The 56,235-nt window shown below is 58.7% G+C and carries 53 protein-coding genes (2 of these 53 cut by a window edge); 20 read left to right on the forward strand and 33 right to left on the reverse strand.

All coding sequences use genetic code 11. From position 1 onward, the window contains the following. The 6 genes from ACTJK5_RS11665 to cyoA all read right to left on the reverse strand — a co-directional run. On the reverse strand, positions 1 to 96 hold the beginning of the coding sequence (locus ACTJK5_RS11665) for a phosphopentomutase (protein WP_440612479.1). 1,125 nt of this gene lie to the left of the window's left edge; the window shows 96 of its 1,221 coding nt (coding positions 1-96); the start codon lies at positions 94 to 96; the stop codon falls past the left edge of the window. Between the two features lie 81 nt (positions 97 to 177). Further along, entirely contained in the window at positions 178 to 951 is a 774-nt protein-coding gene (locus tag ACTJK5_RS11670) for an SURF1 family protein (RefSeq protein WP_440612480.1), read from the reverse strand. 135 nt (positions 952 to 1,086) lie between these two features. Then, positions 1,087 to 1,500 (reverse strand): cytochrome o ubiquinol oxidase subunit IV, encoded by a 414-nt coding sequence (cyoD, locus tag ACTJK5_RS11675; protein WP_062427138.1) that lies wholly within the window; start codon positions 1,498 to 1,500, stop codon positions 1,087 to 1,089. After that, entirely contained in the window at positions 1,500 to 2,126 is a 627-nt protein-coding gene (gene cyoC / locus ACTJK5_RS11680) for a cytochrome o ubiquinol oxidase subunit III (RefSeq protein ID WP_062427139.1), read from the reverse strand. Before cyoC ends, cyoD begins: the two co-directional genes overlap by 1 nt. A 3-nt stretch (positions 2,127 to 2,129) precedes the next feature. Continuing rightward, positions 2,130 to 4,136 carry a cytochrome o ubiquinol oxidase subunit I gene (gene cyoB / locus ACTJK5_RS11685; protein ID WP_062599184.1) on the reverse strand — a complete coding sequence of 669 codons (2,007 nt, stop codon included), beginning with the start codon at positions 4,134 to 4,136 and terminating at the stop codon, positions 2,130 to 2,132. 65 nt (positions 4,137 to 4,201) lie between these two features. Next, positions 4,202 to 5,302: a ubiquinol oxidase subunit II gene (gene cyoA / locus ACTJK5_RS11690; protein WP_236760277.1), complete on the reverse strand. Its 1,101-nt coding sequence runs from the start codon at positions 5,300 to 5,302 to the stop codon at positions 4,202 to 4,204. 291 nt (positions 5,303 to 5,593) lie between these two features. Between cyoA and ACTJK5_RS11695 the strand changes: the two genes are divergently transcribed. Continuing rightward, positions 5,594 to 6,913, forward strand: a complete 1,320-nt coding sequence (locus ACTJK5_RS11695; protein ID WP_062427141.1) for an MFS transporter — start codon at positions 5,594 to 5,596, stop codon at positions 6,911 to 6,913. 151 nt (positions 6,914 to 7,064) lie between these two features. On the opposite strand, the gene ACTJK5_RS11700 is transcribed toward ACTJK5_RS11695, so the two are convergent. The 5 genes from ACTJK5_RS11700 to fabA form a co-directional block, all read right to left on the reverse strand. Further along, on the reverse strand, positions 7,065 to 7,646 hold the full coding sequence (locus tag ACTJK5_RS11700) for a TadE/TadG family type IV pilus assembly protein (RefSeq protein ID WP_440612481.1): 582 nt from the start codon (positions 7,644 to 7,646) through the stop codon (positions 7,065 to 7,067). 13 nt (positions 7,647 to 7,659) lie between these two features. Next, on the reverse strand, positions 7,660 to 8,229 hold the full coding sequence (locus tag ACTJK5_RS11705) for a TadE/TadG family type IV pilus assembly protein (RefSeq protein WP_062599181.1): 570 nt from the start codon (positions 8,227 to 8,229) through the stop codon (positions 7,660 to 7,662). A gap of 259 nt (positions 8,230 to 8,488) precedes the next feature. Next, positions 8,489 to 9,295, reverse strand: coding sequence for an enoyl-ACP reductase FabI (gene fabI, locus ACTJK5_RS11710; protein WP_062427145.1), 807 nt, complete (start codon positions 9,293 to 9,295; stop codon positions 8,489 to 8,491). A gap of 6 nt (positions 9,296 to 9,301) precedes the next feature. Further along, positions 9,302 to 10,525 (reverse strand): beta-ketoacyl-ACP synthase I, encoded by a 1,224-nt coding sequence (gene fabB, locus ACTJK5_RS11715; protein ID WP_440612482.1) that lies wholly within the window; start codon positions 10,523 to 10,525, stop codon positions 9,302 to 9,304. Between the two features lie 64 nt (positions 10,526 to 10,589). Then, positions 10,590 to 11,105 carry a 3-hydroxyacyl-[acyl-carrier-protein] dehydratase FabA gene (gene fabA / locus ACTJK5_RS11720; RefSeq protein WP_062427147.1) on the reverse strand — a complete coding sequence of 172 codons (516 nt, stop codon included), beginning with the start codon at positions 11,103 to 11,105 and terminating at the stop codon, positions 10,590 to 10,592. A gap of 297 nt (positions 11,106 to 11,402) precedes the next feature. Here fabA and irrA point away from each other — a divergent pair, with 297 nt between their 5' ends. Then, positions 11,403 to 11,822: an iron response transcriptional regulator IrrA gene (irrA, locus tag ACTJK5_RS11725; protein ID WP_062427148.1), complete on the forward strand. Its 420-nt coding sequence runs from the start codon at positions 11,403 to 11,405 to the stop codon at positions 11,820 to 11,822. Between the two features lie 54 nt (positions 11,823 to 11,876). Here irrA and ACTJK5_RS11730 read toward each other — a convergent pair whose 3' ends face one another. Next, on the reverse strand, positions 11,877 to 12,512 hold the full coding sequence (locus ACTJK5_RS11730) for a trimeric intracellular cation channel family protein (protein WP_112358718.1): 636 nt from the start codon (positions 12,510 to 12,512) through the stop codon (positions 11,877 to 11,879). Positions 12,513 to 12,704: 192 nt separating this feature from the next. Between ACTJK5_RS11730 and ACTJK5_RS11735 the strand changes: the two genes are divergently transcribed. Next, a complete protein-coding gene (locus ACTJK5_RS11735; RefSeq protein WP_404944072.1) occupies positions 12,705 to 13,157 on the forward strand; it encodes a hypothetical protein in 453 nt (150 codons plus the stop codon). A 4-nt stretch (positions 13,158 to 13,161) separates the two neighbouring features. Here the strand turns inward: ACTJK5_RS11735 and ACTJK5_RS11740 are convergent, their stop codons facing one another. Together ACTJK5_RS11740 and ACTJK5_RS11745 are read right to left on the reverse strand one after the other, a co-directional pair. Next, positions 13,162 to 13,878, reverse strand: coding sequence for a YoaK family protein (locus ACTJK5_RS11740; protein ID WP_440612483.1), 717 nt, complete (start codon positions 13,876 to 13,878; stop codon positions 13,162 to 13,164). A gap of 150 nt (positions 13,879 to 14,028) precedes the next feature. After that, on the reverse strand, positions 14,029 to 14,520 hold the full coding sequence (locus ACTJK5_RS11745) for a VOC family protein (protein WP_440612484.1): 492 nt from the start codon (positions 14,518 to 14,520) through the stop codon (positions 14,029 to 14,031). Between the two features lie 488 nt (positions 14,521 to 15,008). Here ACTJK5_RS11745 and ACTJK5_RS11750 point away from each other — a divergent pair, with 488 nt between their 5' ends. Then, positions 15,009 to 15,512, forward strand: coding sequence for a gluconokinase (locus ACTJK5_RS11750; protein WP_335322970.1), 504 nt, complete (start codon positions 15,009 to 15,011; stop codon positions 15,510 to 15,512). Here the strand turns inward: ACTJK5_RS11750 and ACTJK5_RS11755 are convergent. The 7 genes from ACTJK5_RS11755 to ACTJK5_RS11785 all read right to left on the reverse strand — a co-directional run bounded on the left by ACTJK5_RS11755 (position 15,507) and on the right by ACTJK5_RS11785 (position 25,588). Then, on the reverse strand, positions 15,507 to 16,808 hold the full coding sequence (locus ACTJK5_RS11755; protein WP_335322971.1) for an NAD(P)/FAD-dependent oxidoreductase: 1,302 nt from the start codon (positions 16,806 to 16,808) through the stop codon (positions 15,507 to 15,509). The genes ACTJK5_RS11750 and ACTJK5_RS11755 overlap by 6 nt on opposite strands. Before the next feature lie 3 nt (positions 16,809 to 16,811). After that, positions 16,812 to 18,173 (reverse strand): glutamine synthetase family protein, encoded by a 1,362-nt coding sequence (locus tag ACTJK5_RS11760; RefSeq protein WP_335322972.1) that lies wholly within the window; start codon positions 18,171 to 18,173, stop codon positions 16,812 to 16,814. 183 nt (positions 18,174 to 18,356) lie between these two features. Then, complete coding sequence (locus ACTJK5_RS11765) at positions 18,357 to 19,604, reverse strand: NAD(P)/FAD-dependent oxidoreductase (RefSeq protein WP_335322973.1); 1,248 nt, start codon at positions 19,602 to 19,604, stop codon at positions 18,357 to 18,359. A 101-nt stretch (positions 19,605 to 19,705) separates the two neighbouring features. After that, positions 19,706 to 21,358, reverse strand: a complete 1,653-nt coding sequence (locus ACTJK5_RS11770) for an ABC transporter ATP-binding protein (RefSeq protein ID WP_440612485.1) — start codon at positions 21,356 to 21,358, stop codon at positions 19,706 to 19,708. A 5-nt stretch (positions 21,359 to 21,363) separates the two neighbouring features. Beyond that, complete coding sequence (locus ACTJK5_RS11775) at positions 21,364 to 22,476, reverse strand: ABC transporter permease (RefSeq protein ID WP_333629816.1); 1,113 nt, start codon at positions 22,474 to 22,476, stop codon at positions 21,364 to 21,366. 29 nt (positions 22,477 to 22,505) lie between these two features. Next, positions 22,506 to 23,597, reverse strand: a complete 1,092-nt coding sequence (locus tag ACTJK5_RS11780; RefSeq protein WP_440612486.1) for a microcin C ABC transporter permease YejB — start codon at positions 23,595 to 23,597, stop codon at positions 22,506 to 22,508. Between the two features lie 146 nt (positions 23,598 to 23,743). Beyond that, complete coding sequence (locus ACTJK5_RS11785; protein WP_062427317.1) at positions 23,744 to 25,588, reverse strand: extracellular solute-binding protein; 1,845 nt, start codon at positions 25,586 to 25,588, stop codon at positions 23,744 to 23,746. Positions 25,589 to 25,756: 168 nt separating this feature from the next. Here ACTJK5_RS11785 and mepA point away from each other — a divergent pair, with 168 nt between their 5' ends. From mepA to ACTJK5_RS11820, 7 genes are all read left to right on the forward strand, one after another. Next, positions 25,757 to 26,806 (forward strand): penicillin-insensitive murein endopeptidase, encoded by a 1,050-nt coding sequence (gene mepA, locus ACTJK5_RS11790; RefSeq protein WP_418884841.1) that lies wholly within the window; start codon positions 25,757 to 25,759, stop codon positions 26,804 to 26,806. Positions 26,807 to 26,886: 80 nt separating this feature from the next. Continuing rightward, positions 26,887 to 27,270 (forward strand): methylglyoxal synthase, encoded by a 384-nt coding sequence (locus ACTJK5_RS11795; RefSeq protein ID WP_062443089.1) that lies wholly within the window; start codon positions 26,887 to 26,889, stop codon positions 27,268 to 27,270. A 57-nt stretch (positions 27,271 to 27,327) separates the two neighbouring features. Then, positions 27,328 to 28,344, forward strand: a complete 1,017-nt coding sequence (locus ACTJK5_RS11800; RefSeq protein WP_335322976.1) for a glucokinase — start codon at positions 27,328 to 27,330, stop codon at positions 28,342 to 28,344. Positions 28,345 to 28,442: 98 nt separating this feature from the next. Further along, entirely contained in the window at positions 28,443 to 30,227 is a 1,785-nt protein-coding gene (locus tag ACTJK5_RS11805) for an ABC transporter ATP-binding protein (protein WP_062427318.1), read from the forward strand. Positions 30,228 to 30,244: 17 nt separating this feature from the next. After that, positions 30,245 to 31,072, forward strand: a complete 828-nt coding sequence (gene dapB, locus ACTJK5_RS11810; RefSeq protein WP_113259806.1) for a 4-hydroxy-tetrahydrodipicolinate reductase — start codon at positions 30,245 to 30,247, stop codon at positions 31,070 to 31,072. Positions 31,073 to 31,090: 18 nt separating this feature from the next. Then, positions 31,091 to 31,726, forward strand: a complete 636-nt coding sequence (locus ACTJK5_RS11815) for a 2,3-bisphosphoglycerate-dependent phosphoglycerate mutase (RefSeq protein ID WP_062427161.1) — start codon at positions 31,091 to 31,093, stop codon at positions 31,724 to 31,726. A gap of 175 nt (positions 31,727 to 31,901) precedes the next feature. Then, positions 31,902 to 32,891 (forward strand): Ldh family oxidoreductase, encoded by a 990-nt coding sequence (locus ACTJK5_RS11820; protein WP_440612487.1) that lies wholly within the window; start codon positions 31,902 to 31,904, stop codon positions 32,889 to 32,891. Positions 32,892 to 32,916: 25 nt separating this feature from the next. On the opposite strand, the gene ACTJK5_RS11825 is transcribed toward ACTJK5_RS11820, so the two are convergent. Then, positions 32,917 to 34,149 carry an ROK family transcriptional regulator gene (locus ACTJK5_RS11825; RefSeq protein ID WP_113226791.1) on the reverse strand — a complete coding sequence of 411 codons (1,233 nt, stop codon included), beginning with the start codon at positions 34,147 to 34,149 and terminating at the stop codon, positions 32,917 to 32,919. Between the two features lie 263 nt (positions 34,150 to 34,412). Here ACTJK5_RS11825 and ACTJK5_RS11830 point away from each other — a divergent pair, with 263 nt between their 5' ends. From ACTJK5_RS11830 to ACTJK5_RS11845, 4 genes are all read left to right on the forward strand, one after another. Then, positions 34,413 to 35,435 (forward strand): sugar ABC transporter substrate-binding protein, encoded by a 1,023-nt coding sequence (locus ACTJK5_RS11830; protein WP_062427164.1) that lies wholly within the window; start codon positions 34,413 to 34,415, stop codon positions 35,433 to 35,435. A 134-nt stretch (positions 35,436 to 35,569) separates the two neighbouring features. Next, positions 35,570 to 36,634, forward strand: coding sequence for an ABC transporter permease (locus ACTJK5_RS11835; protein ID WP_113272911.1), 1,065 nt, complete (start codon positions 35,570 to 35,572; stop codon positions 36,632 to 36,634). Positions 36,635 to 36,645: 11 nt separating this feature from the next. Then, positions 36,646 to 37,428, forward strand: coding sequence for an ATP-binding cassette domain-containing protein (locus tag ACTJK5_RS11840; protein ID WP_062599625.1), 783 nt, complete (start codon positions 36,646 to 36,648; stop codon positions 37,426 to 37,428). Beyond that, entirely contained in the window at positions 37,425 to 38,060 is a 636-nt protein-coding gene (locus ACTJK5_RS11845; RefSeq protein WP_440612488.1) for a nucleoside triphosphate hydrolase, read from the forward strand. Before ACTJK5_RS11840 ends, ACTJK5_RS11845 begins: the two co-directional genes overlap by 4 nt. A gap of 61 nt (positions 38,061 to 38,121) precedes the next feature. Here the strand turns inward: ACTJK5_RS11845 and ACTJK5_RS11850 are convergent, their stop codons facing one another. Then, complete coding sequence (locus tag ACTJK5_RS11850) at positions 38,122 to 39,231, reverse strand: alpha/beta hydrolase (protein ID WP_440612489.1); 1,110 nt, start codon at positions 39,229 to 39,231, stop codon at positions 38,122 to 38,124. 202 nt (positions 39,232 to 39,433) lie between these two features. On the opposite strand from ACTJK5_RS11850, the gene recF reads away from it, so the two are divergent. From recF to ACTJK5_RS11865, 3 genes are read left to right on the forward strand one after another with little or no spacing between them, the layout of a single operon-like run. After that, positions 39,434 to 40,558: a DNA replication/repair protein RecF gene (gene recF / locus ACTJK5_RS11855; RefSeq protein ID WP_440612490.1), complete on the forward strand. Its 1,125-nt coding sequence runs from the start codon at positions 39,434 to 39,436 to the stop codon at positions 40,556 to 40,558. A gap of 37 nt (positions 40,559 to 40,595) precedes the next feature. Next, complete coding sequence (locus ACTJK5_RS11860; RefSeq protein ID WP_062427169.1) at positions 40,596 to 41,354, forward strand: molybdopterin-synthase adenylyltransferase MoeB; 759 nt, start codon at positions 40,596 to 40,598, stop codon at positions 41,352 to 41,354. Beyond that, the gene (locus ACTJK5_RS11865; protein WP_062427170.1) at positions 41,351 to 41,827 is read left to right on the forward strand and encodes a GNAT family N-acetyltransferase; all 477 of its coding nucleotides are present in this window, start codon (positions 41,351 to 41,353) and stop codon (positions 41,825 to 41,827) included. The genes ACTJK5_RS11860 and ACTJK5_RS11865 overlap by 4 nt, the downstream gene beginning before the upstream one ends. Positions 41,828 to 41,837: 10 nt before the next feature. On the opposite strand, the gene ACTJK5_RS11870 is transcribed toward ACTJK5_RS11865, so the two are convergent. Further along, complete coding sequence (locus ACTJK5_RS11870) at positions 41,838 to 42,842, reverse strand: 2-hydroxyacid dehydrogenase (RefSeq protein WP_062427171.1); 1,005 nt, start codon at positions 42,840 to 42,842, stop codon at positions 41,838 to 41,840. Positions 42,843 to 43,022: 180 nt separating this feature from the next. On the opposite strand from ACTJK5_RS11870, the gene ACTJK5_RS11875 reads away from it, so the two are divergent. Beyond that, on the forward strand, positions 43,023 to 43,559 hold the full coding sequence (locus tag ACTJK5_RS11875; RefSeq protein ID WP_062427172.1) for an SH3 domain-containing protein: 537 nt from the start codon (positions 43,023 to 43,025) through the stop codon (positions 43,557 to 43,559). Between the two features lie 59 nt (positions 43,560 to 43,618). On the opposite strand, the gene ACTJK5_RS11880 is transcribed toward ACTJK5_RS11875, so the two are convergent. Next, positions 43,619 to 44,611, reverse strand: a complete 993-nt coding sequence (locus tag ACTJK5_RS11880) for an adenosine kinase (RefSeq protein WP_062427173.1) — start codon at positions 44,609 to 44,611, stop codon at positions 43,619 to 43,621. Between the two features lie 338 nt (positions 44,612 to 44,949). Here ACTJK5_RS11880 and ACTJK5_RS11885 point away from each other — a divergent pair, with 338 nt between their 5' ends. Continuing rightward, positions 44,950 to 45,894 carry an AEC family transporter gene (locus tag ACTJK5_RS11885; RefSeq protein ID WP_062427174.1) on the forward strand — a complete coding sequence of 315 codons (945 nt, stop codon included), beginning with the start codon at positions 44,950 to 44,952 and terminating at the stop codon, positions 45,892 to 45,894. Positions 45,895 to 45,931: 37 nt separating this feature from the next. Here the strand turns inward: ACTJK5_RS11885 and ACTJK5_RS11890 are convergent, their stop codons facing one another. From ACTJK5_RS11890 to ACTJK5_RS11925, 8 genes are all read right to left on the reverse strand, one after another. After that, on the reverse strand, positions 45,932 to 46,951 hold the full coding sequence (locus ACTJK5_RS11890; protein WP_062427175.1) for a class I SAM-dependent methyltransferase: 1,020 nt from the start codon (positions 46,949 to 46,951) through the stop codon (positions 45,932 to 45,934). Positions 46,952 to 47,124: 173 nt separating this feature from the next. Beyond that, entirely contained in the window at positions 47,125 to 49,269 is a 2,145-nt protein-coding gene (pnp, locus tag ACTJK5_RS11895; protein WP_062427176.1) for a polyribonucleotide nucleotidyltransferase, read from the reverse strand. A 243-nt stretch (positions 49,270 to 49,512) separates the two neighbouring features. Beyond that, the gene (gene rpsO, locus ACTJK5_RS11900; RefSeq protein WP_062427177.1) at positions 49,513 to 49,782 is read right to left on the reverse strand and encodes a 30S ribosomal protein S15; all 270 of its coding nucleotides are present in this window, start codon (positions 49,780 to 49,782) and stop codon (positions 49,513 to 49,515) included. A gap of 292 nt (positions 49,783 to 50,074) precedes the next feature. Continuing rightward, positions 50,075 to 50,974 (reverse strand): LysR substrate-binding domain-containing protein, encoded by a 900-nt coding sequence (locus ACTJK5_RS11905; RefSeq protein ID WP_440612491.1) that lies wholly within the window; start codon positions 50,972 to 50,974, stop codon positions 50,075 to 50,077. A 377-nt stretch (positions 50,975 to 51,351) separates the two neighbouring features. Continuing rightward, positions 51,352 to 52,284, reverse strand: coding sequence for a tRNA pseudouridine(55) synthase TruB (gene truB, locus ACTJK5_RS11910; RefSeq protein WP_440612492.1), 933 nt, complete (start codon positions 52,282 to 52,284; stop codon positions 51,352 to 51,354). Between the two features lie 3 nt (positions 52,285 to 52,287). Further along, a complete protein-coding gene (gene rbfA, locus ACTJK5_RS11915) occupies positions 52,288 to 52,704 on the reverse strand; it encodes a 30S ribosome-binding factor RbfA (protein WP_062427180.1) in 417 nt (138 codons plus the stop codon). Positions 52,705 to 52,885: 181 nt separating this feature from the next. Beyond that, positions 52,886 to 55,624 carry a translation initiation factor IF-2 gene (infB, locus tag ACTJK5_RS11920; RefSeq protein ID WP_335322987.1) on the reverse strand — a complete coding sequence of 913 codons (2,739 nt, stop codon included), beginning with the start codon at positions 55,622 to 55,624 and terminating at the stop codon, positions 52,886 to 52,888. Between the two features lie 101 nt (positions 55,625 to 55,725). Continuing rightward, positions 55,726 to 56,235, reverse strand: the 3' portion of a protein-coding gene (locus ACTJK5_RS11925) for an RNA-binding protein (RefSeq protein WP_062427182.1). It continues 183 nt past the right edge of the window; only the last 510 of its 693 coding nucleotides appear in the window; its start codon lies off the right edge, out of view; the stop codon is at positions 55,726 to 55,728.

A 56,235-nucleotide genomic window follows, 5' to 3' on the forward strand; every position in this document is an offset into this window, starting at 1 on the left:
GCCGAGCGTGTTGGAGCCTAGGTCTCCGTAATGTTCGGCATCAGGCGCACCGCCCACACCAAAGGAATCGAGAACGAGCAGAAATGCGCGTGCCATGCTTCACCATGAAAGACGCGACATGATTGTCGCTATGTAACGGCGATATATAGAGCACCGCAGAGCAAAAGGTGAAACGCTTTATTGGGGCCGACCGCCCGCCTTATCGTCCTCGTCTCGCTTCGGCCCATTGAGGTTGCGTGTGACATACCAGCCAGCGGCGACCGTCATCGCGGCCAACACGTACCAGGTGATGGCATAGGAGAGATGGTTGTTCGGAAAGACAAGCATGGTCTTGCCACCGATTGGCAGGCCACCTGGATTGGGCGTCGCGTCGGCGTCCACATAGAAGGGCGCCACGGTGCCGAGCGATTTGGCGTCAGCAATCTGCGCAATGTTACGGGAGTACCAGCGATTGTTCTGTGGATCGTTCGTGCGCAGGAAGAGACCGCCGGTTTCGGGCGCCCTCATGAGACCGACGATTTCCACTCTGGCCGGCAACTCGCTTTCCAGACGCGTCGATGGATCGCGCTTGTCGCTCGGCACGAAGCCGCGATTGACGATCACCAAAGATCCATCATCGCGCTGCAGCGGCGTCAATACCCAGTAGCCTGGGCCGAGATCGGAGACGGTGTAAACCTGCACCTCATCCTGATGACGGAAGATCCCCGCCAGGCGTACCCGACGATACTCGTAATCTGCAGGATTGGTCAGCGATGCCCATTGCGAAGGTGACGGCGCGTCCACCGGCGCGGCATGAGCCCGCTCCTCGACCTGCTGAATGAGGTCAAGCTTCCAGGACAGCCGCTTGACCTGCCATGTGCCAAGCGCCAGCAACAGGCCGGTGAGAATGACGGTCATCATGATGACGACGACGGCTGCGGGGCGTATGCCTTTTCTGGCGGTGGTCTGCATTGGGGTGTTCCTTGAGAGCATCATGCTCAAACACATAACCCCATGAATCCGCTCTCCGATTCATGGGGTTATGTGTCTTCTCGGAGGGAAGGTCCGCGCCGCTTTCGGCGCGAACCTGATCGATGAACCGGTATGTCAGGGCAGATTCTTCATCTGCTCCATGGTCATGGTCGGCATCATGTTCTTGTTCATGTTGTACATGACCCAGAGCGAACCGACGAGCGCGATCATGACGACGACCAGCGTGAAGAGCAGCGACATGAAGGTCCAGCCGCCCTGCGACTTGGTGTTCATGTGCAGGAAGTAGATCATATGGACGAAGACCTGGATGACCCCGAAGACCATGATCAGGATCACGGTGGCGGTGCGGTTCTCCAGAACATCGCCCATCACCAGCCAGAAAGGAATGGCGGTAAGGATGACCGACAGGATGAAGCCGATCATGTAGCTCTTGAAGGAGCCGTGATCCTCGCCGCTCTCATGGTGATGGTCGTCCCCATGATGGGCATGGCCATGCGCGTGGTCGTGTGTATGCGTGTTCGAACTCATCACAGAACTCCAACCAGATAGACGAAGGAAAAGACGCCGATCCAGATGACGTCGAGGAAGTGCCAGAACATCGAGAGGCACGTCAGACGGCGCATATTGTCGGCGTGCAGACCGAATTTCTTCACCTGGACCATCAGCGTCACGAGCCAGATCACGCCGAATGTGACGTGAAGACCGTGGGTACCGACGAGTGCGAAGAAAGCGGAGAGGAAGGCGGAACGATGCGGGCCAGCACCTTCTTCGATGAGATGGTGGAACTCATAGAGTTCGAGACCGAGGAAGCAGAGGCCGAAGACGCCGGTGATGGCGAGCCAGAGCAGGGTCGAATTGACCTTCTTCTTCTGCGCCTCCAGCATGGCAAAGCCATAGGTGATGGACGACAGAAGAAGGAAACCGGTATTGATCGCGACGAGCTTCAGATCGAAGAGATCAGCGCCCGACGGTCCGGCCGCATAGTTGCGGCCGACAACGGCATAGGTTGCGAAGAGCGTTGCGAAGATCAGGCAGTCGCTCATCAGATAGAGCCAGAAACCGAGCGCTGTGCCGTTTTCCGTGTGATGGTCTTCCTTCAGATAGAAGACCGGCTTTTCCGCGCTGTCGGCGGTCTGTGCGGGTGCTTGAGACATGAGTTACGCCTGCGTTGCCAGCAGCTTGGTGCGCGCTGCTTCGACTTCAGCTACATCCTTTGCCGGGATGTAGTAGTCGCGATTGTAGTTGAAGGTGTGAGCAATCGAGACCACGATGATCGCGAGCATGCTTGCTGCCGCAAGCCACCAGATGTGCCACACCAGGCCGAAACCGAGGGCGACGCTGATGGCGCTGAGGATAACGCCCGTGCCGGTGTTCTTCGGCATGTGGATCGGGATGAAGCCGTCCACGGGACGCTCGGCGCCACGCTTCTTCATGTCCGCCCAGGCATCGACATCATGCACGACGGGCGTGAAGGCGAAGTTGTAGGCAGGCGGCGGAGAAGAGGTGGACCACTCCAGCGTGCGACCATCGAAGGGGTCGCCGGTGACGTCGCGCAGTTGCTCGCGCTTCAGGAAGCCGAAGACGATCGACAGCAGGAACGAGGCGATGCCGACGGCAATGATGGCAGCGCCGATGGCCGCGATCACGAACCAGATCTGCAGGGACGTATCCTCGAACTGGCTGAGACGACGCGTCACACCCATCAGGCCGAGAACGTAGAGCGGCATGAAGGCGACATAGAAGCCAACAAACCAGCACCAGAAGGACATCTTGCCCCAGAACGGATCGAGACGGAAACCGAAGGCCTTGGGGAACCAGTAGACGATACCGGCCAGAACCCCGAAGACCACGCCGCCGATGATCGTGTTGTGGAAGTGGGCGATCAGGAACAGCGAGTTGTGCAGCACGAAGTCTGCCGGAGGAACGGCAAGCAGAACGCCGGTCATGCCACCAATGACGAAGGTGATCATGAAGCCGATCGCCCACAGCATCGGGACATCGAACTTGATGCGGCCCTTATACATGGTGAAGAGCCAGTTGAAGATCTTCGCGCCCGTCGGGATCGAGATGATCATCGTCGTGATGCCGAAGAAGGCGTTGACGCTCGCACCGGAGCCCATGGTGAAGAAGTGGTGCAGCCACACGACATAGGCGAGGATGGTGATGACGGCCGTTGCGTAAACCATCGAGGTGTAGCCGAAGAGGCGCTTCTGGGAGAAGGTCGAAACGATTTCCGAGAAGATGCCGAAAGCAGGCAGCACCAGAATGTACACTTCCGGATGACCCCAGATCCAGATGAGGTTCACATACATCATCGGATTGCCACCAAGGTCATTGGTGAAGAAGTTCATGCCGAGGTAGCGGTCAAGCGTCAGAAGGGCGAGCGTGCCGGTCAGGATCGGGAAGGATGCCACGATCAAGATGTTCGAACACAGCGACGTCCAGACGAAGATCGGCAGGCGCATCATGGTCATGCCAGGTGCACGCATCTTGATGATGGTGACGATCAGGTTGATACCCGACAAGGTCGTTCCGACACCTGCGACCTGCAGACCCCAGATATAATAATCGACACCCACATTCGGACTTCCCTCGATCCCCGACAGCGGCGGATAGGCCAGCCAGCCGGTCTGGGCGTATTCGCCGATGAAGAGCGAGATCATGGTGATCACGGCGCCGGCGGTCGTCATCCAGAAGGAGAAGTTGTTGAGGAAGGGGAAGGACACGTCGCGCGCGCCGATCTGCAGCGGCACGACATAGTTCATCAGGCCGGTGATCATCGGCATGGCCATGAAGAAGATCATGATGACGCCGTGCGCGGTGAAGATCTGGTCGTAGTGATGCGGCGGGAGGTAGCCTTCCGAACCGCCAGAGGCGATGGCCTGCTGGGTACGCATCAGGACGGCGTCGGCGAAGCCGCGCAGAAGCATGACGAGTGCCAGAACGATGTACATGATACCGATCTTCTTGTGGTCGATCGACGTAAACCATTCTTTCCAGAGATAACCCCAGAGCCGGAAATAGGTGACGAGACCGAGCACGGCGATGCCCCCGATGGCCACCCCGATAAAGGTGACGATGAGAATCGGCTCGTGGTACGGGATGGAGTCCAGCGTCAGCTTCCCGAACAGGAAGGACGTTTGATCGGTGGTGGCGGCGACCATTTTAGCCTCTTGCTTCAAGTCTTAAGGGCGGCGCGGATACGCGCCGCAGATCATCAGTTTCAATTTCAGCCGGCGTTGCCGGGCGCCTTCGCAGCTTCCGCCTTGACCTGCGGCAGAGCGGCAGGCTCGAAGGTCTGGCCTTCGATGGCAGCAGGCATGGACTGCGGGCCGGTGGCGACACCATAGGGTGCGAGCGGCGTGCAGACGACGGAATTGAGCGCCTTGGCGATATCGATGCCCTCCTTGCCGCCGCCGCCATTGGCGTCGACATGCATCATGTCGCGCATGCAGAGCTTGTTCGGCTCGACGCAGCGATTGAGGATGGCGTCATAAAGCTGAGGATCGACATTGGCGAAGTATTCCACCGGATTGCGTTCGCTCGGCTTGGCCAGTTCCAGGTATTCCATGCGACCGAACGGCTTGCCGCCTTCCTTGACCTTGGCGACCCACTGGTCGAAGCCTTGCTGGCTCACGCCATGGAACTTGAAGCGCATCCAGGAGAAGCCTGGGCCAGAGAAGTTCGATGAAAAGCCGTCATAGACACCTTCGCGGTTGATGACGGCGTGAAGCTTGGTCTGCATGCCACCCATGGCATAGATCTGACCGGCAAGGGCTGGCACGAAGAAGGAGTTCATGGCCGTGGTGCCGGTGATCTTGAAGTTGATCGGAACGTCGACGGGAGCGGCAAATTCATTGACGCTGCCGATGCCGAGTTCCGGATAGAAGAACAGCCACTTCCAATCCATGGCGACCACTTCGACCGTCAATGGTTTGGTTTCCGGCGTCACTTCGCGCGCTTCGTCGATCCGGTCGAGCGGGCGATAGGGATCGAGACGATGGGTGGCGATCCAGGTGACGGTGCCGAGCATCAGGATGATGGCGACCGGGGCTGACCAGATGACCATTTCCAGACGGGTGGAGTGATGCCACTCGGGATCGTAATCGGTCGCCTTGGCGGCCGCGCGATACTTCCAGGCGAAGAAGATTGTCAGCGCGAGGACCGGAACGATGATCAACAGCATGAGAACCGTCGAGGTGATGATCAGATCGGCCTGCTGGCGGGCAACGTCACCCGAGGGGTTCATGACGACGAGGTTGCAGCCGCTGAGCAGCAGCAACGACGACAGGCCCGCAAGGGCCGTGGTAAGTTTCTTGATCGTGCGCACGTTCTTCAACTCGATTATTCGGTATGGACCGGGATTAGTTGCCAAATGTCATTTAATAAATGTGTAATTTTGTCGCGGTGCAGCGGCCTTTTGCGCCGCAGCAATGACAGCTGGGCGAAGCAATCGTTCTCCACCCAGCAGTTACTCCAAACAAAGCCCCATCGGCAAGCAATTTCAGGCAATTCCGTTTGACGGGTGCAGTGCGGTGTGTGACAATCCGTCGCATGTAACGCAACGGATGAGGAGCCGCCTGCGTTACGCCATGGTTCGCAATACGCTGGAGGGATTATTATGAGCTATACCGATACGGCCTCAACTTTTCCGGGCTCTGATGCCCCGTCACGCCAGGCTCCCGTTGCCGTCGATCCCGACCGCATCACGATGGCCGTCATTCTGGCGAGAATGACCGAATTTTTCGACTTTTTTGTTTATGCGATCGCGTCCGTTCTGGTGTTCCCCTACGTCTTCTTTTCGTTTGCGGACCCGCTGACTGCGACCCTCTATTCCTTCGCCGTGTTCTCGCTCGCTTTCATTGCGCGACCGATCGGTTCGCTCATCTTCCTGCAGATCGACCGCAAGTTCGGTCGTGCGGTCAAGTTGACCGCCGCCCTCTTCACCCTGTGTGGGTCGACGATGGCGATCAGCTTCCTGCCTTCCTATAGCGATGTCGGTGTCCTGGCGCCGGTGCTTCTTGCCGTCTTCCGTATCGGCCAGGGTCTGGGTCTCGGGGGCGCGTGGGATGGTCTGGTTTCGCTTCTCGCCATGAACGCGCCTGAAAAGCAGCGTGGCTGGTATGCGATGATGCCGCAGATCGGTGCTGCCATGGGCTTTGGTCTTGCCAGCGCCTTCTTCATCATCTTCGTCACCCAGCTGTCGAACCCCGAGTTTCTGGCCTGGGGCTGGCGCTTCCCGTTCTTCGTGGCTTTGGCGCTGAACGTTCTGGCGCTCTTTGCCCGTCTGCGCATGATCGTAACGCCGGAATTCCAGGCGATGCTGGCACAGCATGAACTCGAGCCGAAGCCGGTCTTCGAGATGTTGCGGAGCCAGTCGCGCGTCGTCATCACCGGTGCCTTCGTTCCACTGGCAAGCTTTGCGCTGTTCCACCTCGTCACCGTCTTCCCGATCAGCTGGGTTGTTCTGCACACGCAGCAGCGCCTTTCAGACTTTCTCTTCGTTCAGTTCATCAGCGCCATTATCGGCGGTGGGATGATCGTCGTTTCCGGCGCCCTTGCCGACCGCATCGGACGTCGCAAACTCCTGGTGATTGCCGCGTCGTTGATCGGCGTCTTCAGCTTCATCGCACCGATCCTGATGGGCTCTGGTGATATAGGTCGCTATCTGTTCGTGTTGATCGGCTTCTCGCTGCTTGGCCTGTCCTTCGGTCAGGCTGGTGGCGCGCTGGCGTCACGCTTCAGCCGAGAGTATCGCTATACCGGCGCATCTTTGACCTCTGATATCTCTTGGCTGATCGGAGCAGGCTTCGCACCACTCGTGGCGCTCGGATTCTCTTCGGAGTTTGGCCTCTTCGCCGTCGGTATCTATCTGCTGTCTGGTGCAGTCTGCACCATTGTGGCGCTATTCTTCAGCCGCAAGCTGGATATGCCCGCCTGACCACGTCATGTGACCAAAATAAAAGCTGCGAAACGTCCATGTTTCGCAGCTTTTTCGTGTCTTAAGCTGGTCCAGAGGTATCTGCGCGTCACATGGTAAGCGGCGTCGCGCCTTCTTCTTCACAAGTCCGTTCGCCTTTGCGCAACAGGCCTCAGCAGTCTCCGCACACAATCGGTTCGCCCTCGCGCTTGGCGAAGTAGTAATCCTTGGCAATCGTAATGGTCGAGTTTTCCGAAACCAGCGTCGGCATGAACATCAGCAGATTGTGCGGCACCGACAGTTCTGAATGGATCACGAAGTTGCTGATGGAGAGCAGGTTTGCCGGCACGTCGACTGGGGTACCGACCGAATAGGGACGGCCACCGGCCTGATCCCATGACCACGCCACCGTCGCCTTTTGGTTTGCGTCGACCTGTATGCCGGTAATTCTGAGCTTCAATCCATCGGTACCGTAGGGAACGAAGATCGCCGCGGCCACATCCTTCATCGTCGCCAGATAGTCCTTGTTGATCTTCGTCTGGGTGGAGACGATATCGGAGATCATTCCCGCGGCACGCGTGGCGCGCTTATAGACGCTGAAGCCCATCGTTAGTTCGAACGATGTGAGATAGAGCGACACGAGCAGCGGGAAGATGATGGCAAACTCGATTGCGCCTGCGCCTTCCCGGTGTTTGGCAAAGCGTAGAAAGATGCCGCAGGTCTTTGCCTGCGATGGCGTGGATTTGACCTTCATCTTTTTCCGCTCGCTAGTAGTTCTCGTTGCGATACGCATCGGTCGCAACGATGAGGAAGTGGGAAGGCATCGAACCATCGGCAGGGCGGACCTTCGTCAGATAGGGACGAATGAGATCGACAATTACCGGCCACCGATAATAGACGCGCAGCATATTGATTGAGCCCGGCCCTCCCGGTTTAAAGCCAAACGCCGAGGTGTTCAGATCGTAGTAATCGCCGGTCTTTATCAACGGCAGGGTTTTGGGGATATCTGCAAAGGTATTGAACTGGCGTAGGTCAATATAGAGCTTGGGAGTCGCTTTGCTTTCTTTATCATCACACGTCACCATGATCGACACTTCGCTACAGAACTGTTTGCGGAAGTCTTCCGCTGTCACCGTGTTGGCGATCTGTCCGGTGCGCAGTTTGCGGGCCATGGTATCGGTGGCGTTGACGAAAAGCTGCTCCCCTGTCATCGCGATGAAGGTTTCCAGGATCGCGAAGATGACCATGAAATAAGGTATGGCAAGGATGGCGAATTCGATCGCGGCGGAGCCGTCGCGCGAGCGGAGTAACTTGCCAGGTAATGCTTTCTGAAACATTGGCCTTCGCATGGGGCTTTTCTATCTCTGGCGGAAACTGATCTTGCGGGAATGGTCTCGCATTAGGATCATTATGAGGGCTTTCTTTATATTTCCTTTTCGGAAAGCCTCGCATTTGCCGCATGTCCTGTTTTTCGACATGCAAAGCACAGTGGACGCGTTTTTGCGCGGCTCGGAAGAAAGACAACAACCCCACAACCAGGTACAAAAAAGCCCGGCACTGCCGGGCTTTTTAACGTAACCATATCACGCAGAGGACTTAATCGGCGTCGGCTCTGCGGAGCTCGTCCAGTGTCGGGACCGAGGTGATGTTGTAGCCGCAATCCACATAGTGGCATTCGCCGGTGACACCGCGGGAGAGGTTCGACAGAAGATAAAGTGCAGAGCCACCGATATCGTCAATATCGGCCGTTCGGCGCAGCGGTGCGTTCTTCGCGTTCCAGGCAAAAATCGCACGCGCATCCGAAATACCGGCGCCTGCAAGCGTGCGGACCGGGCCTGCCGAGATGGCGTTGACGCGGATGCCCTTCGGACCGTAGTCGGCTGCCAGATAGCGGACAGACGCCTCGAGAGCCGCCTTCGCCACACCCATGACATTGTAGTTCGGGATCACGCGCTGGGAGCCATTATAGGTCAGCGTCAGCATCGAGCCGCCGTCCGTCATCAGGCTTGCAGCCCGCTTGGCAATCTCGGTGAAGGAGAAGCAGGAGATGACCATGGTGCGGCTGAAGTTTTCGCGCGTGGTGTCGGCATAAAGACCCTTCAGCTCGTTCTTGTCGGAAAAGCCGATGGCGTGAACGACGAAGTCGATCGAACCCCAGCGCTGGCGCAGGGTCTCGAAAAGCGCGTCGACGGATGCAATATCTTCGACATCGCAGGGCACGATGAAATCGGAGCCGACTTCAGCCGCGAGCGGCTTGACGCGTCTTCCAAGGGCTTCACCCTGATAGGTAAAAGCCAGTTCCGCGCCCTGCGCGGCCAGCGCCTTGGAGATGCCCCAAGCGATCGAGTGATTGTTGGCGACGCCCATGATGAGGCCGCGTTTACCCTGCATGATGCCGTTCATGGGCAATTATCCGTTATAGCGCTGGAAGACGAGCGTGGCGTTGGTACCGCCGAAGCCGAATGAGTTTGAGAGCACGGTGTCGATCTTGGCATCATCGATGCGTTTGCGAACGATCGGAACGCCGTCGAATTCCGGATCGAGCGTTTCGATGTGGGCGCTCTCGCCGATGAAGCGTTCCTGCATCATCAACAGACCGTAGATCGATTCCTGAACGCCGGCAGCACCAAGCGAGTGACCCGTCAGCGACTTGGTCGACTGGATGTGCGGGATCTTGTCGCCGAAGACTTCGCGGATCGCGCCGATTTCCTTGCTGTCGCCGACAGGCGTGGAGGTGCCGTGGGTGTTGACGTAATCGACATCGCCCTTCACGGTCGCAAGCGCCTGACGCATGCAGCGGATGGCGCCTTCGCCCGACGGTGCGACCATGTCGTAACCATCCGAGGTCGCGCCGTAGCCAACGATTTCGGCATAGATCTTCGCGCCGCGGGCCTTGGCATGCTCCAGCTCTTCCAGAACCAGAACGCCTGCACCACCGGCAATCACGAAACCATCGCGGTTCACGTCATAGGCGCGCGAGGCGACCGACGGCGTGTCGTTATACTTCGAGGACATGGCGCCCATGGCGTCGAAAAGGTTCGACATGGACCAGTCAAGATCTTCATGGCCGCCGGCAAACATCACATCCTGCTTGCCCCACTGGATCATTTCAGCGGCATTGCCGATGCAGTGCGCTGATGTCGAGCAGGCCGATGAGATGGAGTAGTTGACGCCGTGGATCTTGAACCATGTGGCAAGGGTCGCAGATGCCGTGGAGGACATGGCCTTCGGCACGGCAAACGGACCGATGCGCTTCGGGCTGTTGTTCTTCAGCGTGATGTCGGATGCTTCGACGATGGTGCGGGTGGACGGGCCACCCGAGCCCATGATGATGCCGGTGCGCTCATTACCGCTGATATCGCTCTCTTCCAGGCCGGAATCGGCGATTGCCTGCTTCATCGCCACATGGTTCCACGCTCCACCCTGGGAGAGGAAGCGCATGGCGCGACGGTCCACCAGATCGGTCGGATCAAGCGGTGGCTTGCCCCAGACCTGGCATTTGAAGCCGTGTTCGGCAAAGTCTGGCGAGAACGAAATGCCGGACTTGGCGTCTCTCAAGGAAGCCGTGACTTCGCCCGCGTCGCTGCCGATCGATGAAACGATACCGAGGCCGGTGACTACTACTCTTCTCATGAAGGTGACCTTTTCTTAGAGCTTGCCGCAGATGGCGCGCGTGGCGCCCGTCTTGTCAAAGACGTCAGGCGGTCTTTTCCTTAGACAGACCAACGCGAAGGTCCGTCGCTTGATAGATGGTTTCGCCATCGGCCTTCAGCCAGCCATCGGCGGTGCCGAGCACGAGCCGACCGCGCATCACGCGCTTGAAATCGATGCCATACTGCAAAAGCTTGGTTTCAGGACGGACCATGCCCTTGAATTTTACTTCGCCGGTGGAAAGCGCCATGCCACGGCCCGGTTCACCCAGCCAGCCGAGGAAGAAGCCAGTCAACTGCCACATGCCGTCAAGGCCAAGGCAGCCCGGCATGATCGGGTTGCCCTGGAAGTGGCAGGGGAAATACCAGTCGTCCGGCTTCACGTCATATTCGGCTCGGATGAAGCCCTTGTCGAACTCGCCGCCGGTCTCGGAAATTTCAGTGATACGATGAACCATCAGCATTGGAGGCAGAGGAAGCTGTGCATTGCCGGGGCCGAACAGTTCGCCGCGGCCACATGCCAGGATTTCCTCATAATTATAGCTGGATTGCCTCGTTGCCATTGCTTCCGTTTCCCATCTCATCGTGTTTATAGACTTCTGTAAAGCAAGTTAGGCTCAAAATGAAGCGCCACAAGGGCCGCATACACATTGGAGCAGACCAACTTGCCATAGGCCTGTTCTCAATATGGCGCCCGCATACAGGAAGCGTAAGGACGGAACCAGAGGAAAATTGCAAAAACGGCCCTTTCGCCGGCAATAGGCGAGGCGTCTCAACCGGAAACTATTGAAAGCCCTGCCCTTAAAAGATATATGCATCGTCAAGACGCACTTTATAACCGTTCTCAGGAACCCTAACCGATGGCATTTGACGCCACCCTGGACATTGGAACACGGCTACGCCGCTTCGGCCTGCGCCCGACACGCCAGCGCATTGCGCTTGGCGATCTTCTGTTCGCGAAGGGCGACCGCCACCTGACGGTAGAAGAACTGCATGACGAGGCAGTGACGGCCGGTGTGCCCGTTTCGCTCGCAACCGTCTACAATACTCTGCATCAATTCACCGAGGCTGGCCTGATCCGCGTGCTGGCCGTTGAGGGTGCGAAGACCTATTTCGACACCAATGTCTCCGATCACCATCACTTTTTCGTTGAAGGTGAGAACGAGGTTCTCGATATTCCAGTCAACAACCTGCAGATCGGCAATCTTCCCGAACCGCCGGCGGGCATGGAAATCGCCCATGTGGATGTGGTCATCCGTCTGCGGCGCAAAGAGCGCTGACACCGCATTGGTTGATCAAAAGGCACTGGAAAGTGCCTTTGTCGTTTTCGGGCCTCACATCACATCTTCCGGCGGACGGCCTGGGCGAGACCTGTAGGGCGGGAAAGTCCAGCCGAATATCAATGCGCCGCTGCGAATGCCGAAAGCGGTGAGAACCCCCGCCGTCGAAGAGACGATCAGTGGCGCGCCGAGGAAATGCACGCCGGTGAACACGCAGGCCCCGGCCAGCGCGCAACTGATATAGATTTCCGGGCGCAGAAGTACGGATGGTTCGCCGGCCAGAATGTCGCGAAGCACGCCGCCAAAGGTGGCGGTCATCGTTCCGGTGACAATGGCGACCGTGGGCGAACCCGTTGCCGCAAGCCCCTTCGCTGCCCCCATAACGCAATAGGCCGAAAGGCCGACGGCATCGAGCCAGATCAACAGGCGGTAGCGGGATTCGAAAAGGTGCGCGGTAAAATAGACGAGTGCCGCCACCCCGACGCAAACAAGAATATAGGTGGGGTTGACCACCCAGAAGACGGGCGCACGACCAAGCACCAGATCGCGCAGCGTGCCACCGCCGATACCGGTCGCTGCGGCGAAGAACATGAACCCGATGAAATCCAACTGCTTGCGCGAGGCGGCGAGCGCGCCTGTCGCTGCAAACACCGCGACACCCGCATAATCGAGGAAAGCCAGAAGTGACATGACGAGGCGCTCCTCATTTTCGCAGTGACGGTCAGTGTGACGCAAGCGCGGCGGGTTATAGACCTCGCCATCATCATGCTGCGCCATCCATAACGCAAATCCGGTAAAGGTGAAGTCGTTTTGCTTATGGACACCCCCGACGGCAGCGATCAGACCACGAAGGACACTGCCTTGAAACGTCTCTTCTCATCCATGCTCTGCCTTCTGGCGCTTTTGAGCCTGATGACGCCAGCACGCGCCCAACAGGAATTGGTGAGCGATCCGGAAGTTTATGAGAAGGCTTTTTTCCAAAAGCAGTGCAAGGTTGCCGAGTTCGGACCGGACTATATCTCGCGCATCGATATCAACAATGACGGTCTGATGGATGCGGTCACCAATCGTGGGGGACTGACCTGCGACGGTCACAAGAGCACCACCTGCAACGACGATGGCTGCCCTTATAATTTTTATGTGCAGGTGAAAGAGGGCGGCTATCTTCTGATCGCCACCGCAACCATCTACGGCTACGATTTCATCCAGCGCTTCGGCAACATGGTCTTCGTGCTGAAAATGCATCCGCGCTATTGCGAACGTACCGACAGCGCGCCTTGCGAAATGACGGTTCGCGTGCGTGGCACGGCCTTCGTCACGCTTTCCCGCAAATAGGACATCATGCCCCCTTTGGGGCGCGTTTGATTGCGACGCGCTGGTTATAACGGGTTCTGAGCGAGCGCGGCATCAGCATGCTCGCAAGCGCCACCGCAAAGACCGTGAGACTGACGACCAGCAGCGCACCACCGGGAAAAAAGCTGGCAAGGATCGCTCCGGAGATTGCACCCGACACCATGCCAATCCACGGAACAAGCTGGATGGACCAGTCGACCTTTCGCTCGCCTAAAATGAAGCGGCCAACGCCGCGACCGAAGCGCGAGAGAGCCCCCGTCACATAGGTCAGCCCGATCGGCAGACCCTCGATATGCTCGACCGCCGCATTGATCATGCCCATGGCAAAGACGATCAGGTAAAAGTCAAAAGGTCGAAGCGCGGATGTCTGCATCAGGGCGGCCAGCGCCAGCAGGATGGCGACCGAGCACAGCACGGTAAAGATGCGCCGTTGCGAACTGTGCGCGACGATGATGCCCGCGGCATTGCCGGCGACGAAGGTGATGATGGCGACAAAGAGCTTCAGCGCGTGATCATACTGCCCGGCCTCCAGTGAGATTGCCGCGCGGGTGGTGTTGCCCGTCATGAAGGACACGAAGTCTCCTGACATCATCAGCCCGATCGCATCCGTCATCCCTGCGACGAAGGAGATGGCCGCCACGAGCGCAAGCCCCATTCCGGTGCGCCTTGCCTTGATGATGTTACGGCGTCTTTGTCTGGTCATGGTGCCTCGGCGTGCAGAGACTTACAGCATCGGCCCGAAAATCGGGCTCGATTTTCGGATAAACACGAAGCATAGCTTCAAAGAGTTTGGGGTTGGCTAACAACGGAACAGAAAACCTACACAAAGGAGCTTTCCCGGATCGAGGGGGCGTCACACGACGCGGGAATGTTGAACGGGCGGCTGCATCAGCTCGATGGTGATACCATCCGGACCAGAGATGTACGCGACTATCGTTCCGCTTCGGGGGCCGGCTGGTATCGGCTGCGGCGAACCCTTCACTGCCCACCCCGCCATCTCAACCCGCGCGATCGCCGTGCGGATATCCGCAACCGTGATGGCGATGTGCGCGGCGCCGATCGCACCTGCGCTGCGAGGTGTCTGTCCCAGAGTACGGCCTGTCGAATATTCGAGGAGTTCGATAGGGTGGCCGTTTGGAGCCGTCACCAGCGCCATTCGGCAGTGCGGATCGTCAACCCCCGTGGCCTCCCGTAGGAACTCCCCACCCATCTCTCCTCGGCGAGCAAGCTCGAAACCCATCGCCTCAGTCCAAAACTGGATCGCCTCCTCCAACGAGGCGACCGAGAATCCCATATGGTCCACAGCGATCACGCCAGCATCTTCGGCCATTTTCAATCCTCTCATATCGACCAGCTACGTCTGTGCCCGAACTGACGAAGGCTTTGGCTTGTCATTACGATTACGGCTACAAGTCACATGCGGTCCAACAAACCCCGGTTTGATGCGACGCCGCAAGGCCAATCCTAGAAATCCCGAAACAACTGCCAAATTTTGTAAATACCCGTGCAAAAACCTATAGCCTACAAACTCCTGCCGTCTAAGTTTACATGAACTGGGGAGCGGTCATGTTGATAGGCTCCATGCGAGTTTCAACGGGCGAGCAAAATCTCAACCTCCAACAGGACGGGTTGGAGCGCGGCGGCTGCGGGACAATCTATGGTGACGTTTGCTCCGGCATTTATCGAGCCGCTTGTTAAGTCGCCTCTGATAAAAACCATTTTCTTATCCTCGCCTTCTTGCTAGGCCACGACGAGACAGAGCAACGCATCGTGATTTCCCGAGAATCAACGCTGATTTCTGGGCCGGTGCTGCAGGCATGAAAGGTTCTTTGCATGAAACAGGCAATCATCGTAATGGGCGTCAGCGGCTGCGGCAAATCCACGGTCGGCGCTGAGCTGGCGGAAAAGCTTGGCATGCCATTTCAGGAAGGCGACAGGCTGCACCCCAAGGCCAATGTCGAGAAGATGAGCGCTGGCACGCCGCTTACCGACGAAGATCGCTGGCCCTGGCTCGATCTCGTGGGTGCGGAGCTTCGCCAGGGCTATGAGGCCGGTGGCGTTGTGATTTCCTGCTCGGCCCTGAAGAAGTCCTATCGCGATCGGCTGCGGACCGCTTGCGGCGGACCCTTGGCCTTCATCTTTCTGGAAGGCAGCGTTGAGCTTTTGACGCAGCGCATGGGTGCACGCAAGGGCCATTTCATGCCGCTATCGCTGTTGAAGACACAGCTCGACACTCTGGAAGTGCCGACCGGCGAGCCGGGCGTCGTGACTGTCAATATCGATGCCACGCCGGACGAAATCGTCGAAAACGCGCTGAAAGGTTTGAAGGCCCTATAGACCGAGCTTATCGCGCAGGCCGTACCACCACGCCCCCAGGACGGTGAGCGGCACGCGGAACGTCTTGCCGCCAGGAAACTGGAAGTTCGGCAGCGACGACCAGACATCGAAGCGACCTGCGTGTCCGGACACAACTTCCGCCAGAATGCGCCCAAGCAATTGTGTCGTGGTGACACCGTGGCCGCTGTCACCGTGGGAGAAATAGATGTTCTCCGACAGGCGGCCCATATGCGGAATGCGCGTCAGCGTCAGCGCGAAATTGCCGCTCCAGGCAAAGTCGATCTTCACGTCCTTCAACTGCGGAAAGGTTTTCAGCATGTTGGGGCGGATAACGCTGGTCAGATCGGCCGGATCGCTGCCGCCATAACCGATACCGCCGCCATAAAGCAGACGGTTGTCGGAGGTGCGTCGATAATAGTCGAGAATGTAATTGGCATCTTCGACACAGTAGTTTGCCGGAAGCAGGCTTTCGATCAGGTCCGCATCGAGCGGTTCCGTCGCCATGACCTGGCTCGACACCGGCATCATGCGATCGCCGATTTCCGGCAAGAGCTTGCCAAGATAGGCATTGCCGCAGACCAGCACATATTTCGCCGTGACCTTGCCATGCGCGGTTCTGACCGTCGGGCTCGTGCCCTTCTCAACGCCGATGACCCTGGAATTTTCGAAGATTCGACCACCGAGTTTCTCGACAGCCGCCGCCTCCCCCAGCACGTAGTTCAACGGATGGATATGCCCGCCGAAACGGTCGATCATCCCGCCCGCATAACGATCGGACTTCACATATTTGCCGACTTCTGCCTTGGAAACCATTTCCAGTCCGGAATGGCCGTGCTTCTCCCAATGGGTCTTGTTGGCTTCCATTTCCTGGATCTGCTTTTGCGTGAAGGCGGCAAAGAAACCGCCATCCACCAGATCGCAGTCGATCCCGTATTTCGCCACACGCTCGCGAATGATCTCACCGCCTTCAAGCGACATCTCACCGAGCTTGACCGCCTTCTCCTGCCCATAGCGCCCGGCAATGGTTTCAAGATCGCGGCTATAGCCGTTGACGATCTGCCCGCCATTGCGCCCGGACGCGCCAAAGCCTATGCGCGTGCCTTCCAGAACGATGACGGAGAAACCTTTTTCCGCAAGTTCCAGTGCTGCGGACATGCCCGTGAAGCCTGCGCCGATCACGCAGATATCCGCATGCATCTCGCCTTCGAGCGTTGGGCGCACGCTCTTGTCATTGGCGGAGGCCGCATACCAGGAGGTTGTGTGACCGGGGTTGGGGAGCGCGGTTACGTGAGCCATGTTTCACACCGTCCTGATATAGGCGTCATATTCCACATCGGTGACGCGAAGCGAGAATTCGGAAATTTCCTGCTGCTTGCAGGCGGCATAGAGCGTTCTGTAGCGCTGGCCGAGCGTGGCATAGGCAAAGCTCGAACGGGCAAATCGCTGGACCGCATAATCCCAGTTCGTCGGCAAGGGCTCGTGATTGATGGCGTGGCTATCGCCTGCAATCGCCCCGCCTGGCTGGCGCTTCTCCCGCATGCCGGAGAGCGCGGCATTCAGGATCATGGCAAGCACGAGGTAAGGGTTGGTATCGGCACCGGCCACACGATGCTCGATGCGGGTTGCGGGCTTGCTGGCGGTGATCACCCGCACTGCGGCAGAGCGGTTGTCAAAACCCCAGGAGGCATAGGTCGGCGCATGTTCGCTAGGGCGCAGCCGCCGGTAGGAATTGGCATGCGGCGCAAACACTGCCATGCTTTCTCCCATATTCTCCAGAAGCCCGCCGACGCTGTGCATGAGCGCTTCCGAGGGGCCGTCCTCGCCCATGTAGATGTTTCGTCCATCCTTATCGAGGACGGAGAAATGCACATGCATGCCATTGCCAGCCTGGGTACCATAGGGCTTGGCCATGAAGGTGGCGTCCAGCCCATGCTTGCGCGCCACCCCTTTGACGATGCGCTTGAGGAAAACGGCGAAATCCGCCGCCCGCAGCGCATCCGGCACGTGGTTGAGGTTGATTTCATATTGCCCGGGCCCATTTTCCCGAAGCGTCGTATCGGCCAGCACATTCTGCGCGCGGCAGGCGGTGGCGATGTCGTGGAAGACGTCTTCGAAATCCTGAAGCTCGGAAATGGAGAGAACCTGCGTCTGACCCGTATGCCAGCGCCCTTCCCGGCTATTGGGCGGGCGCACAGGATCAAGCGCGGAACGGACCGGGTCGATCAGATAGAATTCAAGTTCGGTGGCAACGACAGGGGTCAAGCCACGCTTGGTAAACCCCGACAGAACCTGCGCCAAAACATGCCGCGAATCCGCAAAGAAACCGGCACCATCCGGCTTGGTCATGGCGAGCAGGACTTGCGCGGTGGGTCGCCCAAGCCAGGTGACGCGCGACAGGGTTCCTGGCACGGCAACACACAAACCGTCAGGATCGCCGGTTCCTTCCGCCAGTCCGGCGGCGTTCACGTCGCGGCCCCAGATATCCAAGGCATAGACGGAACGGGGAACGGCCATGCCCTTTTCCAGCACGTCGAGCGCCCGCTCGCGCGGGATCCACTTGCCCCGTGGAATGCCATTGGCGTCAATGACGAAGGCTTCGAGAATTTCGATGTCGGGGTTTTGTTGGAAAAAGGTCTTTGCGTATTCGATATCAGCCATCATTCACCAGGATGTCGTTGCTCTTTCGATCGGCTAAGGAAAGCCGACGCTAACGAAAGTCATCCTGCTGCTGGTAGATCATATATCGCGCCGTCATCGTGACTTTGTGCCCCGCTGCATACCCTTTTCCTCCCTGGCTTGCATGTTAAGCGGGCTTTTACAGGAAGGCCACCCCTAATCGGTGTGTCAGGGGTTGAACCGCTCCGCGGCGTAGGGTGCGATCGGGATGACGGGTGTTTCGCCAAGCATTGCTTCAGCCAAAATCCGCCCTGTGATCGGCCCCAGCGTCAGGCCATGATGGGCGTGACCGAAGGCAAACCACAGGCTTTTGTGGCGCGGCGCTTTGCCAATGACCGGCATCATATCCGGCGTGCAGGGACGTGCGCCCATCCACGGTTCGGCATCCAGCCTGCCACCCAGCGGAAAGATGGTGCGGGCCACACGCTCTGCGCGATACAGCTGGACAGGCGATTTCGGCGCATCGCGATCGGCAAATTCCGCACCGGTCGTCAGGCGGATGCCTTTCTTCATCGGTGCCAGGAAATAACCGCGCTCGGCATCGATCAGCCAGTTGTTGAGCTTCGTTCCCTCCTGGGGTGCATAGTGCATGTGGTAACCGCGCTTCACTCCCATCAGGAAGCGATAGCCAAGCCGTGTCGTCACGGTATCGGACCACGGACCGAGGGCAACCACGACGCTCTCCGCCTCAATCAGGCCATTCTCCGTCTGGATTTTCCAGCCCGTCGGCGTTTGAGAGAGAGCCGCCGCGTCACCCTTGACGAAGGTGCCGCCCAGACTTTCAAACAGGCGCAGATAGGCCATGGTGAGACCATGCGGGTCAAGAACCGACCAGGGGTCATCCCACTTAAGCCCACCGACGAAATCGAGCGACAGATGCGGCTCTGCTTGCGCCAGTTCCTGCCGGGTCAGCTTGGTATGAGAAATACCGTAATCACGCGCGAGGCGCTCGGCAAAGGCAAAATCGTCGTCCCGCTTGGCCTCCGTTCGGTAAGCCTCCATCCAGCCATTCTTGACGATAAGATCGCCGGCCTTCGCCTCGTCGATCAGGATCGAATGCTCGGTAATCGAATGTTCGATCAGCGGCGCGTAGGAACGGGAAATCGCAGCATGCCGTGCAGGTTGCGAATGATACCAGTAGCGCGCCAGGAACGGTGCGATCTTTGGCATTGCGGCCATGTGATAATGGGCGTCGATGCGGTTGTTGAGCGAGTAGCGCGCCAGCAGACCGAGATCCTGCGGGAAGCCATAGGGCACGACGCCCTCACGCTGAATGAGCCCGGCATTGCCGAAGGATGTTTCCTCACCAGGTCCGCGGCGATCGAGCAGCACGACGGATTTTCCGCGTCTTGCCAGTTGAACCGCCACCGAGACCCCAATGATCCCGGCACCCAATACGATCACATCCGCTGCCATTCTCTTCTTCCTCTGCCGTCATCAGACGTTTGAGAAAGATGGCGTTCCCCATCGTCGAACGCAACAGCAAAACCGCCTCGCCGCCATTTGCTTGGAGGTCTTTACTCGCTCACGGTTGCGGTCTTGACCGCTTCGATATTGAAGGCAGCGGCCATCAGCGCGCGAGTGTACTCTTCTTTCGGCGCCTCAAAGATAGACTTGGCGAGGCCGCTTTCGACGATCTTTCCGTGACGCATGACGATCACCTCGTTGGCGAGCGCCTTTACCACCTTGAGGTCGTGGCTGATGAAGAGATAGGCGAGATCATGTTTGGACTGGAGATCGCGCAAGAGATCGACGACCTGCGCCTGCACGCTCATGTCGAGCGCCGAGGTCGGCTCATCCAGCATGACAAAGCGCGGTTTCAGCACCATGGCGCGGGCAATGGCGATACGCTGCCGCTGGCCGCCGGAAAATTCATGCGGGTAGCGCCAGCGCGTGGCAGGATCGAGCCCCACTTCTTCCAGTGCGGTCGCGACACGCCGGTCGCGGTCCTCATAGGAGAGCGAAGTTTCATGCACCTTCAGACCTTCGGCAATGATATCTCCGACAGACATGCGGGGGCTGAGAGAACCGTAGGGATCCTGGAACACCACCTGAAGCCGGTTTCTCAGCGGCTTCATCATGGCATAGGAATAGGCGTCGATGGATTGACCGATAAAGCTGATCCGGCCCTTTGAGGAAATCAGCCGCGAGAGCGCAAGCCCGAGCGTCGTCTTGCCGGAGCCGGATTCGCCCACCACGCCGACCGTCTGGCCCTCACGAAGGGTGATATCGATGCCATCGACCGCCTTGACGTGGTCCACGACCTTGCGCATCAGGCCGGCCTTGATCGGGAACCAGACCTTGATGTCGGCACCCTGCATGACCACCGGCTTCTTGTCGTCGGCAGGTGGCGGCTCGCCCTTCGGTTCGGCGGCCAGAAGATGGCGGGTATAGGCGTGCTGGGGATTGGTGAAGACCTGCTCGACGGTGCCCGTCTCGACGATCTTGCCCTTGGTCATGACGCAGACACGATCGGCAAATTTACGCACGATCCCGAGATCGTGAGTGATGAACAGCATCGACATGTGATGCTGATTCTTCAGCCCCGCCAGCAGCTCGAGGATTTGCGCCTGCACCGTTACGTCAAGCGCCGTCGTCGGCTCGTCGGCAATCAGGAGCTTGGGCCGGTTTGCGAGCGCCATAGCGATCATCACACGCTGACGCTGCCCGCCGGAAAGCTCATGCGGAAACGCCTTCAGCCGCTTTTCCGGATCGCGAATGCCCACCTGGTTGAGTAGCTCCAGAATCCGGGCACGCGCAGGCGCACCGGTGACAGCCTGGTGCAGTTCCAGAATTTCACCGATCTGCCGCTCGATGCTGTGAAGCGGATTGAGCGAGGTCATCGGCTCCTGGAAGATCATGGTTATATCGTTGCCACGCACCGATCGCAGATCGCGCATCGGCAGCGTCAGCAAATCCTTGCCCTCGAACAGGATTTGGCCCGACGGATGGCTTGCGGCAGGATAGGGCAAAAGCTTCAGGATGGAGTTGGCCGTGACCGACTTGCCAGAACCGGATTCGCCCACCAGCGCAAGCACTTCGCCGGGCATGATCTCAAAGGAAACCCGGTCGACAGCGAGACTTTCTTTGCCGCCCTGATGGAAGGCGACGGAGAGGTCTCGGACGGAGAGGAGCGGTGCGGTCATTGTGCCTGCATTTGTTGGAGACATGGCCATCACCGGAACGTCTTGCGCGGATCGAAAGCATCGCGCACCGCTTCTCCGGTAAAGATCAGCAGTGAGAGCATAATCGACATGGTGAAGAAGGCTGTCAGCCCCAGCCACGGCGCCTGGAGATTGTTCTTGCCCTGGGCAATCAGTTCACCCAGCGATGGCGAGCCGGGTGGCATGCCGAAGCCGAGGAAATCGAGCGATGTCAGCGTCGTGATCGAGCCGGACAGGATGAAAGGCAGGAAGGTGAGCGTTGCGACCATGGCGTTCGGCAGCAGGTGCCGGAGCATGATGGTGGCGTTGCCGACACCAAGTGCGCGTGCGGCATTCACATATTCGAAATTGCGCGCCCTCAGGAATTCGGCACGGACCACCCCGACGAAGCCGACCCAAGAGAACAACAACATGATGCCGAGCAGCACGAAGAAGCCGGGCGGCAGGATGGCTGCGATGATCAGCAGGATATAGAGCACCGGCATGGACGACCAGATCTCGATGAAGCGCTGCATCAGGAGATCGGTCCAGCCGCCGAAATAACCTTGGACCGCACCGGCCGTCACACCAACGATGGCCGAGCAGATGGTGAGCGCCAGGCCAAAAAGAACCGAGATGCGGAAGCCATAAATGATACGCGCCGTGACGTCGCGCGCCTGGTTATCTGTACCGAGCCAATTGAGATTGCCGAGCGTGCAGCCGGGATCAGCGGCCCCTTGCGGATAGCCGGAGCAACGCTCCTCCTTGCTCATCAACCAGAAGGGTGGCGTGGGTGCGGAGTGGGGAATATTGGAATTTACAGTCTGATAGGAATAGCGGATCGGCGGCCAGATCATCCAGCCATTGGCATTGATCTCGTCCTGAATATAGGAGGACTTATAATCGGTCTGAGCCAGGAAGCCGCCGAACTTTTCTTCGGGGTAATCCACCAGGACAGGAACGAGAAGCTCGCCCTTGTAGGACGCCAGGATCGGCTTGTCATTGGCGATGAACTCGGCGCAGAGGCTGAGGCCGAAAAGCGCCAGGAATATCCAGAAGGACCAGTAGCCGCGGCGGTTCGCCTTGAAGTTCTGCCAACGGCGAATGCTCGTCGGTGAGAAAAAAGGACGCTTCTGCGGTGGCATCGTATCGGTCACAGGCGTGGAGACAGTCATCACACGTCCCTCCGCTCGAAGTCGATGCGCGGATCGATCCAGGTATAGATCAGGTCGGAAATCAGACCAACGACGAGACCCATGAGCGAGAATATGAAGAGGGTGCCGAACACGATCGGATAATCACGATTGACGACGGACAAATAGCCAAGCCTGCCGAGGCCATCCAGCGAGAAGATGTTTTCGATCAACAGCGAGCCGGTGAAAAAGGCGGAGATGAAGGCACCGGGAAAACCGGCAACGACGATCAGCATGGCGTTGCGGAAGACGTGGCCGTAGAGAACTTTCCGCTCGGAAAGACCCTTGGCGCGCGCGGTGACCACATATTGCTTCTTGATTTCATCGATGAAGGAGTTCTTGGTCAAGAGTGTCGTGGTCGCGAAGGCGGAAAGCACAAGCGCTGTCAGCGGTAGCGTCAGGTGCCAGAAATAGTCGATGATCTTCTGCCACCATGTCAGTTCGGCAAAATTGTCCGAGGTAAGACCACGCAGCGGGAACCAGTCGAAGAAGGAACCGCCAGCGAACAGCACGATCAGCAAAATGCCAAAGAGGAAGCTGGGCACGGCATAACCGATAATGACGACGCCGGACGTCCAGACGTCGAATTTCGAGCCATCTTCCACTGCCTTCTTGATGCCGAGCGGAATGGAAATTGCGTAGGAAATGATCAGAATCCAGAAGCCGAGCGAAATCGACACCGGCATTTTGTCGATGATGAGATCGATGACTGAAGAGTTTCTGAAGAAGCTGTCGCCGAAGTCGAAGCGAATGTAGTTCCACATCATCTCCAGAAAGCGTGTGAGCGGCGGCTTGTCGAAACCGAACTGCTTTTCGAGCTTGGCGATCAGCTCCGGATCGAGGCCCTGAGCGCCGCGATATTTCGATCCGCTTTCATCCACACCACCGCCGCCCATGAGGTCGCCACCGCCGGACAGGCGATCGGCAGCGCTGTCCCCTGAACCGGACAGTTGGGCGATGACCTGTTCGACCGGGCCGCCGGGTGCAAACTGAATGACAAGAAAGGAAATACCCATGATGCCGATAATCGTCGGGATCATGAGCGCCAGACGCCGGAGAATATAGGCTCCCATTAGAGGTCACGCTCCAGGCAAGCGCGCTCGGCTGTCATCCTTACTGTCAAACCGTTTCCTTTCCCGGCGAGCGGCAGCTTTTGCCCGCCTAATGATTCGTCTTTAGTCATGTGAATCAAGGCTTGGCCTATAAAGCAAGACCAAGCTCATTTTGCCGCACTGGCCGACCACCAGGCGTCGGGGAAGCCGATACCGTAATAGGGCAGTTCCGTCGGGCGAACGATGGTGTTCCAGTAGGCAACCGTCATCTCGCCACGGTAGAATTGCGGGATGACGTAATTTCCGGCCAGCAGAACCCGATCCAGCGCCTTAACGGCAGCAACCTGGCCCTCACGGGTGGGAGCGAAGATGATCTTGCGGACGATCTTGTCGATCGCAGGATTGCTGATCCCAGCAAAGTTCTTCGAGCCTTGGCGGTTTGCGGCTGCAGAGCCCCAATAATCGGCCTGTTCATTGCCGGGATTGGAGGTCTGAGCCCAGAGATTGACGATCATGTCATAATCGAAGGCACGTGTGCGATTGGTATATTGCGATGAATCGACGTTTCGAACCGTCGCGTTGATGCCGATTTTCTTGAGGTTTTGTATGTAGGCCAGAACGACGCGCTCCATGGCGGGCGAATCGACGAGAATTTCGAAATCGAACGGTTGGCCCGTTCTTGCATTGACCATTCGGTTGCCCCGCAACTCGTAGCCTGCCTCCTTCATAAGCTTGACAGCTTCACGCAGATTGTCGCGCTGCTTGGCCGGATCGCCGCCAACGGGATTGCGATACTCGGTGGTAAAGACCTCCGGCGGCACCTCATCTTTCACTTCGGTCAGAATTTCCAACTCTTTGCCCTGAGGTAAACCGGATGAGGCAAGGTCGCTGCCCATGAAGAAGCTATTGATCCGCTGATACTGGCCGAAAAACAGTGTCTTGTTCATATCCTCAAAGTCATAGGCCAGGTTCAGCGCTTTGCGGACTCTCGGATCCTTGAACTTGTCGCGGCGTGCATTCGGCACGAAAGCCTGCATAATACCGACGGAGCGGTAGATATTGGGAAGTTCCTCGCGCTTGATCCGTCCGTCCTTGACGGCTGGAAAGTCATAGCCGGTTGCCCAGCGACCGGCAGAGTTTTCCTGCCAGAAATCGGTGTTGCCTGCTTTAAAGGCCTGAAACTCCACATCGCGATCGGTGTAGAAGGTGTAGCTGATCGTCTTGAAGTTGTTCATTCCGACATTGACGTTGAGGTTTTTGCCCCAATAATCGTCGCGCAACTCGTAAGTAATCGTGGAGCCCGGAGCCACCGAGGCAATCTTATAGGGGCCGGATCCCATGACTGGCTCCAACGTTCCGCGCGAAATGTCGCGTGGCTTTCCATCCGGACCGTTGGCCTCCCACCAGTGTTTGGGAACAACAAGCAACTGTCCGACGATCTGCGGGAGTTCGCGGTTGTTTTTCTCGTCGAAGGTAAAGGTCACCTCCCGATCGCCGGTCTTTTCGGCTTTGGTGACGTGCGTGTAGTAGGTTGCGAGCTGCGGATTGAGCTCTTTCGCTTTGTCAAAGCTGAAAACCACATCTTCTGGAGTCACGGGTTTTCCGTCGGCGAATTTGGCTTCGGCGCGCAATCTAAACGTCGCGCTGGACATATCAGCTGGATAGGTCAAGGCTTCCGCAAGAAGGCCGTAGGACGCCGAAAGCTCCTCTTCGGATGACCTCATCAGCGTATCGAAGACCGCGCCTAGACCTGTTGCGGCTTCTCCCTTGGCAAGAAGAGGGTTGAGCGTGTCGTAAGTGCCGGCTGTCGAAAGACGCAAGGCACCGCCCTTCGGTGCGTTCGGATTGACATAATCAAAGCGCTCGAAGCCCTTCGGGTGCTTCAACTCCCCGACGGTCGCAATGCCCACACGCCATTGCCCCTCCTCCTGCGCTTTTGCCACTGTCGAGGATGCCAAAAGCGACACTGCCATGCCTAAGAGCAGGAGGGATTTTGCGCTTGCCAAAGCCATGGGCGGATGTTCCTTTTTGATGCTTGTTGCGGCGAAGCATAAGCCAAACAATGTCAAAAAATAGAGGCGCCGGCTCACAAGCGGTTTATCCGCAAACATGCTTTCACCAAATTCGCGATCCAGCGTAATATCGGACCATAGAATCAACCGGATCGCAGGCGGCGACGAATGAGATTAAAGACAATGGCAGCGCGCAGGCTTTCGCTTATCGCTTTTTCGGTCGTCTCGATGATTGGCGCAGATCTCGCGCCAGCCTTTGCGCAAGACCAGCCGGCAAAGCAGGTTTTCGGCCATATCGATCTTCCCTCCGCCGGCCCCTCCAAGTCTTATGGCTCCTATGCAAAAGGATGCCAGTCCGGTGCGGTTGCCCTGCCGACGGAAGGCGAAGGTTTTCAGGCCATGCGCCTTTCACGCAACCGGCGCTGGGGCCAGCCACAACTCGTTTCCTTCATCGAACGTTTCGCGCAGGATTCGCAGAAAATCGGCTGGCCAGGCCTCCTGATTGGCGATATCTCCCAGCCGCGCGGCGGTCCCATGCTAACCGGTCACGCCTCGCATCAGATCGGGCTAGATGTCGATATCTGGTGGCGCAAGATGCCCGACCACATCATGAGCGCGCAGGAGCGTGAGGATACGCCCTTCATCTCGATGCTCGACAAGAGCAAGTTTCTGACCGTTGACGACCGCAAATGGTCTCCACTCAATGCACGGCTGGTGATGATGGCGGCGAGCTATCCACAGGTGGAGCGCATCTTCGTCAACCCGGCCATCAAGCAGAAGCTTTGCCAAAGCTGGACCGGCGACCGCACTTTCATGGGCAAGATCCGTCCGATTTACGGCCATGACGAGCATTTCCACGTCCGTCTGTCCTGCCCGGCCGGTGCGACAGACTGCAAGCCGCAGGCGGCAGTGGGTCGGGGCGATGGCTGCGACAAGTCGCTTGCCTGGTGGTTTACCAAGGAACCATGGGCGGCGCCGAAGAAGGATCCGAACGCCAAACCGCCGAAGCCGCCAAGACCGATGATGGTGTCGGACTTGCCAAAGGCCTGCGCCGCCATTGCGGTTGCGCCTTCCGCAGGAAGGTTACAGACTGCGGTACAAAGTGCTTACACCACCCCTGCGGCTCCGGCGGCAACCGCCCCCGTTTCCCCCTCGCCTGGCGGACCGGTTCCGCCGGCAGATGTTCCGCGCCCCTCCACACGCCCTTCCATGAATTGATCCCAAGAGGCCCGCTTTTCAAACTTGGAAGAGTTGATATAGAAGGCTTCAAATCGATTTAAAAAACGCGTGGAACGATGATGGATAGCAAACGCTGCGTTGCGCTGATCGCGCATGATCAGAAGAAGGACGACATGGCGGAGTTTGCCCGCGAGCATCAGGATGCGCTGTCGACCTTCCGCATTGTCGCCACGGGAACGACGGGTGGTCGTGTGCAGGATGCCTGTCCCAAGCTCGACGTGATCCGTCTGAAAAGCGGGCCTCTCGGCGGCGATCAGCAGATCGGCGCGATGATTGCGACCGGCGATGTCGACATGCTGATCTTCTTTGTCGATCCGCTGACCTCCATGCCGCATGATGTGGACGTGAAAGCCTTGACACGGCTGGCAACCGTCTACGACATACCGATGGCGCTCAACCGCGCGACGGCGGAGCGACTGATCGACTTTCACATCAACAGATAGGCGCTCTTTGATTCGGCGAGTTCTATCTTCAAAAATCAGGCGGCTTCAGGAGCAGTGATGCCCAATCAGAACGATCATCTTTCCTTTCCGATCCTCATTGGAGATATCGGCGGCACCAATGCCCGTTTCTGCATCCTGCCGGACGCCACATCTGAAGCCGCGCACCTGACCACCGTCAAAACCGCCGACTATCCCTCGATTGATGATGCCATCAAGATCGCGGTTTTGAGCAACAGGGCGATCAAACCGGTCTCGGCGCTCCTTGCCGTCGCCGGACCGATCGAGTCCGACGAGATACCGCTGACCAATTGCCACTGGATCGTCAAACCGAAGGAGATGCTGAGCAATCTCGGCTTGAGCGATGTCGTGGTCGTCAATGACTTCGAAGCGCAGGCTCTGGCGATTGCCGCACTTGACGACGACAATCGCGAGCGTATCGGACCAAACCGCCCGGACATGATGGCGTCGCGCGTGGTGCTAGGTCCTGGCACAGGACTCGGCGTGGGTGGTCTGGTTCATGCGCGAAACATGTGGTTTCCAGTGCCTGGTGAAGGTGGGCACGTCGATCTTGGGCCACGGACGGAACGGGATCATCAGATTTTTCCGCATCTCGAAGCAATTGAGGGCCGCATTTCTGGCGAGCAGATTCTGTGCGGACGCGGCCTCGTCAATCTCTACCGTGCCATCTGTGCGGCGGATGGCATCGCGCCAAGCTTTTCCGATCCGGCGGATGTCACCGCACATGGTCTTGGCGGATCGAATGCGCAGGCTGAGGAAACACTCTCGCTGTTCAGCACCTATCTCGGGCGCGTCGCCGGAGACATGGCGCTCGTCTTCATGGCGCGTGGCGGGGTCTATCTAGCCGGCGGCATTTCGCAAAAGATCATTCCGGCGCTGAAGCGTCCAGAATTTCGCGCAGGCTTTGAGGACAAGGCGCCGCACAGCGCACTGATGCGCTCCATTCCAACCTACGTCGTGACCCACCCGCAGGCGGCACTTGCCGGTCTGTCCACCTTCGCCAGAACACCTGAGAATTTCGGCGTGACGCTCGAAGGGCGCCGCTGGCAGAGGTGAGCTTCCAAGTTGAGGCTGGTCAAAGCCTGCCCTAATGGATATAGACGCCGCTTGAAAAGGCGGCGCAGCCGCCGGAACATCAAAAGGTGGATGAGCGATTGAAAACCGCCAAGTCACGGGGTCCTGTGGACACCGATACAATTGCTGCAGTTCTTAAGCGTGTCTTTGCCGAGAATGCGCGCGACCATATCAAGGGCTATGTATTGGTCGTCTTCTGCCTGCTCATCGTAGCAGGATCAACGGCGTTCACCGCCTGGATCATGGATTCCATTATCAACGAAGCCTTCGTCAACCGACGCGCTGATCTCGCATTTATGATCTGCGGTGCGATATTTATGGCTTTCTTCCTTCGGGGACTTGCGAGCTACTTCCAATCTGTCGCGCTTTCGAAAATTGGCAACAACATCGTTGCTCGCTATCAGAAGCGGCTCTACTCGCATTTGATGACTCTCTCGGTCGGTTATCTGAGCGAATCCCGTTCCGCGCATCTCGCAGCTCAGGTGAGCCAGAATATCGGCGGCATCCGCGACGTCATGAACTTGACCGTCACCTCCGTGGCCCGAGATCTCTTGACCTTCATTGCCTTAATCGGCGTGATGATTGTCAAGGACCCGTTCCTCTCGATCATCATCGTCTTCATCGTGCCGCCGCTGGTTCTCGGCCTTCGATACATCTCCAAAAGACTTCGAGAAACGACCAGAGAAGCCATCATCCTTGGAAGTCGTGTTCTCGGTTCCATGCAGGAAACGCTGCAAGGCATTGCGATTGTCAAGGCTTTCACGATGGAAAAGCCGCTTGAGGAGCGGGTCTTCGCGACGATCGATGCTTCCGAACGGCGTTCCAATCGTATCGCGCGGCTGTCCGAGCGAACTGCACCTCTGACTGAAACCATCGCCGGAATTGCCGTCTCAAGCGTGCTCGCCTATGCCGCTTACCGCGCGATCTATGACAACGTTCCCCCGGGCGCCTTCTTTGCTTTCGTGACCGCCCTCCTGCTCGCTTACGATCCCGCGCGCCGTCTTGCGCGTCTTCAGGTCTCGCTGGAACGTGCCGTGGTGAATGCGCGAATGATCTATGAGATCCTCGATATGGAGCCGGTTCAGCGCGAAAAGCCGAATGCGGTGCCTCTCAAGATCGAAAACGCGACCGTGGAACTTCGCAATGTCGTTTTCTCTTACAAGGATTCCGGTCCTATCCTCAAAGGCGTGAGCTTTGTTGCCGAAGGTGGAAAGACGACCGCCCTCGTCGGACCCTCTGGCGCCGGGAAATCCACGATCATCAACCTCGTGCCACGGTTTTACGATCCGACGGGCGGCGAGATCTTGATCGATGGGCAAAACATTGCAGACGTGACGACGCATTCGGTGCGTCTCAATCTCGCCTATGTCTCGCAGCAGCCCTATCTCTTCGAGGGCACGATCCGCGACAACATCCGCTACGGCCGTCCCGAAGCGACAGACGCAGAAATCGAGGAAGCGGCGAAGCTTGCTTTCGCCCATGACTTCATTCTGGCGCAGCCGCTGGGTTACGACACCCAGGTGGGTGAAAACGGCATGACCCTTTCAGGCGGACAGCGTCAGCGTCTTTCCATCGCACGCGCTCTGGTCCGCAATGCACCCATCCTGCTCCTTGATGAAGCGACGTCTGCGCTCGATACTGAGTCGGAGTCCGTTGTGCAAAAGGCGCTCGATACCGCCATGTCCGGACGCACGGTCATCGTCATTGCCCACCGTCTCTCGACCGTCGTCAAGGCAGACAAGATTGTGGTGATGAATGAGGGCCAGGTTGTCGAAGAAGGAACGCATGATACGCTTGCGCGACGGGAGGACGGTCTTTACGCTCGCCTCAACAATCTTCAGGCGACGGGCGTTCGCGGACTTTGAAAGCATAGGGTGGCGACATGAGCGGCAACGGCATAAAACTGGTGGTGGTTGGCGCTGCAGGCCGCATGGGACAGACCCTCATCCGTCTCATTCATGAAACGCCCGGCGTCCAACTCCATGCCGCAATCGAGCGGGAGGGGTCACCCTTCGTCGGGCGGGATGCAGGCGAGCTTGCGGGCCTCGGCCCCATCGGAATTCCCGTCACCAGCGATGCGCTTGCGGCTTTCGTCAACGCTGAAGGCGTGGTCGATTTTACCTCACCGGCAGCAAGTGTGATCTTCTCCGGTCTTGCCGCACAAGCGCGTATCGTCCACGTCATCGGCACCACCGGCTGCTCGGTCGAGGACGAGGAAAAGTTCAAGGCGGCTGCGCGTCATGCACGCGTCGTAAAGTCCGGCAATATGAGCCTTGGCGTCAATCTGCTTTCCGTTTTGACGCGCCAGGCGGCAAAAGCGCTCGGGCCGCAGCAGTGGGACATTGAGGTGCTGGAAATGCACCATAAGCACAAGGTGGACGCGCCATCCGGCACAGCCCTTCTGCTTGGCAAAGCGGCAGCACAGGGACGCAACATCGATCTTGCTGAAAACTCCGTCAGGGTGCGCGACGGGCATACCGGTGCACGCCAGGCGGGCACTATCGGCTTTGCAACGCTGCGCGGCGGCTCGGTGGTGGGCGATCACTCCGTGATCTTTGCTGGTGAGGGAGAACAACTGACCTTCTCGCACCATGCGGCGGATCGGAGCATTTTCGGGCGTGGCGCCATCGCCGCCGCACTTTGGGCTTTCGACAAGAAGCCCGGCTTCTATTCCATGCTGGACGTTCTCGGTCTGGCCGACAATTCATAATCAACCTGGAGAGTATTTATGAGCGGAACCCTCGTCCTCGTTCGTCACGGTCAAAGCGACTGGAACCTCAAGAACCTCTTCACCGGATGGCGCGACCCCGATCTGACGGAACTCGGCGTGCAGGAAGCCAATGCCGGCGGCAAGGCGCTTGCCGATTACGGTATCAAATTTGATGTGGCTTACACGTCTTCGCTGATCCGCGCGCAAAAAACCTGCCAGATCGTGCTCGACAATGTCGGCCAGTCGGGTCTGGAGACCATACGTGATGAGGCGCTTAACGAGCGTGACTATGGCGATCTTTCCGGCCTCAACAAGGATGACGCCCGCGAGAAGTGGGGTGAGGAGCAAGTGCATATCTGGCGCCGCTCCTACGACATCCCGCCGCCCGGCGGCGAGAGCCTGCGGGACACTGGTGCACGCGTCTGGCCTTACTATCTGACGGAAATCCTGCCGCGCGTTCTGCGTGGAGAGAAGGTTCTGGTTGCCGCCCATGGCAATTCGCTGCGTTCGCTGGTGATGGTGCTCGACAAGCTGAGCAAGGAAGAAATCCTAAAGCTCAATCTCGCGACCGGCGTGCCCATGGTCTACAAGCTGAATGCCGACTCCACCGTCGCGTCCAAGGACGTGCTGGGCGATATGTCTGCTGCGCATTGACACGTATAAGGGCGGCCTTCCCATCTTTTGATCGAGGGCCGTCCGCCGCACGCTGCTGAAGCATGGCAAGCCATCAGGTTGCGATACGGTTTTCGCCAGCTTTTCTCGCGTATCACTGCCAATGCCCAAATGTCGGCCGGGCATCCTTTCACTCTGTTCCTTTCCAGATTGCGTCATGAAACTCAGCATAGAACAGGCGGAAGACTTCGTTTCTTCCATCTTCGAGAAGAACAGCGTTCTGGCGTCAAGCGCGCGCTCCGTTGCTCGTGCACTGGTTGCCGCGGAGGCTTGTGGCCAGGGCGGCCACGGATTTCGGCGAATACCGGTCTATGTGGCTCAGCTTCATTCCGACAAAGTGAATGGCAAAGCCGTGCCCACAGCCACAAAGGTGCGCCCTGCGGTCGTCTCGATCGACGCAGGACACGGGTATGCATATCCGGCTATTGATCTTGCGATCCTGGAGCTAGAGCCGCTTGCACGTGAACAGGGCATCGCGCTTGCCGCGATCGGCCGGTCACATCATGCGGGTGTCATGGCTTTGACGGTCGAGCGTTTGGCAGAACAGGGTCTCGTTGCCTTCATGGTCGCCAATGCCCCTGCGTCCATGGCGCCATGGGGCGGCATCAGGCCGCTTTATGGGACGAACCCGATCGCCTTTGCCGCGCCGATGAAAGACGCCGACCCTCTGGTGATAGACCTCGCGCTTTCCAAGGTCGCGCGGGGCAAGATCATGGCCGCCCGCCAAAAAGGCGCCACTATTCCAGATGATTGGGCTCTCGACGCTCAGGGCCGCCCGACCACCGATCCAAATGAAGCGATCAACGGCACCATGTTGCCGGCCGGTGAGGCTAAGGGCGCGGCATTGGCGCTCATGGTCGAGATCATGGCGGCGGGCCTCACAGGAGGCAATTTCGGCTTCCAGGCCTCTTCTCTTTTGGACGATATGGGAACGGCGCCCTCTCTTGGGCACACGATCATTGCGATCGATCCGACCATTGCCGGCAATGATGCTCTGGCGGACAGGGTTTCGCAGATGGCCGCGGAAATCGAGTCTCAGGGCAATGCAAGGCTTCCAGGCCGCCGCAGCCAGGGCATTCGCAAGCAGTCTCTGGACTATGGGATTACAATCGAAGACGATATTTTGCGTCAGATCGAAGCGCTTTAAGAAGTGGCAAAAGGTGCGCGGCCTGTCAGGTCGAGGTTTCCTTGAACAGCACATTCTGGTCGAGAAGATAACGGGAGAACAGCGGCAGGCTGGCGCCACCAATAGCGCGTGCCTGACTTCCGACCGCACCCTCCCTGATATCGGGTACGCCGACACCTTGAAGATCGTGCAGCATCAAGGCGTCGCGCGTTGCTTCGACGATGCGCGAGCGCACCCAGCCTGGGAAGCCGCCATCGATGATCACGGTGGAGAAATCAATGATCGACGCAGCGGCAATGACGGCCTGGGCAAGTGCGGCACCGGTATTGCGGATCCATACTTCCAGAGGTTCGCCGAAATCGATCCATTCATCGGGAGAAAACCACAGCGGCTTGGGGTCTATGCCTCTTTCACGTAGCATGTCTTCAAGCACGAAGATCGAGGCGATCTTCAGCAACTGCACCGTCTTGCCATCGCGACCCTGAACCGGCAGCGGACCGATCGCGCCTGCCGCGCCGGTCCGTCCTGAGAACAGGGCCGAATTCAGGACGACGCCGCCACCGATGAATGAGCCGATAAAGACGTAGAGAAAGTCCGGATAGGCCTGGCCGTTGCCAAACACCAATTCCGCGCCGCATGCACTCGTCGCATCGTTTTGGAGAAAGACGGGATGGTCGACAGCATCGGCAATCTCCTGGCGAAGATCGACCTGTTTCCAACTGTCCATTTTGCCTTCAGGCGCACCGACCTCTTTCGCCCAACTCCAGAGTTCAAACGGCGCGGCGATCCCAATACCTGCGATCTTCTCGCGTTCTGACGGATTGAGCCTGCCCTCCAACTCGGCAATGCCTTCGGTGACGAAGGGCAAAATCCATTCCGGCATTGGGTATGGATAGGTATTGCGCAATTGCATCCTGATTCGACCGACGAAATCCATCAGCACCAGATCGACGCTCCGGCGGCCGATTTTCACGCCAAAAGAGTAGACCGAATCTGGATTGAGCCGCATCGGCGTGGAAGGTTGCCCGACGCGCCCACGAAGGAGCTCGCCCCTGATCAGCAAGCCGTCCTTCTCCAGCGAACGCATGATGACGGAGACCGTCTGGGCTGACAATCCGCTGCGCCGCGCGATCTCGGCCTTCGACAAGGCATTGTGACGACGCACCAGAGAAAGCACCAGCCGTTCGTTATAGGCGCGAACGCGGACCTGATTGGCACCGCCGCTCAAATCGGTCACCGTCGCAGGTGGCGTCTGCGACATCTCCAAAGAACGCGACATCTTGTCTTCCTCCCAGCCGTCGCAGGCAAGTGCGCAACCGCTTTACTCATCATATGCTATGCGAAAAGTGTCTGGTCTCCTCCCGGCCACTCCCGCCATCATGTGAGGGAGCATGACAGATCGAATTAATAATTCAATTGGATTTATTTATTGACAGGCTGTTAATTTGATGGTTCCATCGCTTCCAGTGGCGCCTGATCTAGGAGGAGAAGGGCCGCAGACCAGTCATCCAAATGGCTGCTTGTTTCCACTGGGAGGATCATATGAAGACAACTGTTTCCGCCTTTTTGGGCGCGCTCGCGCTTGGCGTTTCTTTCGCTTCGGTTGCATCGGCCGCCGATACTTCGGCATGCCTTATCACCAAGACCGACACCAACCCCTTCTTCGTCAAGATGAAAGAAGGCGCGACCGCCAAGGCAAAGGAACTGGGCGTGACGCTCAAGTCTTACGCCGGTAAGGTCGATGGTGACTCCGAAAGCCAGGTTGCAGCCATCGAGTCCTGCATTGCCGATGGCGCCAAGGGCATTCTGATTACCGCTTCCGATACCAAGGGCATCGTTCCGACGATCAAGAAGGCGCGGGATGCAGGCCTTCTCGTCATCGCTCTCGACACCCCGCTTGACCCAATCAACTCTGCCGATGCGACATTCGCAACCGACAACCTCCTGGCCGGCAAGCTGATCGGTGAGTGGGCCAAGGGCACGATGGGCGACGGCGCCAAGGATGCAAAGGTCGGCTTCCTCGACCTGACGCCTGACCAGCCGAGCGTCGACGTTCTGCGCGACCAGGGCTTCATGATCGGCTTCGGTATCGATCCGAAAGACCCGAACAAGATCGGTGACGAAACCGATCCGCGCATCGTTGGCCACGACGTGACGAACGGCAATGAAGAAGGTGGCCGTAAGGCCATGGAGAACCTTCTGCAGAAAGATCCAGGCATCAACGTCATTCATACCATCAACGAACCGGCCGCTGTCGGCGCGTATCAGGCTCTCAAGGCTGTCGGCATGGAGAAGAACGTTCTGATCGTTTCCGTGGACGGCGGTTGCCCAGGCGTGAAGTCGGTTGAGGAAGGCGTTATCGGCGCGACCTCGCAGCAGTACCCGCTGATGATGGCAGCACTCGGCGTCGAGGCCATCAAGAAGTTCGCCGACACGGGTGAAAAGCCGAAGCCGACGGAAGGCAAGTCCTTCTTCGACACAGGCGTTTCTCTGGTCACCGACAAGCCGGTCAAGGGTGTTCCTTCGATCAGCGTCAAGGAAGGCCTGGCGAAGTGCTGGGGCTGATGCCCTCAATCACCATCTGAAGATCATGGCCGGGATCAGTCCCGGCCAACTTCACTCAAAACCATTCGCTTTCGTAATACCCGGCTGACATTTCGGCGCCGCGCATAGATGTTTGGCGAGCGGGAGGAGGAAACATGAGCGGAATTCAAGAATTCGAACGCGTGCTGGACGGGAGCGACAAGAAAGTCGCCTCCTTCGATCAGCAGAGCGTTTCCGCGCTCAAACGCGCGCAGCATTTTCTACACTCGACACCGGCAGCCGTGCCACTCATCGTCCTGATCCTGTCGGTTGCGATCTTCGGCATGACGATCGGCGGACGGTTCTTTTCATCCTACACATTGACCCTGATCCTGCAGCAGATCGCCGTTGTCGGTATTCTTGGCTCGGCACAGACATTGATCATCCTGACGGCCGGTATCGATCTTTCGATCGGCGTGGTGATGGTCATCTCATCCGTCGTTATGGGCAATGTGGCGGTCACCTACGGGCTGCCGACCCCTGTCGCCATTCTCGCAGGCTTCGTTGTCGGCGGACTTTGCGGCTTCTTCAACGGTTTCCTGGTGGCGGTGGTCAAGCTTCCCCCCTTCATCGTGACGCTCGGGTCGTGGAACATCGTCATGGCGACGAATTTCATCTACTCTGCGAATGAAACGATCCGCGATGCCGACGTGCAGCAGACCGCACCGCTTCTTCAGCTCTTCGCCACCAACTTCCGTATCGGTTCTGCCATTTTTACACTCGGCGTTATCGCGATGGTCGCGCTTGTCGCCGTGCTCTGGTACGTCCTGAACCAGACCGCCTGGGGACGCCACGTCTATGCCGTGGGCGATGATCCGGAAGCGGCAAAGCTCTCCGGTATCCAGACCCGCAAGGTTCTGCTGAGCGTCTACACCATTGCTGGCGTCATCGCAGCCTTCGCGGCCTGGGTCGCCATCGGCCGTAACGGTTCGATCTCTCCATCTGCCGCTGTGACCGACTACAACCTTCAGGCCATTACGGCGACCGTTATTGGCGGCATCTCGCTCTTCGGCGGACGTGGCTCCATTCTCGGAACGCTCTTCGGCGCCATGCTGGTCGGCGTGGTCTCCATGGGCCTCAACATGCTTGGTGCAGACCCGCAGTGGAAGGTTATGTTGACCGGCTGGCTGATCATCGCCGCCGTCGCAGTGGATCAATGGATCAGAAAGGCAGCCGTCTGATGGCCCAGGATATGAACAGACAACCCATTCTTTCAGGTCATAGTCTCGTCAAGCGTTATGGCCGTGTGACAGCACTCGACAATGCAGACTTCGATCTCTACCCGGGCGAAATCCTGGCGGTGATCGGCGACAATGGTGCGGGCAAGTCCTCGCTCATCAAGGCCCTGTCGGGCGCGATCCGCCCGGATGAAGGCGAAATCAGACTGGAAGGCAAGCCGGTCCAGTTCAAGACACCGCTGGAAGCCCGCGATGCCGGCATTGAGACCGTGTACCAGAACCTTGCGCTGTCCCCTGCCCTGTCGATCACCGACAACATGTTTCTGGGACGCGAGCTGCGCAAGCCCGGCATTCTCGGCTCGGTGTTTCGTAAGCTCGATCATGCGGCGATGGACAAGTTCGCCCGCGAGAAGCTCTCAGAACTTGGTTTGATGACCATTCAGAACATCAACCAGGCGGTCGAGACGCTGTCCGGTGGCCAGCGGCAGGGCGTTGCGGTTGCCAGAGCGGCAGCCTTCGGTTCAAAGGTCGTCATTCTCGACGAACCGACAGCGGCACTTGGCGTCAAGGAGAGCCGTCGCGTTCTGGAACTCATCCAGGACGTACGCTCGCGCGGCATGCCAATCGTGCTCATCTCGCACAACATGCCGCATGTCTTCGAAGTGGCGGATCGCATTCACATCCATCGCCTCGGCAAACGTCTCTGCGTCATCAATCCAAAAGACTATACGATGTCGGACGCGGTGGCCTTCATGACGGGCGCGAAGGAGCCGCCACGCCAGGATATCGCCGCATGACACCGACGCTTGCGGCGTTGACGGACGATGTCCTTGCCCGTGCAGAGAAGTCCAACTCTCGTCGCTCCATGATTGCAATTGCCGGTCCTCCAGGGGCCGGCAAATCCACACTCGCCGATGCCCTGAGAGACAGCCTGATTGCCCGTGGCGAGACCGCCGAAGTCCTGCCCATGGACGGCTTTCATATGGACAACGGGATTTTGGAGAGCCGGGGCCTGATCGCCCGCAAAGGGGCACCGGAAACATTCGATGTCCGTGGCTTTATCGATATCGTCAAAGCCGTACGCCAGGGTAACGAAGAGGTACTCGTTCCTGTCTTCGACCGGTCGCGCGAGATCGCGATCGCATCCGCAAGAGCAGTTTCAGCAGATACACGCTTCATTCTTGCAGAGGGCAATTATCTGCTGCTGGATGAAGCACCCTGGGACCGGCTGAAAGACAGCTTCGACCTCACCATTTTCGTCGGCCCATCCTATCCGGTTCTCGAGCAGCGGCTTCGCGATCGCTGGATCGGCTATGGGATGAACGAGCAAGCCATCCACGCCAAGCTTTACGAGAACGATCTGCCCAACGGCAAGCGCGTCGTCGAAAATTCACGACCGGCCGATATTCGTCTCGACACCTGGACCTGACGCCTCGCCACCTGTGTGCTCGGACAAGCGCTCAACCTTTGTCAGCGCGGATCAATCAACCTCAATTCGGATTAACGACTTTGCTTGCCAGTCTGAACGGGCTGGACACCGTGGCGCCGACAGCGTCGAGAACGAATGCGCCCGCGCGCGTCAGATCGTTGCCACCGCCGCGACGCTTTTCATCGAGCTTCGGCAACAATGCGGCAAGTGCGGCGTAGCGATCGTGGTTGAAACCATCGGATGAATCGAGCTCCGAAATATCGACAAACTGAACGCCTTCGCGTTTCGCAGCCTTGCTGATTTCGGGATCCGTGACGTCCAGTGCGCCCACTCTGCTTCGTTCGCCCGCTAGAAGAGAGGCCGCCATGAGGGCGCGATCATCCTTCGACACCAATACGGTAAGGGGTGGATCAAGACGGCCGACCACTTCGATCTGCTTTCGAAACACGTCGGTGTCGATGTCCGGTGCGGCGAGAATGACCTGGAGCTTGGCGATGACGTCGTTGCGGCCCTTCAGCCTGAGCTCTCTCAAGGCCTCCATGACCAGCCAAGCCCCCATGCTGTGACCGAAAACAATGACGTTCTTGCGGGGTGATTTTTGTGCGAGATCGATCAGGAGGTCAGCCAGCGCATCTCGAGAAAAGGTTGCCGCTTCCTTGTCGGCCAGATATCCCGTGACATCGGCCATGGACGGCCAGGAAAAGACCACCGGAACGCCATTGATATCGGCGTCCGCCGCCATTTGCGCGGCACGGAACAAAGCCTCCTGATAGCTGTAATTGTAGCCGTGAACAAAAAGGCCAACATCCTTTCCGGATGAAAGAATACCGGCGAGATCGTGCTTGAATCCGTCTTTTGAGAGCATGTCCCGATCGGTCACGACGAAGTCTTTCTTGGCGTCCGGCTTACCCGAGGGCCACTCGATCTTGCCCTTCTTGTGATCCGGCGGGATGGAGATATCGAAGCGTGCATAGTTGGGCTGATCGGCACGCCCGGCACCGAATGCCAGTCTTTTGCCCGCTTCCTTCTCACGCGTACTGACGACGTAGGCGGCTATGCTCTTGCCCGCCGTCCCCCGCGTATTGACGGCCTGCAACACGTCGGCTCCCGGCCGTCCGGCGCAGGAACCGAGGAGGACGAGGGTGAGCAAAAGGGAAGTGACTCTGAGCATGCAATACCCGCTAAATTAGACAAGCACCGATAGCGGCAAAATCTGCGGCTGGCAATCGAATGAACGCAGACGTAAACGTAAGATTATTAGGCAAGGAAGACGCTGTCCATGACGCGGCTGTCAGCCTCGGTTTCAGAGAAAGTTCGTTTCGATTTGGGGCGGGATGTTGTAGGTCGTAAGCCATGACGATTCTGGATATGGCATGACGGCCAAAGTTTTCCTCTCACGGCTGAAGCTTACCGATTTCCGCAATTATGCGGAAGTGTCGTTGCGGCTGGATGAGCGCCATGTCGTGCTGACCGGCGATAATGGTTCCGGCAAGACGAACCTGCTGGAAGCCATCTCCTTCCTGTCGCCTGGGCGGGGTCTGCGCCGTGCCGTTCTTTCGGATGTTACCCGCGTGGGTGCAGAGGAAACAGGGTTCTCGATCTTCGCCGACCTCTCGGGCATGGATGGTGAGGTTGCGATCGGAACAGGCATAGATGGTGACGGCGATACGCCATCACGGCGCCTGCGGCTTAACGGTACGTCCGTCAAGTCCGTCGACGAATTGACCGATCACTTGCGGGTTCTTTGGCTGACACCGTCCATGGACGGGCTTTTCACGGGGTCGTCGTCTGATCGCCGCCGTTTCCTCGATCGCCTTGTTCTTTCCCTCGACCCATCGCATGGACGGCGTGCCAACGATTTCGAAAAAGCGATGCGCCAGCGCAACCGCCTGCTTTCCGATGGTCGCTTCGATCCTGTGTGGCTCGACGGTATCGAGAAGCAGATGGCAGAGCTTGGTATTGCCATGGCTGTTGCGCGCCACGAGATGCTGGGTTTGCTGCGCACACTGATCGGAAGCCGTTCCGGCGATACCAGCTTCCCAAAGGCTACGCTCACGCTGTCCGGCTTCCTCGACGATCAGTATCATCGACCGGCGGTCGATCTTGAGGATGAGTATTTCGCCACGCTCCGGGAAAGCCGTTACCGCGATGCGGGTGCCGGACGGACGCTTGAGGGCCCCCATCGCGCCGATCTTTTCGTCCGGCATGCGGAAAAGGATATGGACGCGGCACGCTGCTCCACCGGTGAGCAGAAGGCGCTCCTTGTCGGCCTCGTCCTTGCCCATGCGCAGCTGACCGCCAATATGACCGGTTACGCGCCGATCCTGCTTCTGGACGAGATCGCCGCCCATCTGGATGAAGGCAGACGTGCCGCACTTTTCGACCTCATCCATGCGCTTGGCGGCCAGAGTTTCATGACCGGGACGGATGCCTCGATGTTTGCAGCATTGCAGGATCGCGCCCAGTTTTTCACCGTGTCGCATGGCAGCGTGTCATGATAGGGCTTCTGCCCATTGAGGTAGCGGAGACAGGATCATGGATGCTCTTAGCCCCGAGGAAATAGAACGCTACAAACGGCATATTCTCCTGCCCGAGATCGGCGGCATGGGCCAACAGCGGCTGAAGGCGGCCAAGGTGCTGGTGATCGGTGCCGGCGGTCTTGGTGCACCGGTGCTCTATTATCTCGCTGCTGCAGGGGTCGGGACGCTCGGCATTATCGATGACGACATCGTCTCGCTATCGAACCTGCAAAGGCAGGTGATCCATGACACTGGCACGATCGGCGAGCAGAAGACGGAAAGCGCGCGCCGCAGCATATCTCGCCTCAACCCACATGTGCGCACGCTGCACTTCGAGGAGCGTTTCTCCACTGTCTGGGCACATGATCATCTGAGTGCCTTCGATCTGGTGATCGACGGATCGGACAATTTCGATACGCGCTATGCGGCGGCAGATGCTGCGGAGGCGGCAAAGGTGCCGCTGGTCACAGGTGCTGTGGGCCGTTTCGATGGCTCGGTCACGGTTCTGAAGCCCTATGAGGAAGGTCGGGACGGCATGTTGCTGCCTCGCTACCGTGATCTGTTTCCAGCCCCGCCGCCGGAAGGCCTGATCCCGTCCTGCGCCGAGACCGGCATTGTCGGCGCGCTGACGGGTGTTATCGGCACGACCATGGCGATGGAGGCGATCAAGGTAATCACCGGCACCGGAGAACCGTTGGTCGGGCGGCTGATGCTTTACGATGCGCTTGCCGCCCGCTTCGAGACCATTCGCTATAGGAGGCGCCAGGCAGCATGATCACGATTGTTCAGATCGATGAGACCTTCGACCGCGTCGAGGAACTGTTGGCGCTGATCATGTCGTCCTTCGCCTATATGGATGGCGTCATCGACCCGCCTTCTTCGGCCCACCGTCTGACGCCAGACAATCTGCGTCAAAAGATCCGGGACGAGATTGCTTTTGTCGCGTTCGATGACGGCGATATGCTCGGCTGTATTTTCTGCAAGCCCGAAGCCGCGTCGCTCTATGTCGGCAAGCTTGCCGTCTCACCTGCGGCGCAAGGCCGTGGTATCGGGAAGGCGTTGCTGAGGAAGGGCGAAGAGACGGCAAACAGGCTGTCCCTCCCAAGCCTGCGACTGGAGACCAGGATTGAGCTCGTCAACAATCACCGGCAGTTTTCGTCCTGGGGCTTCGTCAAGACAGCTGAGAATTCGCATGCCGGATATGAGCGGGTCACCTCTATCGAAATGACGAAGCGTCTCACCCGTTAGCCCTGGCCAGTTACGCCCTGCCCGGCAACACCCGGTTCGGCGGTCTGTGGCCGTCGTAAAAGGCGCGAATGTTGATGATCACCTTGTCACCCATGTCGATGCGGCCTTCGATCGTGGCCGAACTCATATGCGGCAGAAGCACCACCCTGCCCTCCTTGGCGAGCTTGATGAGCTTTGGATTGACGGCTGGCTCGTTCTCGAACACATCGAGACCCGCGCCGGCGATCTTGCCCTGGCGCAGACACTCGATCATCGCCGCTTCGTCGATGATGTCGCCGCGCGCCGTGTTGACGATGTAGCTCGTCGGCTGCATCAGCGCGAGACGCCGGGCCGAGATCAGGTGATAGGTGGCAGGCGTCGACGGGCAGTTGACAGAGACGATATCGACGCGTGCCAGCATCTGGTCGAGGCTGTCCCAATAGGTCGCCTCGAGTTCCGCCTCCGTGGCCGGACTGACGCGCTTGCGATTATGGTAATGGATCGACAGCCCAAAGGCCTTGGCGCGGCGGGCAACGGCAGTCCCGATGCGGCCCATGCCGACGATGCCGATGCGCTTGCCCGACAGACGGCGGCCGAGCATCCAGGTGGGAGACCAGCCGCGCCAGTCTTCCGAGCCATTGGCAAGCACGCGCGTACCCTCGACAAGGCGGCGGGGAACGGCAAGCACCAGCGCCATCGTCATGTCGGCGCTGTCTTCGGTCAAAACATTCGGCGTGTTGGTCACGGTAATTCCCTTGCGCGCCGCCGCGTCCACGTCGATATGATCGATGCCGTTGGAAAAACCTGCGATCAATTTCAGTTGAGGACCGGCCTGCTCGATCATCGACGCGGTGATGCGATCGGTCACAGTGGGCACCAGAACGTCGACGCGCTGCATGGCGGCCAGAAGTTCGGCCTCCGTGCGGGGTGCGTCCTCGATATTCAATTCAGCCTCGAACAGTTCGCGCATGCGGGTCTCGACCAGATCCGGCAGTTTTCGGGTCAAATAGACGGTCGGTCTCTTCTTGTTCGTCATTGTCTGCAGGCACCTTGTTCAGAGGTCGTTAACCAGAAAGAGCGATAATTTGTTCATCAAGGGCGTTTCTACCAGACCCACCGGCGAAGACAAACAAATCTCGCATGTTGCGTCTTCGGCGGCAGGACTGGGGCGCCCCTTAAACGTCATTCTCTTGTTTCACGGAAACGGTCAAACGACATGCGTAGCTTTGTCTCCATCCTCTGCATTGCATTGTCATTCGGTTTTCTCCATGCCGCTGCTACACCGGCTTTCGCACAGGGCGCCGCAAAGGGTGCCAGCGGACTGCCGCTGCCGCGCTTCGTCAGCCTGAAATCCAAGCGCGTCAATATGCGCATTGGACCGAGCACCGATTACGCCGTCTCCTGGATGTATATGAAATCCGGCATGCCGGTGGAGATCATCCAGGAATATGAAAACTGGCGCCGGATTCGCGATGCCGACGGCACCGAGGGCTGGGTAAACCAGGCGCTGCTCTCGGGTGAAAGAACTGCGGTGGCAGCGCCGTGGATGCGCGGCAAGGGCAAGGAAGTGTTCGTCAATATGCGCCGCGAGCCACAGTCGAGTGCTTCGGTCGTGGCCAAACTTGAGCCTGGCGTGCAGATCCGGATCGGCGAGTGCAATGGCGACTGGTGCAAGGCGGAAGCCGGTCAGGTGGGCGGCTGGGTGTCGCAGGGCGAAATCTGGGGTGCCTATCCCGGCGAAGCCTTCAAGTAATCAACACGAATGAAAGACCGTGCGCCCTTGAGGACGCACGGGGATGATTGAAAACAATCCTAGAGAAGACCGTGCTTCTCAGCCAGCGCCTTTAGCGACGACATCGGGCGCGGTCCGATCTGCTGAATGACGGCAGCGGCCGCAAGGCAGCCGAGCTTGCCGCTATCTTCCAGCGAGCGGCCCTGTGTGTAGCCGAAGAGGAACCCGGAGGCGAAGAGGTCGCCGGCACCCGTCGTGTCGACGACATCGAAAACCGGATAGGCATCGACCTTTACACGCTCCGTGCCGCGCACGATCATTGCACCTTCTTCGCTCATCGTCACGGCGGCTATCTTGCAGTCCTGAGCGATCCTGGTCAGTGCCAGATCGAAGTCTTCGGTTTCGTAGAGCGACAGCGCTTCCTGCTTGTTGGCGAAGACGATGTCGACAGTGCCCGAGCGCATCAGATCGAGGAACTCGTCGCGATAACGGCCAACACAGAAGCTGTCGGAGAGCGTCATGGAGACTTCGCGACCATTCTCGTGGGCAATGCGGGCGCAATCGCGGATCGCATCCTTGGCGCGTGGCGGATCCCAGAGATAGCCCTCGAAATAGGTTACCTTCGACTGGGCAACGACCTCTGGCTCGACGTCTTCCGGGCCAAGCTCGACGCAGGCCCCGAGATAGGTATTCATGGAACGCTCACCGTCTTCGGTGACGAAGATCATCGAGCGCGCGGTGGGCGGAAAGGTGCCGCGCGGCTTGGTCTCGAAATGGACGCCCTGAGCGCGGATATCGTGCTGAAAGATCTCGCCGAGCTGATCTTCGGCGACCTTGCCAAAATAGGCTGCCGGTGCACCGAAATTGGCAATGCCCGCTGCCGTATTGCCTGCACTTCCGCCCGACGCTTCCAGTGCCGGACCCATGAGCGAGTAGAGCAGTTCCGCGCGCTCCGTATCGATCAGGTTCATCGCGCCCTTGGTAATGGCGTTATCGATGAGGAAACTGTCATCGCAGCGGGAAATAATATCCACGATGGCGTTGCCAACGGTCAGTACGTCGAATTTTGTCATGAGCCTCTTGTCCGAGCCGCACCGACCCGGTGCGTTATCCGGAACTCGGTCTTAAAGATTTCTGCCGACAAGAAAAGAGAAAAGGCGACTTCGCCTGCCTGTACCTTCGGCAGACTGGCCATTGACGTCATTTGCCTGTCATGAAGCGCTGCTAGATCATCAGTCGTTCCCGGCACGGATGTACTGACGGGACCACAGGCTGAAGCGGGGACGATCCCCGCTTTTTCTGTTTCTGGGAGACGGCTCCTGTTCTGGCTCCTTATAGAAAATGGTTTGAGACCCTTGGCCTTTCCTATACAGGGTAGTTCTTCCGCAGAACGCCGTGAAAGCCCGTCTCCATGTATGCTGTCGCCGTCAATGTCGCCCCGATCTTTCTGCTCATTCTGATCGGTTGGCTGACGGTGAAGGCGAGGCTGTTCAAGGCTGATGCGAGCGACGTGTTGAGTGACTTCGTCTTCAAGATTGCCGTACCGACGCTGATCTTTCGTACGCTGGCGGAAGCTGATTTTCATGGCGCTTCGCCCTTCAAGCTCTGGATCACATACTTTACCGGCGTCGCGATCACCTGGGCAGCGGGTCAGATGGTGACGACCTATTTCTTCAAGCAGGATCTTCGCGTCAGCGTCATTGCCGGCATCTCATCGGCCTTTGCAAACAATATCTTCATCGGCTTGCCACTCGTCAGCCGCTCCGTCGGCAACGACGGGATCGTGGCGATTTCCATTCTGCTCGCCATCCATCTTCCCATTATGATGATTGCCGGAACCATCCTGATGGAAAATGCAACGCACAAGGTGGTGGGCGGAGAAAGAAGAGGCACCCTGACCGTATTGAGACAGGTGGGCCGCAATCTGGCGACCAATCCGTTGGTGATCGCGCTCATTCTCGGGCTCTGCTTCAACATGATCGGCGCGCCGATGCCCGTCGTCTTCACAACGGTGATCGATCAGGTCGCCGCCATGGCGGGACCCGCAGCCTTGATTTCATTGGGGATGGCGCTGACCAAATATCCAGTGCGCGGAAACCTGCACATCGCCGCGACCGTCACCGCATTCAAACTCTTGCTTCTACCGGCCTGCGTCTGGGCGACGGCGCACCTGCTGGGTCTCAACCCCGCCTGGACATCGGCATTGGTGCTGACATCCTGCGTCCCGACCGGCATCAATTCCTGGCTGCTCGCCAACCGCTTCGGGATCGGACACAGCATCGCCGCCTCGACCATCAGCATATCGACGCTGTTCGGCGTCCTGACGGTGTCGCTCTGGGCCTGGCTGCTGAGCTGAGGCTGCAGATGAACCGCAGCCTCTTTCTCATGAATGATTACTTCTGGGCGCTGAGGATCTTGAAGCGCGCGTTGCGGCAGACTTCCTCGCTCTTGCGGAACTCGCTGGCGAGCACCGGCTCGTAAGGCAGGCCGCGATTGGCAACCATCAGCAGCTTGCCGCCGCTGCGCAATGCTGTCGCTGCTGCCTTGATCATCGCCTGACCGAGGGCCGGCTCGGCGGCCTGGCCACCCGCATGGAAGGGCGGGTTCATGATGATCAGGTCGTATTTTTCCTTTGGCGGCTCGGCGGCCAGATCTTGCCAGAAGAAGCGTGCGGTCAATCGCGGGCAGTTTTCCAGTAGATTGGTCTTGGCAAATTCGAGCGCGTTGTAGTCGGCCTCGAAAAGGTCGATGCGCGCCGTGCGCGGCGACTTCTCCGCCAGCATGACGGAGAGATAGCCCCATCCAGCACCGAAATCGGCAGCATTGCCATCAAAGTCCGTCGGCATGCGCGAGACGAGCAGTTCGGAACCGTCATCCACACGGTCATGGGAAAACATGCCAGGCATGGCGGTGAAGCGGTTGTCGATAGTGACCGGCTTCTGCTCCAGCTTGGCGACGGCGGCAGAGACATCATCAGGTCGTGCAAACCAGATTGCGACGCCGTGGTATTTCGGGGTGGATTCAGCCTCGATACCAAGCTTGGCGAGCGTCTTGCGCAGGGTGACGATCCCGTCTTCCTTGGCGCCAGCAGCCAGGATCAGTCCGCCCGCCTTGACCCGCTTCAAGGCTTCCGCCATGCGGTTTTCGTTTTCGCCGCGGTGCTTGCCGCACAGGATCATGGCGGCGTCGTAATCCTCGCCGGAGATTTCCGGCGTGACCTCGGAACCATGCGCCTGCAGCGCACGATAGAGCGGCCGCAGGTTCTGAACTGCGACGATCTCAGCCTCGAAACCCTCCAGGCGAGGTGCACCTGCCTCCGCGCCTAGGAACAGCACGCGTTCACCGGCTTTCGGCGCTGGCAGCATATCGGCAGCGAAGGGATGGAAAAGGGTTTTGACTGCGTCACGGCTCATCGGGAGCATCCTCAAGAACATGTGCCGGAAAAGCGCCAGGCGTCTTTGCGTCGGGACAATGTGTTCAACAACAATGGAGCAGCTTCACGTTCTAACTGGAACGGAGCCGCTCTGAAAATAGAAAAAAGGCGCGGGAGAGATCCCGCGCCCCGATAGGAATAAGCGACAGCGCCTTACTCGGCAGCAGCGTCACCTTCGGCCTTCTTCTCGGCAGCGATTTCCTTGCCGGTTGCCTGGTCGACGATCTTCATCGACAGGCGAACCTTGCCACGCTCGTCGAAGCCCATCAGCTTGACCCAGACCTTGTCGCCTTCCTTGACGACGTCGGAGGTCTTGGCAACACGCTCGGAAGCGAGCTGCGAGATGTGAACGAGGCCGTCACGTGCGCCGAAGAAGTTGACGAATGCGCCGAAGTCAGCGGTCTTGACGACCGTGCCTTCGTAGATCTGGCCAACTTCAGGCTCTGCCACGATGGAGTGGATCCACTTGCGGGCCGCTTCGATTTCCTTGCCGGAAGAGGAAGCGATCTTGACGGTGCCGTCATCTTCGATGTTGATCTTCGCGCCGGTCTTTTCGACGATTTCGCGAATGACCTTGCCGCCGGAACCGATGACTTCACGGATCTTGTCGACCGGAATGTTCATGACTTCGATGCGCGGAGCGAATTCGCCGAGCTGACCACGGCTTTCAGTGATGGCATTGGCCATCTCGTTGAGGATGTGCTTGCGGCCACCCTGCGCCTGGTCAAGAGCGACCTTCATGATCTCTTCGGTGATACCGGCGATCTTGATGTCCATCTGCAGCGAGGTGATGCCATCTGCCGTACCGGCAACCTTGAAGTCCATGTCGCCGAGGTGATCTTCATCACCCAGGATGTCCGACAGAACGGCAAAGCGCTCGCCTTCCAGGATCAGGCCCATGGCGATACCGGCAACCGGCTTTGCCAGCGGAACGCCGGCATCCATCAGAGCAAGCGACGTGCCGCAGACGGTTGCCATGGAGGACGAACCGTTGGACTCGGTGATTTCCGATACGACGCGCAGCGTGTAGGGGAACTGCTCAGCAGACGGCAGCATCGGACGGATTGCGCGCCAGGCGAGCTTGCCATGACCGATTTCGCGACGGCCCGGGGAACCCATGCGGCCCGTTTCACCGACCGAGTAGGGCGGGAAGTTGTAGTGCAGCAGGAAGCGTTCCTTGTACATGCCGGTCAGGCTGTCGACATACTGCTCGTCTTCCCCGGTGCCGAGCGTGGCAACGACGATCGCCTGCGTTTCACCGCGGGTAAAGAGTGCCGAACCGTGGGTACGCGGCAGAAGGCCAACTTCCGAAACGATCGGGCGAACCGTGGAGAGATCGCGACCGTCGATACGGCTCTTGGTGTCGAGAATGTTCCAACGAACGATCTTGGCCTGCAGGTGCTTGAAGATCGCGCCGATTTCTTCCGCCGAGTACTTGGCTTCGCCATCTTCCGGCAGGAAGTGTGCCTTCACCTTCGCCTTGACGGCGTCGACGGCGGCATAACGAGCAGCCTTTTCGGTGATCTTGTAGGCATCGCGCAGTTCAGCTTCGGCAAGCCCAAGCATCTCGGTTTCGAGAGCGGAGAAATCCTCCGGTTCGAATTCGCGTGGTTCCTTGGCAGCCACTTCAGCGAGCTTGATGATCGCGTCGATGACCGGCTGGAAGCCACGGTGGCCGAACATGACGGCGCCGAGCATGACGTCTTCGTTCAGTTCCTTGGCTTCAGACTCGACCATCAGGACGGCGTCCTGGGTACCGGCGACGACGAGGTCGAGAACAGACTCGTCCATCTCGTCGAGATGCGGGTTCAGAACATATTCGCCATTGATGTAACCGACGCGTGCGCCGCCGACCGGGCCCATGAAGGGAACGCCGGACAGCGTCAAAGCAGCAGAGGTTGCGATCATGGACAGGATGTCCGGGTTGTTTTCCAGATCGTGCTGGATCACGGTGACGACGACCTGGGTGTCGTTCTTGTAGCCTTCAGGGAAGAGCGGGCGGATCGGACGGTCGATCAGGCGGGAAACGAGGGTTTCGTTTTCGCTCGGACGGCCTTCGCGCTTGAAGTAGCCACCGGGGATCTTGCCGGCTGCGTAGGTCTTTTCCTGGTAGTTGACCGTCAGCGGGAAGAAGTCCTGACCCGGCTTCGGGGACTTTGCAGAAACGACGGTCGCGAGAACCATGGTTTCGCCGTAGGTTGCGATGACGGCGCCGTCAGCCTGGCGAGCAACTTTGCCCGTTTCCAGCTTCAGCGGGCGGCCTGCCCATTCGATTTCCACGGAATGTTGATTGAACATATCTTGTCCTTCTTGTCGCCGCGGCTCCACCATTGAAGCAGCGGCTGCGACACATCACGGGCAAGACAGCGGGAGGCTTTTTCCTGGTGCCACGGACGGTGGCACAAGCATCCTGCAATCCTGCCCCATGACAGGTCTTCGGTTGGTTCAGACGGTTCCGGCCCATCCGGTCCGTCTTGTTATCCGGGGTTGCCGGATGAAAAACCGGCGGGCACCTTCAAAGGAAACCCGCCGGTCAAGATGTTAGCGGCGAATGCCCAAGGTACCGATCAGCTTCGAGTAACGGCCTTCGTCCTTCTTCTTCAAATAGTCGAGAAGCGAACGGCGGCTGGAAACCAGCGTCAGAAGACCACGACGAGAGTGGTTGTCCTTCTTGTGGCCCTTGAAGTGTTCGGTCAGGTTGTTGATCCGCTCGGTGAGGATTGCGACCTGAACTTCAGGCGAACCGGTGTCGCCTTCCTTCGTTGCATATTCCTTGATGAGGGCGGCTTTGCGCTCTGCAGTAATCGACATCGTAAAATCCTTTCTAGTTTAAGGAAAAATCGGTCGCCAAGGGCCGGGATGTCGTCCAGCGCTGGCCATTCAGTAGCAAAGGCAATGCCTAGCTGGCGCTGCCTATAAACCAATTGGCGGCTAAAGGAAAGGGGCGATGGGGATCTGCTCTAAAGCGCCGTGCGTCCTATTGGACGCGCAAAGGACGCTTTACCTTCTTGAATCTGCGCATCTTGCTTTCCGAAAATCGATTCCGGTTTTCGGGCCGAGGCTGTAAATCATGTCCACGCGTCGGTGAGGACAGCCGGACCGTTTAATGCCCGTCTCGCGAACGCACGCTTTCCGAAAGCCATTCAAGAAAATCATGGGCGGCTGGCGCCAGGGTTTCGAAACCGCGCACCACGATAAAGAAGGCGCCAAAGGGGAGCGTCTGCTGGAAGGGGCGAATGAGAAGCCCGGAGGCCAGATATTCCCTTGCGAAACGCTCCTCCAGAAGTGCGACGCCTTGCCCGCGCAAGGCGGCCTGAAGCGTCATGCCTTCGTCGGTATAGATTGGTCCACGTGGATACACGTCCGAGGAAACGCCTGCCCGCTCGAACCAGCTTCGCCACATGTCCCGGCTGTCCTCATATAGAAGCGGAAAGTCCAGAAGATCGGCAGGCCGTTGCGGCACTGCCCTTCCCTCCAGCAGTCGCGGCGAGAGACATGGAGTCATCTGCACATCCATCAAATGCCGGCTCTCCGATCGGGGCCAGCTCGTTCTCGTCAAGCTGTGGCGGACGGCAACGACGTCTTCGTTGTGGCGAAACTCTGCAAGGGCGGACTCCGACTCTACCCGTACGTCGATATCGGGATGACTGCGCTGGAAATCCGACAGATGCGGGGTGAGGAAGCAGGCAGCAAAAGACGGCTCGGCATTGATGTTCACCGTATCGGGGCCTTTGCCGCGCTCTACATCTGCAAGGCCATCGGACATCGCGTCGAAGGAAGCCGTTACGACATCGAGCAACTTTGCCCCTTCCTGCGTCAGCCTGACGGATCGATGACCCCGATCGAAGAGCGGTCGATCAAGCAGCACTTCCAACTCCCGCACCTGACGGCTGATCGCGGCCTGCGAAATGCACAACTCCTCTGCAGCACGGGTGAAGCTCATGAGCCGTCCCGCTGCTTCAAAACTTCTGAGCGCTGTTAACGGAAGCCGACTACGTTTCATGCGTAACCTCAAGTCATAGGACGCAGACGATAATCTCGTTTGAAGGCGCAACGCAACCCGCGTTTTATGCAGGTCGGATGTGCCGGGCTCGATTGCGACCGGCGCGCTTTACAGCATCGGCCCGAAAATCGGGATCGATTTTCGGAAAGCACGATGCGTCGAGTCAAAAAGTAAAGCGGATTGAAACGAGAGGCATGGGCTTGGTCATACAATGACAGGTCCGTGGAGGATGTGTCGTGCTTCGAAAGGTGATTGACATTCTACGGGATTTCCTGCGGCTCACCCTGTTTCAGCCGCATGAAAATGCCGACGACCAGCGCGGCCGTCGGCATGATGATTGAGCGTTCCTCAAGAGAGAAGGTGACGCCGATGTCCTGTCAGCCGAAGACGCGCTTGGGGCGGAATTCGCCTTGGCCGATCTCGCCGATCGCCACCAGCCTGCCGCGCGCGGTGGCATAAGCTTCCGATTCCTGCGTCGGTGCATCGCGTCCGCGCAGCAGGATGGGATTGCCCATCTTCAGGCGGTGTGCCTGATCATCATTGATGATGAGATGCGGTAGTGACGAAAGCGCTTCGGACGTATCGATGAGATAGGCGTCAAGCGCGGCAAGGCGCTCGTCGCGGTCTTCGATCGTTTCCAGTTCGGTGAGCTTTTCCAGAGGCACCATCGCATCTTCCACAAAGGGTGCGACCATGGCGCGACGCAGTTCGGAAATGAAGCCGTAACAGCCAATATCACGACCCATGTCGCGCGCCAGCGCGCGAACATAGGTGCCCTTGCCGCATTCCACTTCGAAATGTGCGGTGTTCTCATCCGGGCATGCCAGAAGCGTCAGGCGATGAACCTCGACTTCACGTGCCGGAATTTCAACGACTTCGCCCTCACGTGCCAGATCATAGGCGCGCTCTCCGGCAATCTTGATGGCGGAGAACTGTGGTGGCGTCTGCAGGATCGTGCCGGTATATTTCGGCAGCAGATCGCGAATATCCTGCTCGCTTGGACGGTTGTCGGAGGCGTTGAGAACCTCGCCTTCCATATCGTCGGTGGTGCGTTCCTCACCCCAGCTGACGGTGAACTCATAGATCTTGCGGCCATCCATGACATAAGGGACGGTCTTGGTGGCGTCGCCCAGCGCGATCGGCAGCATGCCAGACGCAAGTGGGTCGAGCGTACCGGCGTGGCCTGCCTTCTGCGCGTTAAAAAGCCATTTGATCTTGGAGACGGCCTCGGTGGAGCCGAAATCGAACGGCTTGTCGAGGATGAGCCAGCCGGAAACCGGGCGACCCTTGGGTTTGCGTGGTTTGGACATTCTTCAGTTCTGTTCGTCGTCTTTTTCGTTGGAAGATCCAAGATCGCGCTGCACTTCGGGAGAGCGCAGCAGGGCGTCGATCTTCTGATAATTGTCGAAGCTGGTGTCATCGCGGAAGCGGACTTCCGGAACGTATTTCATCTGGCGCAGCTGCGGTCCGAGCCTGCCGCGGATGAACTTCGCATGCCGGTTCAAGGCATCGATGCTCTCGGTATGATCGGCAACACCAAGCGGTGTTACATAGGCGGTCGCGATCTTGAGATCGGGAGACATGCGCACTTCCGAAATGGAAATGACCGTCTTCTCCAGAAGATCGTCACGCACTTCGCCGCGCTGAAGGATTTGCGTCAAAGCCGCACGAACCTGCTCGCCGACGCGCAGCATGCGTTGTGAAGGGGCTGATGAAGTTGCTTTTGCCATTGTTATTCTTGCCTCAGCAAATTGGAAGAAGACCGTCGGGCGGCTTTGCAGCTTCCCAATTTCTCACTCCAGCACTCTCGGCGGAAGGTCATATTGGACCCTCTTGTCGGAGCATCTTAAAATTCAGCGAGCGCCGGTTAGCCAGCGCTCGCTCTCAAAATCATACAATCAGGCAGAGCGCTTAGAGCGTTCTGGTAATATGCTCCACGCGGAAGCACTCGATGGTGTCGCCGGCGCGAATGTCTTCGTAGTTCTCGAAGGCCATACCGCACTCCTGACCGACCGGCACTTCGCTGACTTCGTCCTTGAAGCGCTTGAGCGTCTTGAGCTTGCCTTCGTGGATGACGACGTTGTCGCGAACCAGACGAACGCCTGCACCACGCTCCACCTTGCCTTCGACGACACGGCAACCGGCAACCTTGCCGACCTTGGTGATGTTGAAGACTTCGAGGATTTCGGCATTGCCGAGGAAGGTCTCGCGACGCTCCGGCGACAGAAGACCGGACATGGCCGCCTTCACGTCATCGACCAGATCGTAGATGATGTTGTAGTAGCGGATCTCGATGCCTGCACGCTCAGACGCCGTACGGGCCTGGGCATTGGCGCGGACGTTGAAGCCGATGATCGCCGCGTTGGACGCTTCTGCCAGAGAGACATCCGATTCCGTGATGGCACCAGCGCCCGAATGGACGATGCGTGCGCGGACTTCGTCGGTGCCCAGCTTGTCGAGCGATGCGATGATCGCTTCGACGGAGCCCTGCACGTCGGCCTTGATCACCAACGGGAACTCCTTCATGCCGGAGGTCTGTAGCTGGCTCATCATCTGCTCGAGAGAACCGCGCTGGCCTGTCTGGCGAGCAACGGCCTTGTCGCGGGCAAGACGCTGACGATATTCGGAAATCTCGCGAGCGCGGCTTTCGCTTTCGACGACGGCGAAACGGTCACCGGCAGACGGCGTGCCGGACAGGCCGAGAATTTCGACCGGCATGGCAGGACCCGCTTCCTTGACGTGTTCGCCCTTGTCATTGACGAGCGCACGAACACGGCCCCACTGATCACCGGCAACGATGATCTGGCCAGGCCTCAGCGTACCCTTCTGGACGAGAACGGTTGCAACCGCACCACGACCACGGTCGAGCTCGGCTTCGATAACCGTGCCTTCGGCCGTACGGGTCGGGTCTGCCTTCAGGTCGAGAATTTCGGACTGAAGAAGGATCGCTTCGAGCAGCTTGTCGAGACCGAGCTTCTTCTTGGCCGACACTTCCACGTCGAGCACTTCACCGCCCATGGATTCCACGAAGACTTCGTGCTGGAGCAGCTGCTGGCGAACCTTTTCAGGATTGGCCTCATGCTTGTCGATTTTGTTGATCGCCACGATGATCGGCACGCCGGCCGCCTTGGCGTGGTTGATCGATTCAATCGTCTGCGGCATCACGCTGTCGTCAGCCGCAACCACCAGGATGGCGATGTCGGTTGCCTGCGCACCACGGGCACGCATGGCCGTGAAGGCGGCGTGGCCGGGGGTGTCGATGAAGGTGATCTTCTGGCCGTTCTGCTCAACCTGATAGGCACCGATATGCTGAGTGATGCCACCGGCTTCGCCAGCGACCACGTTTGCCTGACGGATGGCGTCGAGCAGCGAGGTCTTGCCGTGGTCGACGTGACCCATGATGGTCACGACCGGAGGACGCGAAACCATGTCGCCAGCAACGTCAGCGACGTTGAAGATGCCTTCTTCAATATCGGATTCCGACACGCGCTTGACGGTGTGGCCGAATTCGCCGGCAATCAGTTCGGCCAGATCGGCGTCGATGACGTCGCCCGGCTTCATCATCTGGCCTTCCTTCATCAGGTACTTGATGACATCCACCGCACGTTCGGACATGCGCTGCGACAGTTCCTGGATCGTGATGGTTTCCGGCAGGATGACTTCGCGGGTAATCTTCTCGCGGGTTTCCTGCATCTGGCTGCGACGGAACTTCTCCTGACGACGGCGCATGGAGGCCAGCGAACGGCCGCGCTGTGCACCCTCTTCGTCGAGGTTCGACGTAACCGTCAACTTGCCGCGGCGACGCTCTTCTTCCGTCTTCAAACGGGCAGCAGGCTTTGCCGGTGCCGGTGCCGGTGCCTTGCCGCGCATCGGCATGCCGGTACGGCGCGCACCGCGATCGTCCTCATCATCCTTCTCGGTGCGGCGAACGCCTGGAACACCACGACCGGGCATTTCCGGGGCTGGCGCGGGTGCCGCTGCTACGGGCGAAGGACGCGTGGACTGCGGACGAACGTCACGGCGCACTGGCTGTGCAGTGGTCGTTGTCGGCGCTGCCGGCTGTTCGGCTCTTGCAGGGGCTTCGTTTTCAGCAGCCTTCGCAGCAGCCGCTTCCTCGGCGGCGCGACGGACGGCTTCTTCCTTCTCGGCAACGAGGCGGCGTTCTTCCTCCACCTTGCGGCGGGCTTCGTCTTCGGCGCGCTGCTTGGCTTCGACAACGTCACGCGCCTGGGCTTCCATCAAAGCGCGGCGGCGCGCTTCCATTTCACCGGCCGAGAGATCGTGCAGCACATTGCCGCGCGGACGATCCTGCTGGCGTGGCTGAGCCGATGGCTGCGGACGCTGCTGGTTATGGCTCTGCTGTACACGAGGTGCGGGCTGCGCCTGCTGTGGGCGTGGCTGGGCTGGCGCGGCGACCGGTGCTGCTGCGCGTGGCTGCTGGGCAACCGGTGCTGCGGCGGCGGCTGCACCAGCTTGCTTCTCGTCTTCAGGACGCATGGGGCGACGCTTGCGTGTCTCCACGACAACTGCGTTGGTGCGACCACGACCCATGTCCTGACGCACGGTACCCTGGTTCAACCCGCCCGGCTTGAGGGTAAGAGTCTTTTTAGGTTGTGCGTTGAGTGTCTTGTCGTCGTTGTTATCGGTCATTCCGTTCCCGTTCCTACAGACGAGAGCCGGATGACACCATCAGGCCCTGTCTTTCAATAGCTGCATCCGAACGCGGCGGCCGGTGTTGTCCGATAACCGCGTCATTGTCGTTCCGTCCGGGCAGCGCCAATGTCCGCTGGAGCTTTTTCGCCATGGCGATATCGCTCGAGCATCTTTGCGCGCTTCACTACACCTTCACCCGCCTGTCCTGCAAGCGCGCAGGCATGGATAAAAGCATTCTGGCCCATTAGTTCGTCCATTTCGGCCCCGGTGAAGAGCTTGAAGGACGGTATTTCGTCGGCACCCGTACCGAGTGCCCAGGCCTTGCGAGCCTGATCCAGTTTGCGGACGCCATCGGCGGCAGCATCGGTGGCGTGAAAGACGGCCAGCGCCTGTCCCGAACGGACGGCCGCATCGACCTTCATCGCGCCGCTGATGAACTGGCCCGCCTTGCGCGCCATGGTCATCATGCCCGTTACCTGCTGCGTCATCAGCCGGTCCAGCATCTCTAGGAGATCCGGCCCAGCCTTGACGTCCGTTTTCAAGGCGCGCGCAAAGAGCTTCTTTGCGATCGCCTTTTCCACCAGAGCGCGTTCGGCTGTTACCCAGCA

Origin of the sequence: Agrobacterium sp. 22094 (assembly GCF_052046015.1) — a bacterium.
Classification (GTDB): domain Bacteria; phylum Pseudomonadota; class Alphaproteobacteria; order Rhizobiales; family Rhizobiaceae; genus Agrobacterium; species Agrobacterium cavarae.

What these genes read in the sequence shown, in the direction of transcription:
- ACTJK5_RS11670 (WP_440612480.1), bottom strand. Translation starts at nt 951, where the DNA reads ATGCAGACCACCGCCAGAAAAGGCATACGCCCCGCAGCCGTCGTCGTC.
- cyoD (WP_062427138.1), bottom strand. Translation starts at nt 1,500, where the DNA reads ATGAGTTCGAACACGCATACACACGACCACGCGCATGGCCATGCCCAT.
- cyoC (WP_062427139.1), bottom strand. Translation starts at nt 2,126, where the DNA reads ATGTCTCAAGCACCCGCACAGACCGCCGACAGCGCGGAAAAGCCGGTC.
- cyoB (WP_062599184.1), bottom strand. Translation starts at nt 4,136, where the DNA reads ATGGTCGCCGCCACCACCGATCAAACGTCCTTCCTGTTCGGGAAGCTG.
- ACTJK5_RS11695 (WP_062427141.1), top strand. Translation starts at nt 5,594, where the DNA reads ATGAGCTATACCGATACGGCCTCAACTTTTCCGGGCTCTGATGCCCCG.
- ACTJK5_RS11700 (WP_440612481.1), bottom strand. Translation starts at nt 7,646, where the DNA reads ATGAAGGTCAAATCCACGCCATCGCAGGCAAAGACCTGCGGCATCTTT.
- ACTJK5_RS11705 (WP_062599181.1), bottom strand. Translation starts at nt 8,229, where the DNA reads ATGTTTCAGAAAGCATTACCTGGCAAGTTACTCCGCTCGCGCGACGGC.
- fabI (WP_062427145.1), bottom strand. Translation starts at nt 9,295, where the DNA reads ATGAACGGCATCATGCAGGGTAAACGCGGCCTCATCATGGGCGTCGCC.
- fabB (WP_440612482.1), bottom strand. Translation starts at nt 10,525, where the DNA reads ATGAGAAGAGTAGTAGTCACCGGCCTCGGTATCGTTTCATCGATCGGC.
- fabA (WP_062427147.1), bottom strand. Translation starts at nt 11,105, where the DNA reads ATGGCAACGAGGCAATCCAGCTATAATTATGAGGAAATCCTGGCATGT.
- irrA (WP_062427148.1), top strand. Translation starts at nt 11,403, where the DNA reads ATGGCATTTGACGCCACCCTGGACATTGGAACACGGCTACGCCGCTTC.
- ACTJK5_RS11730 (WP_112358718.1), bottom strand. Translation starts at nt 12,512, where the DNA reads ATGTCACTTCTGGCTTTCCTCGATTATGCGGGTGTCGCGGTGTTTGCA.
- ACTJK5_RS11735 (WP_404944072.1), top strand. Translation starts at nt 12,705, where the DNA reads ATGCTCTGCCTTCTGGCGCTTTTGAGCCTGATGACGCCAGCACGCGCC.
- ACTJK5_RS11740 (WP_440612483.1), bottom strand. Translation starts at nt 13,878, where the DNA reads ATGACCAGACAAAGACGCCGTAACATCATCAAGGCAAGGCGCACCGGA.
- ACTJK5_RS11745 (WP_440612484.1), bottom strand. Translation starts at nt 14,520, where the DNA reads ATGAGAGGATTGAAAATGGCCGAAGATGCTGGCGTGATCGCTGTGGAC.
- ACTJK5_RS11750 (WP_335322970.1), top strand. Translation starts at nt 15,009, where the DNA reads ATGAAACAGGCAATCATCGTAATGGGCGTCAGCGGCTGCGGCAAATCC.
- ACTJK5_RS11755 (WP_335322971.1), bottom strand. Translation starts at nt 16,808, where the DNA reads ATGGCTCACGTAACCGCGCTCCCCAACCCCGGTCACACAACCTCCTGG.
- ACTJK5_RS11760 (WP_335322972.1), bottom strand. Translation starts at nt 18,173, where the DNA reads ATGATGGCTGATATCGAATACGCAAAGACCTTTTTCCAACAAAACCCC.
- ACTJK5_RS11765 (WP_335322973.1), bottom strand. Translation starts at nt 19,604, where the DNA reads ATGGCAGCGGATGTGATCGTATTGGGTGCCGGGATCATTGGGGTCTCG.
- ACTJK5_RS11770 (WP_440612485.1), bottom strand. Translation starts at nt 21,358, where the DNA reads ATGTCTCCAACAAATGCAGGCACAATGACCGCACCGCTCCTCTCCGTC.
- ACTJK5_RS11775 (WP_333629816.1), bottom strand. Translation starts at nt 22,476, where the DNA reads ATGCCACCGCAGAAGCGTCCTTTTTTCTCACCGACGAGCATTCGCCGT.
- ACTJK5_RS11780 (WP_440612486.1), bottom strand. Translation starts at nt 23,597, where the DNA reads ATGGGAGCCTATATTCTCCGGCGTCTGGCGCTCATGATCCCGACGATT.
- ACTJK5_RS11785 (WP_062427317.1), bottom strand. Translation starts at nt 25,588, where the DNA reads ATGGCTTTGGCAAGCGCAAAATCCCTCCTGCTCTTAGGCATGGCAGTG.
- mepA (WP_418884841.1), top strand. Translation starts at nt 25,757, where the DNA reads ATGAGATTAAAGACAATGGCAGCGCGCAGGCTTTCGCTTATCGCTTTT.
- ACTJK5_RS11795 (WP_062443089.1), top strand. Translation starts at nt 26,887, where the DNA reads ATGGATAGCAAACGCTGCGTTGCGCTGATCGCGCATGATCAGAAGAAG.
- ACTJK5_RS11800 (WP_335322976.1), top strand. Translation starts at nt 27,328, where the DNA reads ATGCCCAATCAGAACGATCATCTTTCCTTTCCGATCCTCATTGGAGAT.
- dapB (WP_113259806.1), top strand. Translation starts at nt 30,245, where the DNA reads ATGAGCGGCAACGGCATAAAACTGGTGGTGGTTGGCGCTGCAGGCCGC.
- ACTJK5_RS11815 (WP_062427161.1), top strand. Translation starts at nt 31,091, where the DNA reads ATGAGCGGAACCCTCGTCCTCGTTCGTCACGGTCAAAGCGACTGGAAC.
- ACTJK5_RS11820 (WP_440612487.1), top strand. Translation starts at nt 31,902, where the DNA reads ATGAAACTCAGCATAGAACAGGCGGAAGACTTCGTTTCTTCCATCTTC.
- ACTJK5_RS11825 (WP_113226791.1), bottom strand. Translation starts at nt 34,149, where the DNA reads ATGTCGCGTTCTTTGGAGATGTCGCAGACGCCACCTGCGACGGTGACC.
- ACTJK5_RS11830 (WP_062427164.1), top strand. Translation starts at nt 34,413, where the DNA reads ATGAAGACAACTGTTTCCGCCTTTTTGGGCGCGCTCGCGCTTGGCGTT.
- ACTJK5_RS11835 (WP_113272911.1), top strand. Translation starts at nt 35,570, where the DNA reads ATGAGCGGAATTCAAGAATTCGAACGCGTGCTGGACGGGAGCGACAAG.
- ACTJK5_RS11840 (WP_062599625.1), top strand. Translation starts at nt 36,646, where the DNA reads ATGAACAGACAACCCATTCTTTCAGGTCATAGTCTCGTCAAGCGTTAT.
- ACTJK5_RS11845 (WP_440612488.1), top strand. Translation starts at nt 37,425, where the DNA reads ATGACACCGACGCTTGCGGCGTTGACGGACGATGTCCTTGCCCGTGCA.
- ACTJK5_RS11850 (WP_440612489.1), bottom strand. Translation starts at nt 39,231, where the DNA reads ATGCTCAGAGTCACTTCCCTTTTGCTCACCCTCGTCCTCCTCGGTTCC.
- recF (WP_440612490.1), top strand. Translation starts at nt 39,434, where the DNA reads ATGACGGCCAAAGTTTTCCTCTCACGGCTGAAGCTTACCGATTTCCGC.
- ACTJK5_RS11860 (WP_062427169.1), top strand. Translation starts at nt 40,596, where the DNA reads ATGGATGCTCTTAGCCCCGAGGAAATAGAACGCTACAAACGGCATATT.
- ACTJK5_RS11865 (WP_062427170.1), top strand. Translation starts at nt 41,351, where the DNA reads ATGATCACGATTGTTCAGATCGATGAGACCTTCGACCGCGTCGAGGAA.
- ACTJK5_RS11870 (WP_062427171.1), bottom strand. Translation starts at nt 42,842, where the DNA reads ATGACGAACAAGAAGAGACCGACCGTCTATTTGACCCGAAAACTGCCG.
- ACTJK5_RS11875 (WP_062427172.1), top strand. Translation starts at nt 43,023, where the DNA reads ATGCGTAGCTTTGTCTCCATCCTCTGCATTGCATTGTCATTCGGTTTT.
- ACTJK5_RS11880 (WP_062427173.1), bottom strand. Translation starts at nt 44,611, where the DNA reads ATGACAAAATTCGACGTACTGACCGTTGGCAACGCCATCGTGGATATT.
- ACTJK5_RS11885 (WP_062427174.1), top strand. Translation starts at nt 44,950, where the DNA reads ATGTATGCTGTCGCCGTCAATGTCGCCCCGATCTTTCTGCTCATTCTG.
- ACTJK5_RS11890 (WP_062427175.1), bottom strand. Translation starts at nt 46,951, where the DNA reads ATGAGCCGTGACGCAGTCAAAACCCTTTTCCATCCCTTCGCTGCCGAT.
- pnp (WP_062427176.1), bottom strand. Translation starts at nt 49,269, where the DNA reads ATGTTCAATCAACATTCCGTGGAAATCGAATGGGCAGGCCGCCCGCTG.
- rpsO (WP_062427177.1), bottom strand. Translation starts at nt 49,782, where the DNA reads ATGTCGATTACTGCAGAGCGCAAAGCCGCCCTCATCAAGGAATATGCA.
- ACTJK5_RS11905 (WP_440612491.1), bottom strand. Translation starts at nt 50,974, where the DNA reads ATGAAACGTAGTCGGCTTCCGTTAACAGCGCTCAGAAGTTTTGAAGCA.
- truB (WP_440612492.1), bottom strand. Translation starts at nt 52,284, where the DNA reads ATGTCCAAACCACGCAAACCCAAGGGTCGCCCGGTTTCCGGCTGGCTC.
- rbfA (WP_062427180.1), bottom strand. Translation starts at nt 52,704, where the DNA reads ATGGCAAAAGCAACTTCATCAGCCCCTTCACAACGCATGCTGCGCGTC.
- infB (WP_335322987.1), bottom strand. Translation starts at nt 55,624, where the DNA reads ATGACCGATAACAACGACGACAAGACACTCAACGCACAACCTAAAAAG.